Annotated in this window: 57 protein-coding genes and 1 pseudogene (2 of these 58 cut by a window edge); 27 read left to right on the forward strand and 31 right to left on the reverse strand. The window is 54.1% G+C overall.

Features of this window, described 5'->3' with window-relative positions; translation table 11 throughout:
* From ACNAU7_RS05360 to rpmE, 3 genes are all read right to left on the reverse strand, one after another.
* Window positions 1-424, reverse strand: partial view of an ArnT family glycosyltransferase gene (locus tag ACNAU7_RS05360; protein WP_416301293.1) — the 5' portion only. It extends 1253 nt beyond the left edge of the window; only the first 424 of its 1677 coding nucleotides appear in the window; its start codon is at window positions 422-424; the stop codon falls past the left edge of the window.
* Between the two features lie 145 nt (window positions 425-569).
* Complete coding sequence (locus ACNAU7_RS05365; RefSeq protein ID WP_301912567.1) at window positions 570-1199, reverse strand: CadD family cadmium resistance transporter; 630 nt, start codon at window positions 1197-1199, stop codon at window positions 570-572.
* 312 nt (window positions 1200-1511) lie between these two features.
* Entirely contained in the window at window positions 1512-1727 is a 216-nt protein-coding gene (gene rpmE / locus ACNAU7_RS05370; RefSeq protein WP_003713538.1) for a 50S ribosomal protein L31, read from the reverse strand.
* A gap of 135 nt (window positions 1728-1862) precedes the next feature.
* Between rpmE and ACNAU7_RS05375 the strand changes: the two genes are divergently transcribed.
* Window positions 1863-2378, forward strand: coding sequence for an acyltransferase (locus tag ACNAU7_RS05375; protein ID WP_304676495.1), 516 nt, complete (start codon window positions 1863-1865; stop codon window positions 2376-2378).
* 236 nt (window positions 2379-2614) lie between these two features.
* Here the strand turns inward: ACNAU7_RS05375 and ACNAU7_RS05380 are convergent, their stop codons facing one another.
* The 9 genes from ACNAU7_RS05380 to ACNAU7_RS05420 all read right to left on the reverse strand — a co-directional run bounded on the left by ACNAU7_RS05380 (window position 2615) and on the right by ACNAU7_RS05420 (window position 7952).
* Window positions 2615-3103 carry a peroxiredoxin family protein gene (locus ACNAU7_RS05380; protein ID WP_416301297.1) on the reverse strand — a complete coding sequence of 163 codons (489 nt, stop codon included), beginning with the start codon at window positions 3101-3103 and terminating at the stop codon, window positions 2615-2617.
* Window positions 3100-3483, reverse strand: a complete 384-nt coding sequence (locus ACNAU7_RS05385) for an acyl-CoA thioesterase (protein WP_416301299.1) — start codon at window positions 3481-3483, stop codon at window positions 3100-3102. The genes ACNAU7_RS05380 and ACNAU7_RS05385 overlap by 4 nt, the downstream gene beginning before the upstream one ends.
* The gene (locus ACNAU7_RS05390) at window positions 3483-3845 is read right to left on the reverse strand and encodes a hypothetical protein (RefSeq protein WP_002243901.1); all 363 of its coding nucleotides are present in this window, start codon (window positions 3843-3845) and stop codon (window positions 3483-3485) included. The genes ACNAU7_RS05385 and ACNAU7_RS05390 overlap by 1 nt, the downstream gene beginning before the upstream one ends.
* Before the next feature lie 124 nt (window positions 3846-3969).
* On the reverse strand, window positions 3970-4821 hold the full coding sequence (locus ACNAU7_RS05395) for a VacJ family lipoprotein (protein WP_416301301.1): 852 nt from the start codon (window positions 4819-4821) through the stop codon (window positions 3970-3972).
* A complete protein-coding gene (locus tag ACNAU7_RS05400) occupies window positions 4818-5096 on the reverse strand; it encodes an STAS domain-containing protein (RefSeq protein WP_416301303.1) in 279 nt (92 codons plus the stop codon). The genes ACNAU7_RS05395 and ACNAU7_RS05400 overlap by 4 nt, the downstream gene beginning before the upstream one ends.
* A 56-nt stretch (window positions 5097-5152) precedes the next feature.
* Window positions 5153-5743, reverse strand: coding sequence for an MlaC/ttg2D family ABC transporter substrate-binding protein (locus ACNAU7_RS05405; protein WP_416301305.1), 591 nt, complete (start codon window positions 5741-5743; stop codon window positions 5153-5155).
* A 36-nt stretch (window positions 5744-5779) separates the two neighbouring features.
* A complete protein-coding gene (mlaD, locus tag ACNAU7_RS05410; RefSeq protein ID WP_416301307.1) occupies window positions 5780-6277 on the reverse strand; it encodes an outer membrane lipid asymmetry maintenance protein MlaD in 498 nt (165 codons plus the stop codon).
* Between the two features lie 50 nt (window positions 6278-6327).
* Window positions 6328-7104 (reverse strand): lipid asymmetry maintenance ABC transporter permease subunit MlaE, encoded by a 777-nt coding sequence (gene mlaE, locus ACNAU7_RS05415; protein WP_416301309.1) that lies wholly within the window; start codon window positions 7102-7104, stop codon window positions 6328-6330.
* A 47-nt stretch (window positions 7105-7151) separates the two neighbouring features.
* Window positions 7152-7952 (reverse strand): ABC transporter ATP-binding protein, encoded by an 801-nt coding sequence (locus ACNAU7_RS05420; protein WP_118820158.1) that lies wholly within the window; start codon window positions 7950-7952, stop codon window positions 7152-7154.
* 172 nt (window positions 7953-8124) lie between these two features.
* Between ACNAU7_RS05420 and ACNAU7_RS05425 the strand changes: the two genes are divergently transcribed.
* Together ACNAU7_RS05425 and aldA are read left to right on the forward strand one after the other, a co-directional pair.
* Entirely contained in the window at window positions 8125-9042 is a 918-nt protein-coding gene (locus tag ACNAU7_RS05425; protein WP_416301311.1) for a helix-turn-helix transcriptional regulator, read from the forward strand.
* Window positions 9043-9301: 259 nt separating this feature from the next.
* Window positions 9302-10744, forward strand: a complete 1443-nt coding sequence (gene aldA / locus ACNAU7_RS05430) for an aldehyde dehydrogenase (protein WP_002219886.1) — start codon at window positions 9302-9304, stop codon at window positions 10742-10744.
* 81 nt (window positions 10745-10825) lie between these two features.
* On the opposite strand, the gene ppk2 is transcribed toward aldA, so the two are convergent.
* A complete protein-coding gene (gene ppk2, locus ACNAU7_RS05435) occupies window positions 10826-11755 on the reverse strand; it encodes a polyphosphate kinase 2 (RefSeq protein ID WP_416301313.1) in 930 nt (309 codons plus the stop codon).
* A 168-nt stretch (window positions 11756-11923) separates the two neighbouring features.
* Here ppk2 and ACNAU7_RS05440 point away from each other — a divergent pair, with 168 nt between their 5' ends.
* Entirely contained in the window at window positions 11924-13705 is a 1782-nt protein-coding gene (locus ACNAU7_RS05440; protein WP_416301315.1) for a chorismate-binding protein, read from the forward strand.
* Between the two features lie 60 nt (window positions 13706-13765).
* Here ACNAU7_RS05440 and ACNAU7_RS05445 read toward each other — a convergent pair whose 3' ends face one another.
* Window positions 13766-15283, reverse strand: a complete 1518-nt coding sequence (locus ACNAU7_RS05445) for a surface lipoprotein assembly modifier (protein ID WP_118821754.1) — start codon at window positions 15281-15283, stop codon at window positions 13766-13768.
* 257 nt (window positions 15284-15540) lie between these two features.
* On the opposite strand from ACNAU7_RS05445, the gene ACNAU7_RS05450 reads away from it, so the two are divergent.
* From ACNAU7_RS05450 to ACNAU7_RS05460, 3 genes are read left to right on the forward strand one after another with little or no spacing between them, the layout of a single operon-like run.
* The gene (locus tag ACNAU7_RS05450; protein WP_416301318.1) at window positions 15541-16560 is read left to right on the forward strand and encodes a transferrin-binding protein-like solute binding protein; all 1020 of its coding nucleotides are present in this window, start codon (window positions 15541-15543) and stop codon (window positions 16558-16560) included.
* Window positions 16561-16590: 30 nt separating this feature from the next.
* Window positions 16591-19023: a haemoglobin-haptoglobin-utilization protein HupB gene (hupB, locus tag ACNAU7_RS05455; RefSeq protein ID WP_304674663.1), complete on the forward strand. Its 2433-nt coding sequence runs from the start codon at window positions 16591-16593 to the stop codon at window positions 19021-19023.
* A gap of 7 nt (window positions 19024-19030) precedes the next feature.
* Entirely contained in the window at window positions 19031-19186 is a 156-nt protein-coding gene (locus ACNAU7_RS05460) for a hypothetical protein (protein WP_003711021.1), read from the forward strand.
* A 1491-nt stretch (window positions 19187-20677) separates the two neighbouring features.
* Here ACNAU7_RS05460 and mnmE read toward each other — a convergent pair.
* From mnmE to cyaY, 6 genes are all read right to left on the reverse strand, one after another.
* A complete protein-coding gene (gene mnmE / locus ACNAU7_RS05465) occupies window positions 20678-22024 on the reverse strand; it encodes a tRNA uridine-5-carboxymethylaminomethyl(34) synthesis GTPase MnmE (RefSeq protein WP_416301321.1) in 1347 nt (448 codons plus the stop codon).
* Between the two features lie 210 nt (window positions 22025-22234).
* Window positions 22235-24925: a bifunctional [glutamate--ammonia ligase]-adenylyl-L-tyrosine phosphorylase/[glutamate--ammonia-ligase] adenylyltransferase gene (gene glnE / locus ACNAU7_RS05470; RefSeq protein WP_416301323.1), complete on the reverse strand. Its 2691-nt coding sequence runs from the start codon at window positions 24923-24925 to the stop codon at window positions 22235-22237.
* 197 nt (window positions 24926-25122) lie between these two features.
* Window positions 25123-25341, reverse strand: a complete 219-nt coding sequence (locus ACNAU7_RS05475; protein ID WP_416301394.1) for a hypothetical protein — start codon at window positions 25339-25341, stop codon at window positions 25123-25125.
* A 133-nt stretch (window positions 25342-25474) separates the two neighbouring features.
* Entirely contained in the window at window positions 25475-25981 is a 507-nt protein-coding gene (luxS, locus tag ACNAU7_RS05480) for an S-ribosylhomocysteine lyase (RefSeq protein ID WP_314169579.1), read from the reverse strand.
* 21 nt (window positions 25982-26002) lie between these two features.
* On the reverse strand, window positions 26003-26422 hold the full coding sequence (locus ACNAU7_RS05485) for a DUF2251 domain-containing protein (RefSeq protein WP_416301325.1): 420 nt from the start codon (window positions 26420-26422) through the stop codon (window positions 26003-26005).
* A 32-nt stretch (window positions 26423-26454) separates the two neighbouring features.
* Window positions 26455-26778, reverse strand: coding sequence for an iron donor protein CyaY (gene cyaY / locus ACNAU7_RS05490; protein WP_002239194.1), 324 nt, complete (start codon window positions 26776-26778; stop codon window positions 26455-26457).
* Window positions 26779-26848: 70 nt separating this feature from the next.
* Between cyaY and lptM the strand changes: the two genes are divergently transcribed.
* From lptM to ACNAU7_RS05505, 3 genes are all read left to right on the forward strand, one after another.
* Complete coding sequence (lptM, locus tag ACNAU7_RS05495; RefSeq protein ID WP_002225850.1) at window positions 26849-27019, forward strand: LPS translocon maturation chaperone LptM; 171 nt, start codon at window positions 26849-26851, stop codon at window positions 27017-27019.
* Window positions 27020-27029: 10 nt separating this feature from the next.
* Window positions 27030-28250, forward strand: a complete 1221-nt coding sequence (gene lysA, locus ACNAU7_RS05500) for a diaminopimelate decarboxylase (protein ID WP_416301329.1) — start codon at window positions 27030-27032, stop codon at window positions 28248-28250.
* 204 nt (window positions 28251-28454) lie between these two features.
* Window positions 28455-28889: a hypothetical protein gene (locus tag ACNAU7_RS05505; RefSeq protein ID WP_416301331.1), complete on the forward strand. Its 435-nt coding sequence runs from the start codon at window positions 28455-28457 to the stop codon at window positions 28887-28889.
* Window positions 28890-28941: 52 nt separating this feature from the next.
* Here the strand turns inward: ACNAU7_RS05505 and ACNAU7_RS05510 are convergent, their stop codons facing one another.
* The 5 genes and pseudogenes from ACNAU7_RS05510 to ACNAU7_RS05530 form a co-directional block, all read right to left on the reverse strand.
* Entirely contained in the window at window positions 28942-29034 is a 93-nt protein-coding gene (locus tag ACNAU7_RS05510; protein ID WP_304685361.1) for a methionine/alanine import family NSS transporter small subunit, read from the reverse strand.
* Complete coding sequence (locus tag ACNAU7_RS05515) at window positions 29031-30566, reverse strand: sodium-dependent transporter (protein ID WP_416301333.1); 1536 nt, start codon at window positions 30564-30566, stop codon at window positions 29031-29033. Before ACNAU7_RS05515 ends, ACNAU7_RS05510 begins: the two co-directional genes overlap by 4 nt.
* Window positions 30567-31301: 735 nt before the next feature.
* Window positions 31302-32936, reverse strand: a complete 1635-nt coding sequence (gene groL / locus ACNAU7_RS05520; protein ID WP_002245717.1) for a chaperonin GroEL — start codon at window positions 32934-32936, stop codon at window positions 31302-31304.
* Between the two features lie 92 nt (window positions 32937-33028).
* Window positions 33029-33319 carry a co-chaperone GroES gene (locus tag ACNAU7_RS05525; RefSeq protein WP_308075055.1) on the reverse strand — a complete coding sequence of 97 codons (291 nt, stop codon included), beginning with the start codon at window positions 33317-33319 and terminating at the stop codon, window positions 33029-33031.
* A 263-nt stretch (window positions 33320-33582) separates the two neighbouring features.
* Window positions 33583-33645: pseudogene (locus tag ACNAU7_RS05530) on the reverse strand (transposase); the annotation flags it as partial.
* An 82-nt stretch (window positions 33646-33727) separates the two neighbouring features.
* On the opposite strand from ACNAU7_RS05530, the gene ACNAU7_RS05535 reads away from it, so the two are divergent.
* The 6 genes from ACNAU7_RS05535 to ACNAU7_RS05560 all read left to right on the forward strand — a co-directional run bounded on the left by ACNAU7_RS05535 (window position 33728) and on the right by ACNAU7_RS05560 (window position 38302).
* On the forward strand, window positions 33728-34693 hold the full coding sequence (locus ACNAU7_RS05535; RefSeq protein ID WP_416301336.1) for a siderophore ABC transporter substrate-binding protein: 966 nt from the start codon (window positions 33728-33730) through the stop codon (window positions 34691-34693).
* A 17-nt stretch (window positions 34694-34710) separates the two neighbouring features.
* Entirely contained in the window at window positions 34711-34860 is a 150-nt protein-coding gene (locus tag ACNAU7_RS05540; RefSeq protein WP_162818930.1) for a hypothetical protein, read from the forward strand.
* Entirely contained in the window at window positions 34857-35825 is a 969-nt protein-coding gene (locus ACNAU7_RS05545; protein WP_416301339.1) for an ABC transporter permease, read from the forward strand. The genes ACNAU7_RS05540 and ACNAU7_RS05545 overlap by 4 nt, the downstream gene beginning before the upstream one ends.
* The gene (locus ACNAU7_RS05550; protein WP_416301341.1) at window positions 35815-36789 is read left to right on the forward strand and encodes an iron chelate uptake ABC transporter family permease subunit; all 975 of its coding nucleotides are present in this window, start codon (window positions 35815-35817) and stop codon (window positions 36787-36789) included. Before ACNAU7_RS05545 ends, ACNAU7_RS05550 begins: the two co-directional genes overlap by 11 nt.
* A gap of 44 nt (window positions 36790-36833) precedes the next feature.
* On the forward strand, window positions 36834-37460 hold the full coding sequence (locus ACNAU7_RS05555) for an FmdE family protein (protein ID WP_416301343.1): 627 nt from the start codon (window positions 36834-36836) through the stop codon (window positions 37458-37460).
* Window positions 37461-37543: 83 nt separating this feature from the next.
* The gene (locus ACNAU7_RS05560) at window positions 37544-38302 is read left to right on the forward strand and encodes an ABC transporter ATP-binding protein (protein WP_416301345.1); all 759 of its coding nucleotides are present in this window, start codon (window positions 37544-37546) and stop codon (window positions 38300-38302) included.
* Window positions 38303-38331: 29 nt separating this feature from the next.
* Here ACNAU7_RS05560 and ACNAU7_RS05565 read toward each other — a convergent pair whose 3' ends face one another.
* The 3 genes from ACNAU7_RS05565 to ACNAU7_RS05575 form a co-directional block, all read right to left on the reverse strand.
* Window positions 38332-38805 (reverse strand): DUF2004 domain-containing protein, encoded by a 474-nt coding sequence (locus ACNAU7_RS05565; protein WP_416301347.1) that lies wholly within the window; start codon window positions 38803-38805, stop codon window positions 38332-38334.
* Between the two features lie 94 nt (window positions 38806-38899).
* Window positions 38900-39238 (reverse strand): P-II family nitrogen regulator, encoded by a 339-nt coding sequence (locus tag ACNAU7_RS05570; RefSeq protein ID WP_025456947.1) that lies wholly within the window; start codon window positions 39236-39238, stop codon window positions 38900-38902.
* Between the two features lie 123 nt (window positions 39239-39361).
* Window positions 39362-39685, reverse strand: a complete 324-nt coding sequence (locus ACNAU7_RS05575; protein WP_304670501.1) for a hypothetical protein — start codon at window positions 39683-39685, stop codon at window positions 39362-39364.
* Between the two features lie 223 nt (window positions 39686-39908).
* Here ACNAU7_RS05575 and purL point away from each other — a divergent pair, with 223 nt between their 5' ends.
* Window positions 39909-43889, forward strand: a complete 3981-nt coding sequence (purL, locus tag ACNAU7_RS05580; RefSeq protein WP_416301350.1) for a phosphoribosylformylglycinamidine synthase — start codon at window positions 39909-39911, stop codon at window positions 43887-43889.
* Between the two features lie 71 nt (window positions 43890-43960).
* Here purL and ACNAU7_RS05585 read toward each other — a convergent pair whose 3' ends face one another.
* Both ACNAU7_RS05585 and ACNAU7_RS05590 read right to left on the reverse strand, forming a co-directional pair.
* A complete protein-coding gene (locus tag ACNAU7_RS05585) occupies window positions 43961-45172 on the reverse strand; it encodes an NADH:flavin oxidoreductase/NADH oxidase family protein (protein ID WP_416301352.1) in 1212 nt (403 codons plus the stop codon).
* Window positions 45173-45245: 73 nt separating this feature from the next.
* On the reverse strand, window positions 45246-45557 hold the full coding sequence (locus ACNAU7_RS05590) for an ArsR/SmtB family transcription factor (protein WP_003754648.1): 312 nt from the start codon (window positions 45555-45557) through the stop codon (window positions 45246-45248).
* Window positions 45558-45788: 231 nt separating this feature from the next.
* On the opposite strand from ACNAU7_RS05590, the gene gloB reads away from it, so the two are divergent.
* Together gloB and mgtE are read left to right on the forward strand one after the other, a co-directional pair.
* Complete coding sequence (gene gloB / locus ACNAU7_RS05595; RefSeq protein WP_416301354.1) at window positions 45789-46541, forward strand: hydroxyacylglutathione hydrolase; 753 nt, start codon at window positions 45789-45791, stop codon at window positions 46539-46541.
* A gap of 233 nt (window positions 46542-46774) precedes the next feature.
* Window positions 46775-48229 carry a magnesium transporter gene (gene mgtE / locus ACNAU7_RS05600; RefSeq protein ID WP_416301356.1) on the forward strand — a complete coding sequence of 485 codons (1455 nt, stop codon included), beginning with the start codon at window positions 46775-46777 and terminating at the stop codon, window positions 48227-48229.
* A gap of 89 nt (window positions 48230-48318) precedes the next feature.
* Here mgtE and hslO read toward each other — a convergent pair whose 3' ends face one another.
* Window positions 48319-49227 (reverse strand): Hsp33 family molecular chaperone HslO, encoded by a 909-nt coding sequence (gene hslO, locus ACNAU7_RS05605; protein WP_416301358.1) that lies wholly within the window; start codon window positions 49225-49227, stop codon window positions 48319-48321.
* Between the two features lie 244 nt (window positions 49228-49471).
* Between hslO and ACNAU7_RS05610 the strand changes: the two genes are divergently transcribed.
* The 8 genes from ACNAU7_RS05610 to ACNAU7_RS05645 form a co-directional block, all read left to right on the forward strand.
* Entirely contained in the window at window positions 49472-50053 is a 582-nt protein-coding gene (locus ACNAU7_RS05610; protein WP_107863656.1) for a C40 family peptidase, read from the forward strand.
* An 18-nt stretch (window positions 50054-50071) separates the two neighbouring features.
* Window positions 50072-50290 (forward strand): hypothetical protein, encoded by a 219-nt coding sequence (locus ACNAU7_RS05615; protein ID WP_301668466.1) that lies wholly within the window; start codon window positions 50072-50074, stop codon window positions 50288-50290.
* 144 nt (window positions 50291-50434) lie between these two features.
* Window positions 50435-50779, forward strand: coding sequence for a CidA/LrgA family protein (locus ACNAU7_RS05620; protein WP_304672289.1), 345 nt, complete (start codon window positions 50435-50437; stop codon window positions 50777-50779).
* Window positions 50779-51471, forward strand: coding sequence for an LrgB family protein (locus ACNAU7_RS05625; RefSeq protein ID WP_416301362.1), 693 nt, complete (start codon window positions 50779-50781; stop codon window positions 51469-51471). The genes ACNAU7_RS05620 and ACNAU7_RS05625 overlap by 1 nt, the downstream gene beginning before the upstream one ends.
* A gap of 66 nt (window positions 51472-51537) precedes the next feature.
* Window positions 51538-52758, forward strand: a complete 1221-nt coding sequence (gene argJ, locus ACNAU7_RS05630; protein ID WP_416301364.1) for a bifunctional glutamate N-acetyltransferase/amino-acid acetyltransferase ArgJ — start codon at window positions 51538-51540, stop codon at window positions 52756-52758.
* Between the two features lie 71 nt (window positions 52759-52829).
* Complete coding sequence (locus ACNAU7_RS05635) at window positions 52830-54239, forward strand: chloride channel protein (RefSeq protein WP_416301366.1); 1410 nt, start codon at window positions 52830-52832, stop codon at window positions 54237-54239.
* Window positions 54240-54428: 189 nt separating this feature from the next.
* Window positions 54429-55823 (forward strand): ATP-dependent RNA helicase HrpA, encoded by a 1395-nt coding sequence (gene hrpA / locus ACNAU7_RS05640; protein ID WP_416301396.1) that lies wholly within the window; start codon window positions 54429-54431, stop codon window positions 55821-55823.
* Window positions 55824-55902: 79 nt separating this feature from the next.
* Window positions 55903-56212, forward strand: partial view of a restriction endonuclease gene (locus ACNAU7_RS05645; protein WP_308185894.1) — the 5' portion only. Its footprint extends 488 nt past the window's final position; the window shows 310 of its 798 coding nt (coding positions 1-310); its start codon is at window positions 55903-55905; the stop codon falls past the right edge of the window.

The following is a 56212-nucleotide window of genomic DNA, read 5'->3' on the forward strand; positions in this document are numbered from 1 at the left end:
GAATCAGCCCGATACAGCCGATGAGAATCAGGACGACGCTGCGCCCGTGGTGTCTGCCCAAAAAGTTGAAACCGGCAAAGCCGCAGGAAGTCAGTCCGATAACGGCAAAAAATACGCCTGCAAAGCGTGCGGCATCATACGGGTCGGCAGCCCACGGCGACAGCAAATGTTTGAACGCGGCAGCAACCCAAAGATACACGGGCGGTATGCCGAAATCGGCATGCCCGAACAGATGGGCAACCAAAGGAACACGTCTGTCTGCCAGTGCTTCGACGGCAGTATAAACGGCAGGTTCGGCAGGATTCCATAAATCATGTGAAAATACACCCGGCCACAACCAGGCAAACGCCATCAGCATCAGCAGCCACGGTTTTTCGTGGGTTTTGGCGGGCGGGCGGGTATCGGGCGGGGTATAGGTCAACATAAGCGTAAGAAGAAATGGATGGATTGCCAAGTGTAGCAAATATTCGCACAAAGGTCGTGCAGAGACTGCTTCAGACGGCATCAGACACAAAAAGACCGGCAACAAAAAAGACTGCACATGGCAGTCTTTGCAGATACTATCTTTTTCATAATATTTTTTCCTGGCCCAACACAGTCCATAGCATATCAAAACTGTTGTTTTCAATCAGGATATATATCCCCAATCCTAAATAAACAACAGCAACAAACCATCTGCTATATTTTTCCAAAGTTTCTCCAACAGAAGGGACTTGTGCTAATTTTTGGGCAGAAAAAACCAAGAGATAAATCATGACTAGAAAGGTAAGTAAAGCCACTATCAAATTCGCTAAATTTAAGGTAGTAAAATATGGGACAAAGACACCAATATTGTCAGCACCACAACTTGCAAAAGTAATCATAGCGACTAGAAAAATCAGGTTTTTATTATCTTTGCGCAAACCCTCTTTAGCAATAGCCTCTCCATCAGAATCTCCTAAAAGCAAAACTTTGATGCCTAGGAAAATTGGAATAAAGCCGAGCAAACCTAAAATCTCTTTACTAGGAATATAATCTAAGACAAATGCAAAAAGCAAACTTAGCAATATCAGACTAACAGAGCCTAGAAATTGTCCTAAATAGATGTTAATGATGTCTTTTCTGCTTTTTCTTTTGGCAAAAAATAACATTAGGATAATAAGTAAGTCTACGGCTGTCCCAGAATACAGGATTATTGAAGTAACAACATTTTGAATCATAAAACATCTCATTCAAATATATTTTTGAATGTATTCAAACATTAAACTTTGTAGATGTCAACTTCAACCCCGTCAAAATATAGTGGATTAACAAAAACCAGTACGGCGTTGCCTCGCCTTCGCTCAAAGAGAACGATTCTTTAGGGTGCTGAAGCACCAAGTGAATCGGTTCCGTACTATCTGTACTGTCTGCGGCTTCGTCGCCTTGTCCTGATTTTTGTTAATCCACTATAGATAAGAAGTCAGTGTGCCAAATATTAAAAAGCCCTGCCATCGAAATGATGGTAGGGCTTAATTCTTGCAAAGCGGCAATCAGCGTTTGAACAGGTTGCCGAATTTGTTGTTAAATTTGTCCACGCGGCCGGTGGTATCGACGATTTTTTGGGTGCCGGTATAGAACGGGTGGCACAGGGAGCAAACCTCGATATTGAAGTTTTCTTTTTCCATCGCGGATTTGGTTACGAATTTGTTGCCGCAGGAGCAGGTAACGTTGACTTCGTGGTAGTTCGGGTGAATACCTTGTTTCATTTGATTTCCTTTCAAAAAAGCGGGCATAGGGGATGTACCTATGCTACAGACAAGTCCGACATTCTCTCTATTTTCTGTTGTTACGTCAAGAGTATATTCGATAAAATGCAAAAAGATTACTCTGAAGGAGGTTTTATGAGGGTGAAGTTTTTTTCCCTGCTGCTGCGCTTCGCCGGTTCCCTATTGCCGCCGTCTCATATGCGCGGTATCGGCATCATCGGCAAAAGCGTACGCGTATTTCTGGCACGGCGGGTTTCTCCGCATATCGGACGCGGGGTCAATATCGAACGCGGTGCCTATGTGTTCCCGGATACGGTTTTGGGCGATGGTTCCGGTATCGGGGTAAACTGTGAAATCTGCCGTGGTTTGACAATCGGCAGGAATGTGATGATGGGGCCGGAATGTCTGTTTTATTCAAATAACCACAAGTTTGACCGTTCAAAAAAACGCTTTGAGGGCTATACGGAAATCCGTCCGATTTCGCTGGAAGACGATGTTTGGCTGGGCAGGAGAGTTATTGTGATGGCGGGCGTAACCGTCGGACGCGGTTCGGTCGTGGGCGCAGGCGCGGTGGTTACAAAAGACATTCCGCCCTACTCTTTGGCGGCAGGCAATCCGGCAGTGGTGAAAAAGAATCTGCTGGATGATTAAATGCCGTCTGAACGTGTCAAGGCGGATAATCTATAGTGGATTAACAAAAATCAGGACAAGGCGACGAAGCCGCAGACAGTACAAATAGTACGGAACCGATTCACTTGGTGCTTCAGCACCTTAGAGAATCGTTCTCTTTGAGCTAAGGCGAGACAACGCCGTACTGGTTTTTGTTAATCCACTATAAAAAAACAGGAACATCGTTCCTGCTTTTTTTTGCGCTTCAGACGGCATCGCTATTGTGCTAGCGCGGTATCGATTTCTTGGTAGAGTTTGCCGAAATCGGGTTCGCCGACGTAGGTTTTGAGGATTTCGCCTTTTTTGCCGATAAGGACGGAAGTTGGATAAACCTGTGTGCCGAACGCCTGTCCGACGGCTTTATCCGCATCATACATGACGGTAAACGGCAAACCGTAGTCTTTGACATATTGGCGGACGCTTTCTATCGGATCGATGGGCTGGGCAACGGCAAGGACTTGGAAATTTTTGTTTTTATAGTCATTTGCTGTTTTAATCACTTTGGGCATTTCGCTCACACAACCGGGACAGGAGGGAAACCAAAAATTAATCAGGGTTACCTTACCCTGCAGGTCGGTATGGGAAACGGTTTTGCCGTTCATATCGGGCAGCGAAAATGAGGGAGCGGTTTTGCTGTCGGGAATCAGAACGGCGGCAATAAGGATGCCGACCAATACGACGGCGGCGGCAGTGAGTATTTTTTTCATTCGGACAAGTCTTCCAATGCGTGTGCGAGTGTAACGGGGAGGCTGACGGTACGCTGTGTTTTTGCGCTGACCGGCATCAGGGTGATATCGGCTTCTGCGGCGGTTTTGCCGTTTGGCAGTGTAATCGTCTGGGTCAGCACAATGCGGCGCGTGCCGGGGGTTTTCAGACGGCATGAAAACTGCAATACGTCGCCTTCGACGGCGGGGCGGCTGTATCGGATGTCGATGCGGGCGACAATCAGTATGAGGCCTGCCAACTCGTGCAGCAGTCCGCGTTCTTCAAAAAACGCCCAGCGCGCTTCTTCGAAAAATTCGAGGTAGCGCGCATTGTTGACATGGCCGTAGCCGTCGAGATGGTAGTTGCGGACGGTCAGCTTCATCAGTTCAGGTTGATGGGTTGGAAGGCTTCGCGGGCAAGCGGTTCGTGTTCGAGGTCGGTGATGACGGTAGAAAGCTGGATGTCGAACCATTCGTTGAAAATGTCGGCATCGAGCGCAGGCCACTCGCGTTCGTCTTCGCACCAGTCGGCAAGTTCGGCGGCGAAAATGTCTTCAAAACGGGTTTCGATTTCGTCCCATACTTCGTCGGCGGTTTCACACGGGCGGACAAGGTAGGAATTGGCATCGGCTTGGATGTCTTCGAGGGTCAGTCCGTCGAGGTGGTTGCCCGGCAGGGTTTGCAGCCAGTTCCAGAAGGGTTCAAGCGGAATGAGGACGAATACGCTGCGGTTGACTTCGTACATGGTTTTTCCTTTGCTGTCGCGCGGTATGCGCAAAAAAGGGATTATAGCCCAATCTGTAGTGTCGGACTGTCCGTTCCGACAGAAGGGAATGCCGTCCGAACACGGATTTTCAGACGGCATGGCTTTAGGGTTGTGTTCCGGGTTGTGTTCCGGGTTGTGTTCCGGGTTGCGTTTCGGCTTCCCCTGCTGCTTCTGCCTGTGTTTCGGATACGGAATCTTCTTGAACGGCGGGTTTTGCCGCCCCGGTTTCGGCACTTTCGACCAATTCGTCGATGTCGATGTTATCTTCCGTACCTTCGGCAGGTGTCGCACCGGTCTGCCGCGCACGAACCTTCATATAAAAATCGCGCATATAACTGTATTTGTCGATGGCGGCATCATCAAGGCTGTCGGTCAAATCGAGCAGGCCTTCGCGGGTGCTGACGGCGGAGGCGGCAGCCGTACCCCAGCGTCCGGCGGGGGTGCGGAAGACAATATTCTTGGGCGGGTAAACGGATGTGATGCCCGTGCCGAGCGCGTCGCGGACGGTGGACGGCCCTAAGACGGGCAGCACGAAATAATTGCTGTTTTTCCAGCCCCACGAGGCGAACGTGTCGCCCAAAGTGTTTTTATTGTCGGGAACGCCGCCCGCGCCGGCGATGTCGATAAGTCCGCCCAAACCGAAAGTGGTGTTGATGCCGACTCGGACAAGGTCTTCGCTTGCGCGTTTGATGTCCAAGCGCAAGATATTGCTGCCGAAGCTGACCACATCGCGCAGATTATTGAAAAAGTTGGAAATACCTGTACGGACGGGTTTCGGCGTAACTTTGCGGTAGCCGCGCGCGGCAGGGGCGAAAATGTAGCGGTCGGCTTGGTCGTTGAATTTGGAAACGGCGCGGTTGTAGCCTTCATAAGGGTCGGCAGGGCGGGTTTCTGCAAATGCAGGGACGGAAGCGAACCCGATCAGCAGGAGGACGGCGTAGGCGGTTTTTTTCATGATTTCAACCAGTCTTTGATTTCGTACAGTTCGGACAGCGCGCGCACGGATTCGGGAATGCCGGTCAGACCGATGCTGTCTTTGCGTCGGCGCAATATTTCGAGCAGCAGCGACACGCAGGCGGAATCGGCACGCTTTACACCGCCGAAATCGACGGCAATGGTCTCTTTCAGACGGCATTGCTGCCGGAAACGCTCAAAAGCCTCCCCGGTCAGGGTTTTGACGGTGATGTCGCCGCCGATGTGCAGTGTTCCGTTGTTGAGTTCTGTATGCATAGTGTTCGGTAGGAAAAAATCCATGCCGCCTTCAGTCTGGCGGCATGGCTTATGGATTACTTGCTGCCGTTTTTAGCCTTCAACTCGGCAATCAGTCCGTCCACGCCTTTCGCTTTGATGATTTCACCGAATTGGTTGCGGTACACGGTAACCAGGCTCGCGCCTTCGATGGCGACGTTGTAGGCACGGTATTTGCCGCCGCTTTGGTAGGTGGTGAAGTCCATATTGACGGGCTTCTGACCGGGGATGCCGACTTCGGCGCGGACGACGATTTCCTTGCCGCCTTTATTGACGATGGGATTGTCTTTGACGTTGACGGTCGCGTTTTTGAATTTCAGCATCGTGCCGGAATAAGTGCGGATCAGCAGGGTTTGAAATTCTTTGGCCAACTCTTGTTTTTGCGCGTCGGACGCGGTGCGCCAAGGGTTGCCGACCGCCAGTGCGGTCATGCGTTGGAAATCGAAATAAGGGGCGGCGTATGCTTCGGCTTTTTGGCGGGCGGTAACGGCATCGCTGCTTTTTAAGATACTCAATACTTGAGTGGCGTTTTGACGGATTTGGCTTACCGCGTCGGCAGGTGCGGCAACCGCCATGCTGATGCTCAAGATGCCGATGCTCAGTGCGCTGATGAAAGAGGTTTTTTTCATGATTAAGTGTCCTAGTTTGAATATGATGGTGTACGTTTATTCAGTGGCTTTTGCCGCATCGTCGCCGCCCGCCGCGTTTTTCTCGGCAAAACTCGTCATGAATTTGCCGATCAGGTTTTCCAGAACCATTGCAGAACTGGTTACGGAGATGGTGTCGCCGGCAGCAAGGTTTTCCGTGTCGCCGCCCTGCTGCAGCCCGATGTACTGCTCGCCCAAAAGTCCCGAAGTCAGGATTTGCGCGGAAACGTCGCTACTAAACTGATATTTGCTGTCCAAATCGAGACGGACTTTCGCCTGATAGGATTTCGGGTCAAGCTCGATGGAGCCGACGCGCCCGACCAATACGCCTGCGGATTTGACGGGGGCATTGACCTTCAAACCGCCGATGTCGCCGAAATCGGCATAAACGGCGTAAGTTTTGTCCGAACCGCCGAACGCCGCGCCGCCCGCCACGCGGAAAGCGAGAAAGGCAACCGCCGCCACGCCGAGCAGGACAAATAGTCCGACCCAAAATTCCAATACATTCTTTTTCATTAAAGTTCCTTGAATATCCAATGTTCTTTGTTTCGTTTTCAGACGGCCTGTCAATCTGTAAACATCCACGCGGTCAACACAAAGTCGATCGCCAAAATCGTCAGGGCGGACGAAACCACCGTACGCGTGCTGGCGCGCAAAATGCCTTCCGAAGTCGGTACGCAGTGGAAGCCCTGATGCACGGCAATCAGCGTTACCGCCATGCCGAACGCGGCGGATTTAATCAGACCGTTGATTACATCGTAATGTATCGTGATATTGTTCTGCATTTGCGACCAGAAAATGCCGCTGTCCAAGCCCAGCCAGGTTACACCGACCAAATACGCACCGAAAATGCCCGCCACATTGAAAATCGAAGCCAAAAGCGGCATGGAAAACACGCCCGCCCAAAAGCGCGGCGCAACCACGCGGGCGACAGGGTTTACCGCCATCACGTTCATCGCTTCGAGCTGTTCGGTCGTTTTCATCAAACCGATTTCGCTGGTCATCGCACCGCCCGCGCTGCTGGCAAACAGAATCGCCGCCAACACTGGACCCAGTTCGCGCAACAGCGAAGCCGCAACCATATAGCCCAAAATATCGGCGGATTTGAATTTCGACAACTGCGTATAGCCCTGCAAACCCAAGACCATGCCGACAAACAGCCCCGAAACGGCAACAATCAGCACCGACAGCACGCCGGCGAAATACACTTGGCGCACGCTCAGGCGCGGACGGACAAAAGCCGTACCTGACTTCGCCAGAATGTTCAGCAGAAACAGCGTGATACTGCCGAGGGATTGAATAAGGCCGAGGGTTTTCTCCCCGACGGAACGGATAAAGTTCATAAATTTCTATATGTAAGGTTCAACGGTTTCAGACGGCATCAACTCATTTATCCCAACAGATCCTGCTGCAACGACGTTTGCGCCGGATAGCGGTATGCTACGGGGCCGTCTGCCAGCCCGCCGACAAACTGGCGCACCCAAGGCGAATCCAGTTCGCGCATTTCCTGCGGCGAGCCGGAGAACATAATTTCGCCGTGCGCCAAGAAAATCACCTGATCGACGATTTCCAAAGATTTTTCAATGTCGTGCGTTACCATAATACTGGTCGAACGCAAAGCCTTGTTGACGCGGCTGATCAAGTGGGCAATCACGCCCAAGGAAATCGGATCGAGACCGGTAAACGGCTCGTCGTACAACATAATTTCGGGATCGAGCGCGATTGTGCGGGCAAGCGCGACGCGGCGCGACATCCCGCCGGACAACTCGGACGGCATCAGGTTTTCCACGCCGCGCAGCCCGACCGCGTTCAGTTTCAACAAAACCAAATCCCGAATCACCGCTTCCGGCAGTTGCGTCAGTTCGCGCATCGGAAAAGCGATATTGTCGAATACCGACAAATCGGTAAACAGCGCGCCGTGTTGGAACAACACGCCCATACGGCGGCGGTGTTCGTACAGTTCGTCAGCCGAAAAGCCCGCCAAATCGCGCCCTTCTATCAGAACTTTGCCCGACTGCGGACGGATCTGACCCGTAATCAGCCGCATCAGCGTGGTTTTGCCGCTGCCCGAACCGCCCATTACGGCGGCAAAATTGCCTTGCGGAATGCTGAAATTGATGTCGTTCAGAATCGGGCGGTCGCCATACGCGAAGGCGACGTCTTTCATTTCGATAAAGGGGGATGGGCTCATGTATGGGCGGACGGTAGGTTTGACGGCGTGCATTTTAAGGCTTATCGGGAAGATGGGCAATTTTCAGACGGCATACGGGCGGCAGGTGTTGTGAAAATGCCGTTGTCGGCGGCGGATTGTTTGCTGTGGCGAAAAATGTTATCTTTCAAATGATAACCTTTATCAGAAAACTATGGAAAAAGCAGAACATTTGAACAGCAGCCGGTTCATCAGCCTGGCGAACGACGGGGGCGGAGATTATGTGGAAGGCGGCTACCGTTTCGATACTTTGTCCAACGGCATTTCCATCCACGGCGGCACGGTAACGGCACGGTGTGATTTTTGCAGCAGCCGCCTCGCCGAACCTTATGTGTCGTTCGTGCTCTTGCTGGAAGGCTCTTTGAACTTCGGCATCAACCGGAGCCGGTTCCAAATCGATGCCGGCGGCGGCAAGGTCATCCTGATTTCGGTCGGGAAAGAAGCCCTGTTCAGCCGCTATCTTTATCGAGGTGCAAAAACGGTCAAAATTACAATTAAAGGTATGGAACAATGGCTGCTGCGGCCGGAGTATGCGTGTTTTACACCGATACTTTACCGCGAACCGGTCAGAATATGGGATTTGTCCCCAAACCTGCGCGGCTTGGCGGCATCTTGCCTGCAAGCTGCCCCAAGGGGGCATTTGGGCGAAACATTGCGCCGTGAGGCAGACGTTTTGCGGCTGCTGTCGGATTTGTGGGACACGGTGTCGGACAGCATCGGACCGGCGGCAGGAGAAACGGCGGAAGCAAACACCATGCCATCTGAAAACTTCAGCCGCATCCTGAACGAGGCATTTGCCAACGGCGCACACCATGTCAACCGGCTGACAGACGCGCTGAACATCAGCGAAAGGACGCTGCAACGCCGTATGCGCGACCATTTCGGCATTACCGCAAGCGAGTGGCTGCACCACAAACAAATGCAGCACGCGCTCTATCTGTTGCAAAACGGGGAGAAAAGCATAGGCGAAACCGCATATTTATGCGGCTACCGCCACGTTTCCAGCTTTACTCAGGCATTCAGGCAATATTTCGGCAGCACGCCTGCGGAAACCAAAAAAGAAAACCGGTAAGCCGCATTTGATTTCAAACCCGAAATCCGCGTGTATAGTGGATTAACAAAAACCAGTACGGCGTTGCCTCGCCTTAGCTCAAAGAGAACGATTCTCTAAGGTGCTCAAGCACCAAGTGAATCGGTTCCGTACTATTTGTACTGTCTGCGGCTTCGTCGCCTTGTCCTGATTTTTGTTAATCCACTATAAAAAACTTGTACGGTAATTTATTTGGGAATAAACTAAAACTACATCTGACTACAAAACTGGAGAACCCGAAATGAAACAATTGGCCATGTACATCAACGGACGCTTTGAAAACGATTTCAACGGCGAATGGCGCGACGTATTGAACCCTTCTACCGAAGAAACCATCGCCCGCGAACCCAAAGGCGGCAAAGCTGACGTTGACCGCGCCGTAGCGGCGGCGCGTGCGGCGCAACCGGCATGGGAGCGGCTGCCTGCGGTCGAACGCGGCGCGTATTTGCGCAAAATCGCCCAAGGCATACGCGAACGCGCCGACGAGCTGACCGACACCATCGTTGCCGAAGGTGGCAAAACCAAAGACTTGGCGCGCGTGGAAGTCATGTTTACCGCCGACTATCTCGATTACCAAGCCGAATGGGCGCGCCGTTATGAAGGCGAAATCATCCAAAGCGACCGCCCGCGTGAAAATATTTTATTGTTCAAACGTCCGCTGGGCGTAATCGCCGGCATTTTGCCGTGGAACTTCCCCTTCTTCCTGATTGCCCGCAAAATGGGTCCCGCTTTGGTAACGGGCAACACCATCGTCGTCAAACCCAGCAGCGTTACCCCGATCAACTGCCACATCTTCGCCGAAATCGTCGATGCGGTCGGACTGCCCGCAGGCGTATTCAACGTCGTTAACGGTCCCGGCGCGGAAATCGGCAATGCCTTGTCCGCCCATCCGCAAGTCGATATGGTCAGCCTGACCGGCTCCGTCGAAGCAGGCCGCCAAGTGATGGAAGCCGCTTCCGCCAACATCACCAAAGTTTCACTGGAACTCGGCGGCAAAGCCCCTGCCATCGTTTTGAAAGACGCGGATTTGGATTTGGCGGTGAAATCCATCTTGGCTTCGCGCGTCGGCAACACCGGTCAAATCTGCAACTGCGCCGAGCGCGTTTATGTCCACAGCAGCCTGAAAGACGCGTTCATTGAAAAAATGACCGCCGCCATGAAAGGCGTGCGCTACGGCAACCCTGCCGAAGCCGAAGCCGGCGCGCTGGAAATGGGCCCGCTGATTGAAGAACGCGCCGTCAAAGCCGTTGCCGAAAAAGTGGAACGGGCAGTCAAACAAGGCGCGAAACTGGTTTGCGGCGGCAAACGCGCCGAAGGACGCGGCTATTTCTTCGAGCCGACCCTGCTGACCGACACCGACAACAGTATGGACATTATGAAAGAAGAAACCTTCGGCCCCGTTCTGCCCGTTTCCGCTTTCGACACGCTCGACCAAGTCATCGCACTGGCTAACGATTGCGAGTTTGGTCTGACCAGTTCTGTTTATACGACTAATTTAAACGAAGCCTTCTACGTTACCCGCCGCCTGCAATTCGGCGAAACCTACATCAACCGCGAAAACTTTGAAGCGATGCAGGGTTTCCACGCCGGTTGGAAAAAATCCGGTATCGGCGGCGCGGACGGCAAACACGGTTTGGAAGAATATCTGCAAACCCAAGTCGTTTATCTGGAAACCGACATTTAATACCGCTTTGAAACCCCGATAGAAAATGCCGTCTGAACCCGATTTCAAGTTCAGACGGCATTTTTACAGTTTCACCGGTAATCAGTCATGACCGATATCGATGGTTTTCTCTTTGTAACGCGTATCGGGAACAAGAACGATTTTTTCATCCACTTTGCCGATGGCTTTCACGTCTTTACCCGGATAGTCAAGCTGATGCAGGAAGTAGCGGATACAGTTCAAACGGGCGCGTTTTTTGTCGTCGGAACGGATGATGACCCAAGGCGCGTCGCCGGTGTGGGTATGGAAGAACATGGCGTTTTTAGCTTCAGTGTAGTCGTCCCAACGGTCAAGCGACTGGATGTCCACGGGGGAGAGTTTCCAGTGTTTCAGGGGGTCGTCGCGGCGGGAGATGAAGCGGCGCAGTTGTTCTTCACGGGATACGGAGAACCAGAATTTAAACAGATGGATGCCGCTGGCAACGAGCATACGCTCCAATTCGGGGGTTTGGCGCATAAAGAGCATATATTCGTTAGGTTCGCAGAAGCCCATCACGCGTTCTACGCCGGCGCGGTTGTACCATGAGCGGTCGAAGAAGACCATTTCGCCTGCAGTCGGCAGATTTTGAACATAGCGTTGGAAATACCATTGTCCGCGTTCGGTAGTGGTTGGTTTCTCCAAAGCAACCACGCGCGCGCCGCGCGGATTTAAATGTTCCATAAAGCGTTTGATAGTACCACCCTTACCTGCCGCATCCCGGCCTTCAAACAGGCTGACGATGCGCTGACCGGAGTCTTTAACCCAGCTTTGCACTTTCAGCAATTCGATTTGCAGTTTGGCTTTTTCGGCTTCGTATACGGCACGGCGCATACGTTTGCGGTAGGGGTAGTTTTCGGGCAGCGGGGCAGTGCCGGAATCTTCGGCAGAACCTTTGCCTTCGTGTTCCAAAACAGCTTTTTCAAATACTTGGAGCTGGTCTTGCTTTTCGCCCAATTCTACGTTTTCAAACGGTTGCAGCTGGTGGTCTGCCATAAAGGCCTCCTTGGTTGTGTTCAGGTTGGAAAACAAAATCTGTTTTCACAATTTTACACCTTCGCCCCCACTTTCTCTACATAAAATTACATTTTGCCGATATTTGCCGAATCGTCTGAAAATATGTGTAAAAAGAGCGTATAATCAAAACATTTGCCCCGGATTGCTATGTCCTATTTCGCCCTGTTTGACGATGCCGTAAGCGGCCGCGCAAAACTCTGTCAAAATCATGTGGAAAGCCGTTTTTTCCATTATAAGGAACTGGATTTGCTGGACGATGCGCTGCACAAGGGCTGGCAAAAAGGGCTGTATGCCGTGTTGTTTGCAGACTACGGATTCGGTTTGCCGCTGATGGGAATGGAGTCCGAACGCGGCGGCAATCTTGCCCTGCACTGGTTTACCGACTGCGCCGACACCGATGCCGCAAGCTGGCTTGCCCGACATTCAGACGGCATCCCCGCCGGCATTTCCACACCGAAATCCTCCGTATCCGAAGCCGATTACCTCAACCACATCCGCCAAATCCACGAAGCCATCCGGCGCGGCGACACCTATCAAATCAACTACACCACCCGCCTGCACCTGCAAGCCTACGGCAATCCCGTCAGCCTCTACCGCCGCCTGCGCCAGCCCGTCCCCTATGCCGTCTTGTCCCACCTGCCCGATGCGGAGGGGCAATCCGCGTGGACGCTGTGTTTCTCGCCCGAACTCTTCCTCAAAATCGGTTCAGACGGCACCATCAGCACCGAACCGATGAAAGGCACCGCGCCGATTTTGGGCGACGGACAAGACGAACGCCGCGCCGCCGAGTTGCAAACCGACCCGAAAAACCGCGCCGAAAACGTGATGATTGTCGATTTGCTGCGCAACGACCTCGGCAAAATCGCCCAAACCGGCAAAGTATGCGTACCCGAACCGTTTAAAGTATCGCGTTTCGGCAGCGTTTGGCAGATGACCAGCACCATCCGGGCGCAAGCCCTGCCGAACACCTCGTTCGCCGACATCCTCCGCGCCGCCTTCCCCTGCGGCAGCATCACCGGCGCGCCCAAAAAAATGAGTATGCAGATTATCGAATCGCTCGAAACCGAAGCGCGCGGACTTTATACGGGCAGCATCGGCTATTTGAACCCGTGTTCCGGCGGCTTGGGGTTTGAAGGCACGTTCAACGTCGTCATCCGCACCCTGTCGCTCACACCGCTTTCAGACGGCATCTATCAAGGCATATACGGCGTGGGTTCCGGCATCGTCATCGACAGTGACCCCGCCGCCGAATATCGCGAATGCGGCTGGAAAGCGCGTTTTCTCAACGAACTGCGCCCCGATTTCGGCATTTTTGAAACCCTGCGCGTGGAAAACAGACGCTGCGCCCTACTCGACCGCCACCTATGCCGTCTGAAAGCCGCCGCCCAAGCCCTCAACCTGCCCCTGCCCGACGGTTGCGAAAATCAAATCCAACAATACATCGCCCACTTGCCCGACGGCTCGTTCCGCGTCAAAGCCCTGCTCGCTTCAGACGGCATCAGCCTGTCCCGCGCCGTTTTAAACCATTTGGCTGACAAACAGCGCGTCATCATTTCGCCCACCGTCCTGTCCGCACAAAACTACCTGCGCCGCTTCAAAACCACCTACCGCGCCCTCTTCGACCAGGCGTGGCAAACCGCCGAAACACAAGGCGCGTTCGACAGCCTGTTTTTCAATTCGGACGGCATCCTGCTCGAAGGCGGCAGAAGCAACGTGTTCGTCAAATACCAAGGACAATGGCTCACGCCCTCCTTAGATTTGGACATTTTAAACGGCGTGATGCGCCAAGCCGTGTTGGACGAATCGCAAAAATATTTGCACACAAATCAAGTAATCGAAACACACATCACACAAAAAACACTGCAAGAAGCCGAAGAAATCCGCCTCTCCAACGCCCTGCGCGGCGTATTTGCCGCCGCCCTTGCCTGAACGCGCAAAAATGCCGTCCGAACCTGTTTCCACAAGGTTCAGACGGCATTATCCCACCATTCAAAACCGCCAATCCGCCGACACAAACACCTCGCTGTTGCGGCGTTTCGCATACGGCACATTACTTTCCGTCCTGCCGAAACGATAATTCAACGCCGGCACGATACCTTTGTACGACAACTTGTCGTGGCTCAAAGCCAGCGAGACATTCCATTCGCGGTTGCGTTGCGCCTCTGTCGAGAAAGCCGCAACGCCCTTATAGTTGCGGCGGGCATAAGACGCGGAAACCCGACTGTTCAAACCGCCCAACTGCCGCCACTCCTGCGCCCAACCGGCATAAACACCGTTGCGCCGGTAGGCGGCATTATTAACCGCGCCGCCCACCGTTTCGCGTTTCGGCACAAACCGCACAAACTGCCAGCCGCCGAACACAGTTGCCGATTCGCCCAAACGTTTTGCCGACGAAACATAAAACCCGTCCTGCCGACCGTTATTGTATTCCGCCCTATCCTGTTCACGGTAGCGTTGGCGGTAATGTTCCAGCGCGACCGAAAATTGCCATCCCGGGTTTGGGCGGTAAGTATGGGACAGCTGCACGCCGACTCCGTGCGCCAGCATATACGGCGGCAAGCGGCGGTTGTTTACCCGTTTTGTTTTCGCATCAAAGCCGTCGCTGCCCGACAACTGCACCTGATAAAACGGCAAAATCCCCGCCGTCTGCCGCGCATTTTTATACTGCCAACCCAAATACGCCCTGCCGAACCCGTCATCATAAGCTGATTTTTTACTGAAATAATAGCTCGTGCCGCCGATATTGGAACGGAACAACAAATAATGATTATCCGCCAACGCCGTCAGTTTTTCCGCCTCGATTTCATAATTCAACCCTGCCGCCCGCTCCGCCCGGCTGACACTGCATATCTGCCGGCCTCCGTTTTGCTGGCAATACTGCGGCGCGGCATTATTGGCATTTCTATTGACCGCCGGGCTGATGCCGCCCGAAAAACGCCAGCCCGTCAGCCCCTCCGTTTTTTTCCGAAAACGCCCCACATTTTCCAAAACCGGTGCCGGCAAATCCAATTTTGCCGCCTCCGCAAAATGCCTTTCTGCCGACTTCAGCCGGAAATCGTCAAACTCCGCCGCCGCCAAATCCAGCAAAATCCGCTCGTCTGCCGCATTTTCCCCGTGCAGTTCCCGATACCGCGCCACCGCCTCCGCCGGCCTTCCCGCCAATTTCGCCAGCAAAGCCCGCGCCCTGCCGTACAAAACCGCGTCATAATCCGGCAGCTTGGCATACAAATCCGCCAACGAAGCGATTAAATCCGCCTGATTGCCGTTGAGCGCGTCGCGCAAACTATGTTCCAACATTTTCGGATGCGCCAACAAAAAATCCCCGTCAACCACACGCGGGGCATCATTTTTAACTTTCCAATCCGATTCCGCCCACTTATCCGACACCGACCGCTGCACCTGCAACAATGCCTTGTCATCCAAAATCGCGGGCGCATCCGCCCCATAGGCGGCAGAAACACCTGCCGCACACCAAACAACCAAAAAGCCGTATCTGAAATACAACATACCCTGTCATTTACCTTTCCGGCAAACACGCCGCCGAAGCACGTCAAACCATCCGAAAAACAGGCAGAAACCCGTGAAAACCGGCTTTGCCGTCTGAAAGCGGGCAGGCAAAAAACCGCCGCCCGATTTTCAAAGGGCGGATTTCACATTTACTAGCTTTTGCATCGCCTCACAAAACAGTTGACATCATATAACATTTAAACTGATAATCAAAACTATTATTAAATTATTAACACATCATCAAGATTGAGTATGCGATGAAATACAAAGCCCTGTCCTTACTGCCGCTTGCCGCCGCCCTTGCCGCCTGTGCCGGGGGGGGGGTAGCCGAACCGCACGTCCCCTTCTCCATTCCCACCGCCACGCCGCTGCCCGCCGGCGAGGTAACGTTATCAAGCGATAGCAACAATATCGAAAACATCAACACCGCCGACACCGGAAGCACATCCGGCATTTCCATTCAAGAGCGGGCGGTTACAAAAAACTATTTCGGTGTTGAATCACAAGAAAAATCATTCATCTTCAAAACACCCGGCGGCGCGCAATACGCCCTTTCATCCTACGCCGACCCCATAACTCCCAGCTACTCCTCCCCCGATTTCAAAATTCCCGACCGCCACGCCGGGCAGCGGCTTGCCGACGGCAGCCGCATCTTTATCTGTTGCAGCGACTCCGGGGCTACCGACCAAGCGGAAATCACCAAGCAGGATTATATGAAATTCGGGGCGTGGATAGGCCCCAACGGCGAAATCGACCTCTTCGCCGGCGGCTTCCCCGTCGGCAAAACGCCGCCGCCTGCATGGGGCACCTACACACCCGAAACCCAAGGCAAGGGCAAAATCACTTATCAGGTTTGGGGCATCCGCGTCAAAAACGGGCAATTTGTTACTTCCTCTTATACGCCGCCGAAAAACAGTGGTTATACGTTCAGTCCTACCAACACCCCCATCCTTTCCTTTATCACCGCCAATTTCAACAGCAACAAACTGGCAGGCGAAATCATCGGCAACAACGATTACGGGCCGAATGTGAAAATTGAAAACGCAACAATCAGCGGTCTGACCTTTTCCGGCACTGCCGCCTCCGACGGCAAAACCGGCAACTTGGAAGGCAAGTTTTTTGGCAAATTCGACGGCGGCTGGGGCAACACAGAAACCAGCATAGGCGGCAAAATCACCTTTGACGGCGACCGCTCCCTCGATACCGTATTCGGCGGCGTGAGTTATGAAAAAAAACTTGATGACACCACTCAAGATACCAACCATCTCAAAAAATAATAATCCATCCGCTTTTAAAAAGGTTTTCTTATGCACATCCCCTTCAAGCCCGTATTGGCTGCCGCCGCCATCGCCCAAGCGTTTCCCGCCTTTGCGGCAGACCCCGCGCCGCAGTCCGCCCGAACGCTGAACGAAATCACCGTTACCGGCACGCACAAAACCCAAAAACTCGGCGAAGAAAAAATCCGCCGCAAAACCTTAGACAAGCTCTTGGTCAACGACGAACACGACCTGGTGCGCTACGACCCCGGCATTTCCGTCGTCGAAGGCGGCAGGGCGGGCTCCAACGGCTTTACCATACGCGGTGTCGATAAAGACCGCGTCGCCATCAATGTGGACGGACTGGCACAAGCAGAAAGCAGGTCGTCTGAAGCCTTCCAAGAATTGTTCGGCGCATACGGCAACTTCAATGCCAACCGCAATACTTCCGAACCCGAAAACTTCTCGGAAGTTACCATCACCAAAGGCGCGGACTCGCTCAAATCCGGCAGCGGCGCATTGGGCGGCGCAGTCAATTATCAGACCAAATCCGCAAGCGACTATGTTTCCGAAGACAAGCCCTACCATTTGGGGATAAAGGGCGGCAGCGTCGGCAAAAACAGCCAAAAGTTCAGCAGCATCACCGCCGCCGGCCGGCTCTTTGGTTTGGATGCCTTATTGGTTTATACCCGCCGCTTCGGCAAAGAAACCAAAAACCGCTCGACCGAGGGCGATGTCAAAATTGAAAACAAGGGGTATGTTTTCAGCCCAACCCAACCATTCAGCAAGTACCAGACCTATGTTGCCACAGGGGTTGCGCGCTCCCGACCCGACCCGCAAGAATGGGTAAACAAAAGCACCCTGTTCAAGCTGGGCTACAATTTCAACGACCGCAACCGCATCGGCTGGATTTTTGAAGACTCGCGCACCGACCGTTTTACCAACGAGCTGTCTAATTTGTGGGTGGGTACAATTTACTCTCCCGCGACGGGCGACTACCGCCACCGCCAAGACGTGAGCTACCGCCGCCGCACCGGCGTCGAATACAAAAACGAATTGGAACACGGCCCGTGGGACAGCCTCAAGCTGCGTTACGACAAACAACGCATCGATATGAACACTTGGACTTGGGACGTCCCGAAAAATTACGATACAAACGGCATCAACGGCGAGGTTTACCATTCGTTCCGGCACATCCGCCAAAACACCGCGCAATGGACTGCCGATTTTGAAAAACAACTCGACTTTTCCAAAGCTGTTTGGGCGGCGCAATACGGCTTGGGCGGCGGCAGGGGGGACAATGCCAACTCGGATTACAGCTATTTCGCAAAACTGTACGACCCCAAAATCCTCACGTCCAACGATGCCAAAATCACGATGCTGATCGAAAACCGGTCGAAATATAAATTTGCCTATTGGAACAATGCGTTTCACTTGGGCGGCAACGACCGCTTCCGCCTGAATGCGGGCATACGCTACGACAAAAACAGCAGCAGCGCGAAAGACAATCCGAAATACACCACCGCCATCCGAGGGCAGATTCCCCATTTGGGTTCGGAACGCGCGCACGCCGGCTTCAGCTACGGCACGGGGTTCGACTGGCGGTTTACCAAGCATCTGCACTTGTTGGCAAAATACAGCACCGGCTTCCGCGCGCCGACTTCGGACGAAACCTGGCTCTTATTCCCGCACCCCGATTTCTACCTGAAAGCCAATCCCAACCTTAAAGCCGAAAAAGCCAAAAACTGGGAATTGGGTCTGGCGGGCAGCGGCAAGGCGGGCAACTTCAAGCTCTCGGGCTTCAAAACCAAATACCGCGACTTTATCGAATTGACGTATATGGGCGTTTCGTCAGATGATCCGAACAAACCCACCTACGCCCCGCTTTCAGACGGCACGGGCACGGCATTGGTCAGCTCGCCCGTCTGGCAAAACCAAAACCGCACCGCCGCCTGGGTGAAAGGCATAGAGTTTAACGGCACTTGGAACCTCGACAGCATCGGGCTGCCCAAAGGTTTGCACACCGGCCTCAACGTCAGCTACATCAAAGGCAAGGCAACGCAAAACAACGGCAAAGAAACGCCCATCAACGCGCTTTCGCCGTGGACGGCAATTTACAGCTTGGGCTATGACGCGCCTTCCAAACGCTGGGGCATCAACGCCTACGCCACGCGCACCGCCGCCAAAAAGCCGTCCGACACCGTGCACAGCAACGACGACTTGAACAACCCCTGGCCTTATGCCAAACACAGCAAAGCCTATACGCTGTTCGACCTTGCCGCCTACCTCAATATCGGCAAACAGGTAACGCTCCGCGCCGCCGCGTACAACATTACCAACAAGCAGTACTACACTTGGGAATCTTTACGCAGCATCCGCGAGTTCGGCACGGTCAACCGCGTTGACAACAAAACCCACGCCGGCATCCAACGCTTTACCTCGCCGGGCAGGAGCTACAACTTCACCATCGAAGCGAAGTTCTAAGCTCCTGATGTGCCAATGCCGTCTGAAACCCGATGATTTGGGTTTCAGACGGCATTTTTTACAGTCGCACCGCCGCCCCCTTTCAGGCTTGTACCAAGCCCAATCCCGCAACTCTCCGTCATTCCCGCAACTCTCCGTCATTCCCACTGAAGTGGGAATCTAGAAACGCAAAGCTGCAAGAATTTATCGGAAATGACTGAAACTCAACGAACCTGGATTCCCGCCTGCGCGGGAATGACGAAGCTATCCGCACGGAAACCTGCACCACGTCATTCCTACGAACCTACATCCCGTCATTCCCACGAAAGTGGGAATCTAGTTCGTTAAGTTCCAGTTATTTAAAACTTTAATCCCGTCATTCTCGCGAAAGTGGGAATCTAGGACGTAAAATCTAAAGAAACCGTTTTCCCGATAAGTTTCCGTGCCGACGAGGCTGGATTCCCGCCTGCGCGGGAATGACGGTTTAGGTATTCACATAAGGCAGATGTATAGAGCAGGCTGTAGGGTGGGCTTCAGCCCACCAACCCAACCATTCCACCAATCTTACCTGTGCCGTTACGCGCCGACTTGTGCCGACAAACCAATGCCGTCTGAAAACGGCGGAAATGATGGGATTGGCGGATTGGTTCAGTTGGGTTGGGTTGGTGGGCTGAAGCCCACCCTACATCCTGCCCTACAGCCCGCCATTCCCGCCCCACAGCCCACTTTTACGCCGTCATTCCCGCACCATCCCCACCGGTTCAAACCGGCACGGAAACTTTCCCACCGTCATTCCCGCAAAAGCGGGAATCTAGTTCGTTGAGTTTCAGTTATTTAGAATAAATTTTGAAACCAAAATCCCGTCATTCCTGCGCAGGCGGGAATCCGGAAACCCAAAACCGCAGTAACTTATCCGAAATAACAGCAACCTCCGCCGTCATTCCCACGAAAGTGGGAATCTAGGACATAAAATCTAAAGAAACCGTTTTCCCGATAAGTTTCCGTGCCGATGGGGCTGGATTCCCGCCTGCGCGGGAATGACGGCGGAGCGGTTTCTGTTTTTTCCGATAAATTCCTAAAACTCAAAATTTCATCATTCCCACAAGGACAGAAAACCAAAAACAGCAACCTAAAATTCGTCATTCCCACGAAAGTGGGAATCTAGTTCGCTGAGTTTCAGTTATTTAGAATAAATTTTGAAACTTTAATCCTGTCATTCTAGCGCAAGCGGGAATCTAGGACGTAACATCTAAAGAAACCGTTTTCCCGATAAGTTTCCATGCCGACGGGGCTGGATTCCCGCCTGCGCGGGAATGACGAAGCTATCCGCACGGAAACCTGCACCACGTCATTCCCGCGAAAGCGGGAATCTAGGACGTAACATCTAAAGAAACCGTTTTCCCGATAAGTTACCGTGCCGACGGGGCTGGATTCCCGTCTGCGCGGGAATGACGATATTTCAATTTTCTGTTTTTGATTTTTTTGTTTTTACAGGAATAACGGTCTTTTCATATTGAAAAAAGTTGCCGTACCGCGCCGATAATTTCCGCCTGCGCGGAATGAAGATTCAAGCGTTGCCCGAAATTCAAAAAACTAAAACCGAACGGATCGGATTACCGTTTTTATGGGATAACGGAATGTTCAGCCGGACACTGCCCCGGTGCTTTCGATCCGTTTATTTTCCGATACAAAACCTCGAAAAAATCACGCCGAGCAGGTCGTCCGCCGTAAACTCGCCCGTGATTTCGCCGCACGCGACCTGCGCCAGCCGCAAGTGTTCGGCAAACAGCTCGATTTGATGGTTGCCGCACAATGCCGCCAGCGACAATTCTTCCTGCGCCGCTTTGAGTGCGTTGACGTGCCGCGTCCGCGCCAAAAACAGCCCTTCGCTTTCGCCCTGCCAACCAGCCTCGCGCAACAGCGTCCGTTTCAGCGCGTCCAAGCCGTCGCCGGTTTTCGCCGACAGCGCGATGACGGTTTCCGCACCCGTACCGAACCCGCCTGCCGCGTGTGCGTGCAAATCGGATTTGCTGTGGATTTCGATGCGTTTCAACTCCGGCGGCAACGCGTCCAAAATCGCCCGTGTCTTTTCATTCAAACCCTCGCGCGGATCGACCAACACCAGCGCGACATCGGCTTCGGATACGGCTTTGCGGCTGCGTTCGATGCCGATACGCTCGACCACGTCGTCCGTCTCGCGCAAACCTGCCGTATCGACAATATGCACCGGAACGCCGTCAATCAGGATACGTTCCCTGACCGCGTCGCGCGTCGTTCCGGCAATATCGGTAACAATCGCCACTTCGTCGCCCGCCAACGCGTTCAGCAGGCTGGACTTGCCCACATTCGGCGCGCCGACCAATACGACATTCAGACCTTCGCGCAAAATCGCGCCCTGCTGCGCGTTGGCAAGCACATCATCCACGGCGCGGCGCAAGCCGTCCAGTTTGCCGCGCACATCCGCCGCTTCGAGAAAATCGATGTCTTCCTCGGGAAAATCCAGCGTCGCTTCGACCAGCATCCGCAAGGTAATCAAATCTTCGACCAGACCGTGTATCCGCCGCGAAAAATCGCCCTTGAGCGAGCGCAACGCCAGACGCGCCGCCGAACGGCTGGATGCGTCAATCAAATCCGCCACGCCTTCCGCCTGTGCCAAGTCCAGTTTGTCGTTTAAAAACGCACGCTTCGTAAACTCGCCCGGCTCGGCAAGGCGCGCGCCCAGTTCCAAACAGCGGTTCAGCAGCATATCCATCACCACCGGCCCGCCGTGTCCCTGAAGCTCGATGACATCTTCGCCCGTAAAACTTGCCGGTGCGGCAAAAAACAGTAGCAGCCCGCTGTCGATTGCCTGTCCGTCCGCGTCCGTAAAATCAGCATAGGTTGCGGTACGCGGTTTGGGCGTTTTTCCGCACAAAGCCTCTGCCATCGGCAACAGGTTTTTCCCCGATATGCGTATCACGCCCACGCCGCCGCGCCCTGGTGCGGTAGCGACTGCCGCAATCGTTGGAACGTTATCCGACATAAAACCCCCGAAAATTCAAAACAGCCGCGATTATAGCAAATGCCGTCTGAAGTCCGACGGTTTGGCTTTCAGACGGCATTTTTTACGGTCGCTTGGAAGATGTCGGAACGGACGTAGTTTGGGCAGGTGTGAAACCCGCCGCTACAGTGCGTTTCTGTCGTATCGAATGCCCTCGCGGCATGGGCGTTCTTATCTGAACTTGCTTTAAGCTCAAAGCGTTTTGGCTTCTTCGCCGAACACTTCCCGCCACAATTTCCTGACATTGCCGTAATGGGACAGCAATTCGTCGCTTACTTCGGTTTTTTCTGCGTCGCGCAGTTTGGTGTTGTGCTGTTGCCGGCGGTAGAAGCGGTAGGCGGTGCGGCTTTGTTCAGCGAGGGTTTTGTCGATGAGGCCGCAGTCGGCGGCGATGTTCAAGAGGGCGATGTTGCCGTAGTTGTCGAGAAGTTGCGGATATTTTCGGGCATGGGCAAGGATGAGGTATTGGACGATAAATTCGACATCGACCACGCCGCCGCGCGCGTATTTGACGTTGCTGTCGGCAGGCGGATGGGTGGGGAACATTTTTTCGCGCATTTCGATGATTTCGCCTGCCAAGGCGGTTTGGTCGCGTTCGGCGGTAAGGATTTCGGTGCGGATGTGGTCGAAGACCGTCTGAATTTCGGGTGTGCCGCAGATGAAGCGGGCGCGGGTAAGGGATTGGTGTTCCCACGTCCATGCGTTTTCGCGCTGGTATTTTTCAAAGGCGGCGATGCTGTGCGCAAGGAAACCAGCGTCGCCGTTGGGGCGCAGGCGCAGGTCAGTTTCGTAGAGGCTGCCTGCGCCGGTGGCGGCGGAAAGCCAGTTGGTCAGGCGGCGGGCAAGGCGGCTGTACACGTCGCCTGCTTCGGGATGGGGGTCGTCGTAAAGATAGACTAAGTCGAGGTCGGAGGCGTAGCCGAGTTCTTTGCCGCCGAGTTTGCCGTAGCCGATGACGGCAAATTGCGGGGTGTCGCGGTGTTTTTTGGGCATGTCCGCCCACGCGCACGGCAGGGCGGCGGCGAGTATGGTGTCGGCGAGGGCGGAGAGTTGGTCGGAGAGGGATTCTATCGTCCACAGTCCTGCGAGGTCTTGGACGGCGAGGCGGAAGACTTGGGCGTGCTGGAAGCGGCGCAGGGTGTCCATTTGCGCTTCGGTGTCGCCGCCGCAGGCTTTGAGGTCGTCTGAAAGGGCGGCGGCGAGGGCTTGCCAGTCGAACGCGGTATCCAAAAGCTGCGCGCTGATGAGTTCGTCCAGCAAAATCGGATATTTGCTCAGATACGCCGCCACCCATGAGCTTTGGCTCATAATCTGCGCCAGTTGCGCCAGGGTTTGCGGATGTTCGTTGAGGAAAGCGAGATAGGCGGAGCGGCGGCTGATGTTTTCGAGGAAGTCAAACAGCCGCATCAGCGTATCGGTCGGGTTGTTCTGCTCGGCCGCCGCCTGTACGAACAACGGCACAATGGCGTCGAAACGCGGCTGGGCGTGTGCGGAAAGGTGGCGGTATTTATGGCCGTTGCGGATTTGGTCGAGCCGCGTGGCGATGGTTTCGGTATCAAACCCATATTCTTTCAGACGGCCTAGCCGTTCTTCTTCATCAGGCTTGTCCTGCCATGCCCATTGCCATTCGCTGTTGTCTTGCGTTTGTTCTTCGGGTTCGCTCAAGATTTCATTGAACAACTGATTGACTTTGTTCCGATGCACATTGAGGCCGTCTGAAAAAGCAGCATAGCTGTCGAAACCCATGCTTTCGGCGAGCAGTTGTTGTTGTTCGGGCGAGGCGGGCAGGGTTTGGGTTTGCTGGTCGTCCCAGTATTGCAGGCGGTGTTCGACGTCGCGCAGGAAGCGGTAGGCGGCGAGCAGGGTTTCGACGTTTTCAGACGGCATGATGCCCAGCTCGGCAAGTTTTTTCAGCGTTTCCTGCGTACCTTTCAATTGCAGCGCGCGCATTTGCCCGCCGCGTATCATCTGGAAAATCTGGGCAATAAATTCGACTTCGCGGATGCCGCCCGCGCCGAGTTTGATGTTGTCCGCCATGCCTTTTTTGCTGACTTCGCTGCGGATTTGGCGGTGCAGGTTCCGCATCGCCTCATACGCGCTGTAATCCAGATATTTGCGGAACACGAAAGGGCGCACCAGCGATTTGATGTCGTTCGGATACGGCGTAACTACGCGGCCTTTGCACCACGCATAGCGTTCCCATTCGCGCCCCTGCGTAATCAGGTATTGCTCCAGCGCGGTTTCGCTCAACACCAGCGCGCCGGAATCGCCGTCCGGCCGCAGCCGCATATCGACGCGGAACACCTGCCCGTCGGCGGTGATGTCGTTCAGCAGCGCAATCAGTTTCTGCCCGACTTTGGTGAAAAACTCCTGATTGCCCCGTTCGCGCCTGCCGTCGGTGTCGCCCGATTCGGGATAGACAAAAATCAAATCGATGTCGGAAGACACGTTCAACTCATAGCCGCCCGCCTTGCCCATCGCCACCACGCTCAAATGCTGCGGCGATTTGGTATAACGCCCGATCGGCGTGCCGTACATGTCCCGATAATAGGCGTAGGCGAAATCCAGCGCAGTATTGACGGCAAAATCGGCAAACAGCGTAATCGTGCGGGTTACTTCGTTCAAATCACTGATGCGGTTTATATCGCGTACGATAATCTGCGACACCACATAACGGCGCAACTCGCGCAACTGCCGCGCCAATTCTTCCTCATTTTCTTCCGCGCGGATTTTGTCCCAATCGGCAAAAGCTTGAAAATCAGCTTCGGTCAACGCCTTGTCCAGCATGGGCAGGAAAATTTCGGGCTTGAGTTTGCCGTTGTCGAGCTGTCGGGCGAGGAAGAGGGAATGGCGGCGGGCGGTATCGAGGCGGTTGTCGGACATTTCGGATTCCGTTTGGAAGGATGACGGGAATGAGATAGTGGATTAACTTTAAATCAGGACAAGGCGAGGGGATGCCGTACCGGTTTAAAGTCAAGCCACTATATCATAGCAACCTTCGATGCCGTCTGAAACCTTGCCCCGATATTCAGACGGACTCCTACCGATAAAAAACAGCGGCAAATGCCGCCGTTTCCTGCTCAAACCTCACCACGCTCTTTTAAAACAGCATAAGCCGCACCTTTCTCCCGTGTGGATTTTTTAAAAAAACCATCACTCTTTACGATTTCATGCAGCTCCTCGCTTGATTTCTCCGCATATTCCATTTTCAATGCCTTATGCTCATTGCCGGCTTCAATCAATCCCTCGCCTACTGCTTTTGCTGCTTTTGCCGCGCTATCCCAAAAGCCCATAATCATGTTCTCCAATCGTTTCAAATAAATAAGGTCGTTGTTTCTGTCAAGAAACAACGACAGTTTATAAACTGTCGGAAAACAAAATGCCGTCTGAAGACAGATTCTGACTTTCAGACGGCATTTCAAAACAGATAGATTAAGCGTTCAGCAGGCTTTCATCCAAAGCCAAATCGTCGTTTCGGTTAACCGCCACTTTGCGCGCCAACACGTTTTGCGCGATTTGTTGCGCTTCGGAGAGCGAGTGCATCAGATAAGTGCCGCATTGGTATTCGTTCAACTCGGGGATTTTGCTTTGGTCTTTGACATTCAAAACATCCTGCATCGAGGCGAGCCATGCGTCGGCGACCTGCTGCTCGGAAGGCGTACCGATAAGGCTCATGTAGAAACCGGTGCGGCAGCCCATCGGGGAAATGTCGATGATTTCCACGCCGTTGCCGTTTAAGTGGTCGCGCATAAAGCCTGCAAACAAATGCTCCAGCGTGTGTATGCCTTTTTCGGGCAGGATTTCTTTGTTGGGAACGCAAAAGCGCAAGTCGAATACAGTAATGGTGTCGCCTTTGGGCGTGGTCATGGTTTTCGCCACACGCACGGCAGGGGCGTGCATACGGGTGTGGTCGACTTTGAAACTGTCTAGTAGGGGCATTGGGTTATCCTTTTGTGCGGGTTATGTAGGTTTCCGGGATAGGATTTTGTCCAGCAATTCATCGTCCAAGACGCGGTCTGTGACTTTCAGCCATTCTCCGTGTGCCTCAGGGAAGCCGTTGCGGCAATATCCTGCCTGCGCGACAAAATCATAGACGGCATGGATGTAGCCGTTGATGCACAATGCGGCTATGGTGCAGGCATCATCCCATAAGATCAAGACATGATTGGGGATATGTTTGTCGGATACATCCTCGACATTATAGATATGCAAGGCATCCAAAATCCCATCTTGCGAAGCGGCATAGAAGTAGCCCGTGTCGCCGTCGTCTTCAAAGACGACACCATAAGGGACATGTTCGAAAAATGATTCTAAAACTTCGGGCGTGCCGACAGTAAAATTTTCGATTTCGGCAGTCCGATACAGGGGTAATTGTGCCATTGGGTAACGCTCTCTTTGTGGGAATACTCAAATTACAATTCGGCAATTTCCACCGCTTCGCCCGAAGCCGCGCTCAGGGCTTCGTTTAAAACGTCATAAAAATCGCGTCCGTCTCGCGTTGCCAGCCATTTGCCGTTTTGCTCGGCGAAATGGTAGCCGCCGCTTTTGGCGGCAATCCACAATTCCTGATTGGGCGTGTGGCGGTTGACGATGATTTGCGTGCCGTCTCCGGCTTCGATAGTCAGGACGTTTCCGGCAAACCGGCAGTCGAAATCCCAGCCGTTTTCGTCGATTTGGTCTTCGATATGTTCAAATAATGCTTCGCTCGCGCGGATAAACTCGCTTTCGGTCATCATAGCTTTTTGCGTGTTTTTTGTTTAAGATGCCGAATCTTGCCACATTCGCGCTTATGAAGGAAGTTTACCGATGAAATACGGCGTATTTTTTGCGGCGGCAACCGCCCTCCTGCTCTCGGCCTGCGGTTACAAAGGCGACCTCTACCTGCCCAAAGAAGGCGACAAGGCGCGCTTCGGCGTAATCCAAACCGGTTTGCAGCTTCAAAGCAAACCGCAATCCGCTCCACAAACCCAAAAATGAAAACGAAAACATGACCCTATTTTGCGAACAAGTCCCCTACCCCCGCCTTGCCGAAGCATTCGGCACGCCGCTTTATGTGTACAGCCAATCCGCGCTGACCGAAGCATTTGAACACTATCAAACCGCCTTTGCCGCTTTGAACCCGCTCGTCTGTTACGCCGTCAAGGCAAACGGCAATCTGAGCATCATCAAACACTTCGCCTCGCTGGGCAGCGGTTTTGACATTGTTTCCGGCGGCGAATTGGCACGCGTTTTGGCGGCAGGCGGCGATGCGGCAAAAACCATATTTTCAGGCGTGGGCAAAAGCGAGGCAGAAATCGAGTTCGCCCTGAATGCCGGCGTGAAATGCTTCAATATGGAAAGCATCCCCGAAATCGACCGCATTCAAAAAGTTGCCGCGCGTTTGGGCAAAACCGCGTCCGTCTCCCTGCGCGTCAATCCCGATGTCGATGCGAAAACCCATCCTTACATCTCCACAGGTCTGAAAGCCAACAAATTCGGCATCGCCTACGCCGACGCGCTCGAAGCCTACCGCCATGCCGCACAACAGCCCAATTTGAAAATCGTCGGCATCGACTGCCACATCGGTTCGCAACTGACCGACTTAAGCCCGCTGGTCGAAGCCTGCGAACGCATTTTGATTTTAGTTGACGCTCTTGCCGCCGAAGGCATTGTTTTGGAACATTTAGACTTAGGCGGCGGCGTCGGCATTGTTTACCAAGACGAAAGCGTCCCCGATTTGGGCGCGTATGCCCAAGCGGTTCAAAAACTGATCGGCACACGCCGTCTGAAACTCATCCTCGAACCCGGCCGCAGCTTGGTCGGCAACGCAGGTTCGCTGCTGACACGCGTTGAGTTTGTCAAACACGGTGAAGAGAAAAACTTTGTGATGGTCGATGCGGCGATGAACGATTTGATGCGCCCCGCCCTATATGATGCCTACCACCACATCGAAGCGGTTGAAACCAAAAACATCTCGCCGCTGACCGCCAACATCGTCGGCCCGATTTGTGAAACCGGCGACTTCCTCGGCAAAGACCGCACCATCGCCTGCGAAGAAGGCGATTTGCTGCTTATCCGCAGCGCGGGCGCATACGGGGCCAGCATGGCGAGCAATTACAACGCGCGCAACCGTGCGGCGGAGGTATTGGTTGACGGCGGCGGATACCGACTCATCCGCCGGCGCGAAACCTTGGAACAGCAAATGGCAAACGAACTCGCCTGCCTGTAAGCCGACCATCAAAATGCCGTCTGAAGCGGTTCAGACGGCATTATCCGTTTAAAGTGACATCTTAGGGCCGCATCGGCGGAATATTCAAACACAGCCTGTTTTCAAATGACGACGCAACAAATCCCCGTCTCGCCCAGCTGACGAAGGGAATGGTTGAAAAAATTACGCGCCCCTTTTATGGGGTGCAATATCTAAGGAATTGAAATGAAGCACGCCCCGATTATCCTCCTGCTTGCCGGTTTGTCCGCCACCCTCCTTTCGGCGGGCTGTTCTGGTCTGCCCGCCGCACAAACCCCGCTTTACAAACTGCCGCCCGCCGCGCCTATCCAACCCGCCAACCCATACAGCCGGCCGCCTTCAGGCACGTCGGACGGCGCGTACAGCACCCGCGCCTCAAACGGGCGCGTCTTGAAAAGCATCGTCAAAAACGGCGTGTTCGACCGCTTTGTCGATATTTACCACCCAAACGGCAAACTGCATTCGCACACGCCGGTTGAAAACGGCGTGGCGCAAGGTTGGTCGCAAGGCTATACCGAACAGGGCATATTGCGGACGCGCATCCTGTACCGGGACGGGCATATCGTCCGAGCGCAAACTTTGGATGCGTCGGGCAAGGTGGAACGCGAATGGCAGCCGTAAAGGCAAATGCCGTCTGAAGCGGTTCAGACGGCATTTTTAACGCTCTAAAGGCTTACTCTTCCGGCAGCCTTAACAGGGAAAGCAGCAGACCTCCCCAGATTATCACGATTGAGACAATCATCATCACAATGGCGGAAGTACTCATTTTTCTTCTCCCTGTTCATGTTCGTGTTCGTCTTTGACATTAAAATCCTGACCGTGTTTCCAAGGCAGCAGCGACAGCAGCAGCCCGAACACGATTAACGCCGCCGACATCCCCCAACCGAAAATATTGAGGAAACCATCCGGATAATCGCCGTAGTTTTTCTCCAACAATCCGGCGGTGTCCTGATACAGCATATAGCCGAGCATCACGACAGTAAACACGACGCAGGCCGTCCACAAGCCACCGACGCGGATGGAGGACAAGGCGTTCAGGTGCCTGCGTAATTCCGGCAGCCTGCGAAATACGATAATCGCCAAAACATACAAGAAACCGGATGCCACAATGCCGTAGGTGTTGACGAATTTGTCCATCACGTCCAAAACCGGCAGCCCCGTCGCCGTACCGAACAGCAGCGTGGAAACAATGCCCATCGGAATGCAGACCAGCAGCGTGGCGTTGACGCGCCCGATGTTCAGCTTGTCCTGAATCGCCGCCACAATCACTTCAAGGATGGAAATCATCGACGTAACGCCAGCGAACACCAGCGAACCGAAAAACAATATGCCGATCAGCCAGCCCATCGGCGCCTGGTTGATAATGGTCGGAAAGGCGATAAACGCCAAACCGATGCCGCCGGAGGCAACCTCGTTGACCGCCTTACCGCCCGCCTGCGCCATAAAGCCCAATGCGGCAAACACGCCGATGCCAGCGAGCAGTTCAAAGCTGCTGTTGGCAAAACCGACCACCAGCCCCGTTCCGCCCAAGTCTGTTTTTTTCTTCAAGTAAGAAGAATAGGTAACCATAATGCCGAAGCAGATGGAAAGAGAGAAGAAAATCTGCCCGTATGCCGCCACCCAGACCTTGGAATCGGCGAGTTTCGACCAGTCGGGCGTAAATAATGCGTCCAAGCCCTTTGCCGCGCCCGGCAGCGTCAGCGAAATGCCGACCATAATCAAAAACATCACCAAAAGCAGCGGCATAAAGAACGACGAGGCGCGCGCCACGCCCTTTTGCACGCCCAAGGCCATAATGGCGGCGGTAAAAACCCACACGCCCGCCAAAGGGCCGGCGACTTTGCCGACAAAATCCAAACCCAAGGCTTCCGGACCCGCCATTTGCAGGAAGTCCTTAAAGAAAAAACCCTGCGGATCCGCACCCCAGGCAGCGTTGACCGAATAATAGGTATAGCTTGCCGCCCAACCGATAATTACCGCGTAATAGATGCAGATGACGATATTGGTCATCACGTTCCACCAGCCGACCGGCTCAAACCATCGTCCGAGGCGGCGGAAAGCCAAGGGCGCAGAACCACGGTAACGGTGTCCGATGGCATAATCGAGCAGCAGCAGCGGGATGCCCGCCGTCAGAAGTGCGACCAGATAGGGCAGGATGAACGCGCCGCCGCCGTTTTCAAAAGCAATATAGGGGAAACGCCAAATATTGCCCAAGCCGACGGCGGACCCGATGGCGGCAATCATAAACGCGCGGCGCGTGCCGAATGTGGCACGTTCTTTCGTTTTGGAATCAGACACGTTGATACCTCTTGAATTATTTATTAAAAACAAGCCGTTATAGGCAAACATATATAGAAACAGCGTCTGACAGGGATAATGTCTTCTGAAAAAACAAACCGGCTTGTGGCCGATTGTTTACAATCTATGTGCTTATCGTAAAAAAATTTAACGCCGATGGCAAGCGATGAAGGCTTGAAAACGAAAAATTTTTTATCCAAATACAAAAACCACTCCATAAGAAACAACCGCCAACTTCCCCGTCATTCCCGCAAAAACAAAAACCTAAAGTCCCGTCATTCCCGCGAAAGCGGGAATCCGGTCCGTTCGTTTTCGGTTATTCCCGATAAATTACCGCCGTTTCTCGTCATTTCTTTAACCCTTCGTCATTCCCGCGCAGGCGGGAGTCCAGTCTGTTCGGTTTCGGTTTTTTCCGATAGATTCCTGCCGCGTTAGGGAATCTAGGTTCGTTCGGTTTCAGTCATTTCCGATAAATTCCTGTTGCTTTTCATTTCTAGATTCCCGCTTTCGCGGGAATGACAGCGGAAAGGTTGCTGTTTTTCCGATAAATTCCTGCCGCTCTTCGTTTTTGGGATGGCGGGAAATAAAACAAAAGCGCGCGTATCAAAAAACAAAAATGCAAAGAACGGCGTTGGCAATTTTAAGGTTTGCGCCTTAGCTGCACTTATTCGCAAAAAAAAAACCGCACGGCGTTGACCGTGCGGCTTGTTGTCTGAAAGCTTCAGACGGCATTTCTTACATCATGCCGCCCATACCACCCATGCCGCCCATATCAGGCATAGCCGGTTTTTCTTCAGGGATTTCGGCAATCATGCAATCAGTGGTCAACATCAGACCGGCGATAGACGCGGCGTGTTGCAGCGCGGAACGGGTTACTTTGGCAGGGTCAAGTACGCCCATTTCGATCATGTCGCCGTATTCGCCGGAACCTGCGTTGTAACCGTAGTTGCCTTTGCCTTCCAACACTTTGTTCACCACTACGCTAGGTTCGCCGCCTGCGTTGGCAACGATTTGGCGCAGCGGAGACTCAACGGCACGCAATACGATTTGTACACCTGCGTCTTGGTCGGCATTGCCGGTGTGCAGGTTTTCCAGAGCGGCACGGGCACGCAACAAGGCTACGCCGCCGCCGGCAACCACGCCTTCTTCAACGGCTGCGCGGGTAGCGTGCAGCGCGTCTTCCACGCGGTCTTTTTTCTCTTTCATTTCAACTTCGGTCGCCGCGCCGACTTTGATGACTGCTACGCCGCCTGCCAGTTTGGCGACGCGCTCTTGCAGTTTTTCTTTGTCGTAATCGCTGGTTGCGGTTTCGATTTGTTGGCGGATTTCGGCAACACGCGCTTCGATTTGGGCTGCGTCGCCGAAGCCGTCGATGATGGTGGTGTTTTCTTTACCGATTTCGATGCGTTTGGCTTGACCCAAGTCGTCCAAAGTCGCTTTTTCCAGAGACAGGCCGACTTCTTCGGCAATCACGGTGCCGCCGGTCAGGATAGCGATGTCTTGCAACATGGCTTTGCGGCGGTCGCCGAAGCCAGGTGCTTTCACGGCAACGGTTTTCAGAATGCCGCGAATGTTGTTCACCACCAAAGTCGCCAAGGCTTCGCCTTCTACGTCTTCAGCGATAATCAACAGCGGACGGCTGGCTTTCGCCACTTGTTCCAAAACAGGCAGCAGGTCGCGGATGTTGCTGATTTTTTTGTCGAACAACAATACAAACGGATTGTCCAAAGCAGCGATTTGTTTTTCCGCGTCGTTGATGAAGTAAGGGGACAGGTAGCCTCGGTCGAACTGCATACCTTCAACCACGTCCAGCTCGTTTTCCAAAGATTTGCCGTCTTCAACGGTAATCACGCCTTCTTTGCCGACTTTTTCCATCGCTTCGGCAATAATCGCGCCGACTTGTTCGTCGGAGTTGGCGGAAATCGAGCCGACTTGGGCGATTTCTTTAGAAGTGTCGCAAGGTTTGGCGATATTTTTCAGCTCTTCAACCAAAGCGGCAACGGCTTTGTCGATACCGCGTTTCAGGTCGGTCGGGTTCATACCGGCGGTAACGTATTTCATACCTTCGGCAACGATGGATTGCGCCAATACGGTGGCGGTAGTCGTACCGTCGCCCGCCACGTCGTTGGTTTTGGACGCGACTTCTTTCACCATTTGCGCGCCCATATTTTCAAACTTGTCTTTCAGTTCGATTTCTTTGGCGACGGTTACGCCGTCTTTGGTAATGTGCGGGCCGCCGAAAGCGCGGTCAACCACCACGTTGCGGCCTTTAGGACCCAAAGTTACGCGCACGGCGTTTGCCAAAATGTTCACGCCGTTTACCATTTTTTGGCGGACTTCATTGCCGAATTGTACGTCTTTTGCTGCCATTTCAATTCTCCAAAAATCATTAAAACTGTCTGATAAAACCGTTTATGCCATCTGAAGGCGGTTTGCCGTTTCAGACGGCATCGTGTCCGTATTTATTTTTCAACGATGCCGAAAATATCTTCTTCGCGCATTACCAACAGCTCTTCGCCGTCGGCTTTGACGGTTTGACCGCTGTATTTGCCGAAGATGATTTTGTCGCCGACTTTGACATCCAGCGGACGGCGCGCGCCGTCTTTACCGATTTTGCCCGCACCCACGGCGATGATTTCGCCCATATCGGGTTTTTCGGCAGCCGCACCCGGCAAAACGATGCCCGATGCGGTTTTTTCTTCAGCTTCCAAGCGTTTGACGACAACGCGGTCGTGTAAAGGACGGATGGTCATATTTATGCTCCGATAAAATGGTTTGAAAACAATCATCTGCCCGAACGGTTCGGACAGATTGAAGTGGAAACCGGGCTGCCGTCAGGCGGCTGCCCGTATAAGTCGGCAAAATTAGGGTGTGTGCGGGCAAATTCAAGTGAGGCGGAAAAAAATTTATTTCCGCCGTTTTTTATAGTGGACTAACAAAAACCAGTACAGCATTGCCTCGCCTTAGCTCAAAGAGAACGATTCTCTAAGGTGCTCAAGCACCAAGTGAATCGGTTCCGTACTATTTGTACTGTCTGCGGCTTCGTCGCCTTGTCCTGATTTAAATTTAATCCACTATAGATTATCATTTATCCTTTCTAAAGCCGTTCCGGTTTGTCCGACCGACGGCTTTGCCCCAATATCCCCATTTTGGAGACACCTATGTTGCGTTTGACCGCATTGACCCTCTGCACCGTCCTCGCCTTGGGCGCGTGTTCGCCGCAAAATTCCGACTCTGCCCCACAAGCCAAAGAACAGGCGGTTTCCGCCGCACAAACCGAAAGCGCGTCCGTTACCGTCAAAACCGCGCGCGGCGATGTTCAAATACCGCAAAACCCCGAACGTATCGCCGTTTACGATTTGGGTATGCTCGACACCTTGAGCAAACTGGGCGTGAAAACCGGTTTGTCCGTCGATAAAAACCGCCTGCCGTATTTAGAGGAATATTTCAAAACGACAAAACCTGCCGGAACTTTGTTTGAGCCGGATTACGAAACGCTCAACGCTTACAAACCGCAGCTCATCATCATCGGCAGCCGCGCAGCCAAAGCGTTTGACAAATTAAACGAAATCGCGCCGACCATCGAAATGACCGCCGATACCGCCAATCTGAAAGAAAGTGCCAAAGAACGTATCGACGCGCTGGCGCAAATCTTCGGCAAACAGGCGGAAGCCGACAAGCTGAAAGCGGAAATCGATGCTTCATTTGAAGCCGCGAAAACTGCCGCACAAGGCAAAGGCAAAGGTTTGGTGGTTTTGGTCAACGGCGGCAAGATGTCCGCCTTCGGCCCGTCTTCACGCTTGGGCGGCTGGCTGCACAAAGACATCGGTTTGCCCGCTGTCGATGAATCAATTAAAGAAGGCAGCCACGGTCAGCCTATCAGCTTTGAATACCTGAAAGAGAAAAATCCCGACTGGCTGTTTGTCCTCGACCGCAGCGCGGCCATCGGCGAAGAGGGTCAGGCGGCGAAAGACGTGTTGAATAATCCGCTGGTTGCCGAAACAACCGCCTGGAAAAAAGGACAGGTCGTGTACCTCGTTCCTGAAACTTATTTGGCAGCCGGCGGCGCGCAAGAGCTGCTGAATGCAAGCAAACAGGTTGCGGATGCTTTTAACGCCGCGAAATAATGAAACGGCGGCATTCGATGCCGTCTGAAACACGGATGCAAACCGCCTCCTGTGTTTCAGACGGCATTGCCCGATACGGAGGCTTCAAACAAGGCTTTCCGCTCCGACAGTTCGGACTGCCTTGTTTGAATCTTCTACGCCTTAACGCTTTTCCCTTCTGTTTATGACTGCCAAACCTTTTTCCCTCAACCTGACCAACCTCCTGCTGCTGGCGGTGTTGTTTGCCGTCAGCCTGTCGGTCGGTGTTGCCGATTTCCGCTGGTCTGATGTGTTTTCGCTGTCGGACAGCCAGCAGGTTATGTTCATCAGCCGCCTGCCGCGCACGTTTGCGATTGTGCTGACGGGCGCGTCGATGGCGGTGGCGGGGATGATTATGCAGATTCTGATGCGTAACCGTTTTGTCGAACCTTCTATGGCGGGCGCGGGTCAAAGCGCGGCTTTGGGTTTGCTTCTGATGTCCCTGCTGCTGCCTGCCGCGCCTCTGCCGGTCAAAATGTCGGTTGCCGCCGTTGCCGCGCTAATCGGAATGCTGGTGTTTATGCTGCTGATCCGCCGCCTGCCGCCGACGGCGCAACTGATGGTGCCGCTGGTGGGGATTATTTTTGGCGGCGTGGTTGAGGCGGTGGCGACGTTTGTCGCGTATGAGTTTGAGATGCTGCAAATGTTGGGCGTATGGCAGCAGGGCGATTTTTCGAGCGTGCTGCTGGGGCGGTACGAGCTGCTTTGGATTACGGGCGGTTTGGCGGTGTTTGCCTATCTGATTGCCGACCGGCTGACGATTTTGGGGCTGGGCGAGACGGTCAGCGTGAATTTGGGTTTGAACCGGACGGCGGTGTTGTGGTCGGGTTTGATTATTGTGGCTTTGATTACGTCGCTGGTCATTGTAACGGTCGGCAATATTCCGTTTGTCGGGCTGGTCGTGCCGAACATCATCAGCCGGCTGATAGGAGACAGGCTGCGCCAAAGCCTGCCTGCGGTGGCTTTGCTGGGCGCGTCTTTGGTTTTATTGTGCGACATTATCGGACGCGTGATTGTGTTTCCGTTTGAAATTCCGGTATCGACCGTCTTCGGCGTATTGGGTACGGCGTTGTTTTTATGGCTTTTGTTAAGGAAACCCGCCTATGCCGTCTGAAAACAAAATTGAATTTATGCAGGGTTCGCCACGCCCGTTATGGGCAGCATTCGCACTTTTACTGATCTGCTGCGGACTGTTTTTAACGCTCAACGTCAAAGGCGATTGGGACTTTGTACTGCACCTGCGTCTGACCAAACTTGCCGCGCTGCTGATGGTCGCCTATGCGGTCGGCGTTTCCACCCAGCTTTTCCAAACGCTGACCAATAATCCGATTCTCACACCCTCAATTTTAGGTTTTGATTCACTGTATGTGTTTTTGCAGACCTTGCTGGTGTTTACGTTCGGCGGCGTGGGCTATGCTTCCCTGCCGTTGACGGGCAAATTCGGCTTTGAACTGGTCGTTATGATGGGCGGCTCGCTGCTGCTGTTCTACACGCTCATCCGTCAGGGCGGACGCGATTTGCCGCGCATGATTTTAATCGGCGTGATTTTTGGGATTTTGTTCCGCAGCCTGTCGTCGCTGCTTTCGCGCATGATAGACCCCGAAGAATTTACCGCCGCGCAGGCGAATATGTTTGCCGGATTCAATACCGTCCACAGCGAGCTTTTGGGCATAGGCGCGCTGATCCTGCTCGTCAGCGCGGCGGTCGTTTGGCGCGAACGCTACCGCTTGGACGTACACCTTTTGGGGCGCGACCAAGCCGTCAATTTGGGCATCAGCTACACGCGCAACACCTTATGGATACTGCTTTGGATTGCCGCGCTGGTGGCGACGGCGACCGCCGTGGTCGGTCCGGTAAGCTTTTTCGGGCTTCTCGCCGCCTCGCTTGCCAACCACTTTTCCCCGTCCGTGCGCCATTCCGTCCGCCTGCCGATGACGGTTTGTGTCGGCGGCATCCTCTTGGTCGGCGGACAGACCGTATTCGAACACTTCTTGGGCATGAAGGCGGTATTAAGCGTGGTGGTCGAATTTGCGGGCGGACTCGTTTTCCTCTATCTCGTTTTAAGACACAAAAAATGACGGATGCCGTCTGAACGGCAGCCCGACTCGAAAGGACAAACCATATGACGCAAGAACGTTTCCCATCATTCTTCAACCAAGCCCCGACCATCACCGTCAGAGACCCGCTTGCCGCATTCCTCGGCGCGGCCGAAAACGGCATCCTCACTTACCGCTACGCCGATGCCGTGCGCCTGTGCGGACATTCCTGCCCGACCGTCGCGGGCGCGTACCTGATGGTTATCAAAGGTCTGAAAGCCCTTTACGGCGAAGAGCTGCCCGAACGCGGCGGCATCGAAGCCGCCATGCAGGGAACGCGCGACGAAGGCACGGTCGGCGTTACCTCGTCCGTCGTCCAACTCCTCACCGGCGCAGCCCCCGAAACCGGCTTCGGAGGCATCGGAATGCAGGGACGCTTCGCCCGCCGCAACCTCTTATCCTTTGGTGCGGGCGAAATCAACGGCACACTGACCCTGCGCCGCAAAGACAACGGCAAAACCGTCGCCGTCAGCCTCAACGCCGCCCTGCAACCCTTCGCACCCGAAATGCGCGAACTTATGCCCAAAACCGTCGGCGGCAGCGCAAGCGCAGAAGAACTCGAACGCTTCGGACAACTCTGGCAGGCGCGCGTTAAAGCATTTTTGACCGAATCGGCGGACGACCCGCAGTTCGTCATCGTCCGCGAAGTGTGAGCGTTCAGACGGCATTTTGAATTTCAAATGCCGTCTGAACCCCCGCCAAACAACAACAAACCTACGCCCGACAAGCATCCGCCATGATTACCATCCGCAACGTCAGCTACCGCATCGGCACACGCCCCATCCTCGACAACGTCAGCCTCGACATCCCCGAAGGCGGCATTACCGCCCTCGTCGGCCCCAACGGCGCAGGCAAGTCCACCCTCCTCTCCTTTATGGCGCGGCTTCAGCCTCTGGTACACGGCAACATCAGCTACGCAGGCAAAGACATCAAAACCACCCCCACCGCCGAACTCGCCCGCACGCTCTCCATCCTCACCCAAGAAAACAGCATCATGAGCCGCATTACCGTGCGCGACCTGCTGATGTTCGGCCGCTATCCCTACCACCAAGGCAGGCCGTCTGAAAACGACAAAACCATCGTCGAAGAAGCACTCGCCGAGTTCCACCTGCAAGACTTCGCCGACCGCTACCTGACCGAACTTTCCGGCGGCCAACGCCAACGCGCCATGATTGCCATGGTATTCTGCCAGCGCACCGACTACGTTTTGCTGGACGAACCGCTGAACAACCTCGACATGTATCATGCCCGCTGCCTCATGCAAATCCTGCGCCGGCTGACCGATGAACACAAACGCACTACCGTCGTCGTATTGCACGACATCAACCAGGCCGCCGCCTACGCCGACCACGTCATCGCCATGAAAAACGGCAAAGTCGCCCTGACCGGCACGCCCGAAGAAGTGTTCACCGTACACAACATCAAAGAACTGTTCGACATGGATGTGGACGTACTCGACTACGAAGGCAAAAAACTCATCGTCCACCATATCTGAACCCGAAAAAAATGCCGTCTGAAAAGGGGCTAACTTTCCCAGTCGATGCCGCATATGCCGCCGTCGGCGAACAGTTTGACGGCCAGTATTTCGTCGCTTTTTTCTCGGTCTATCATGTAGTCCATCACAATCGGGTCGCAGTTTGGCAGCTCCACCGTCCATAAAGAGATGCTCTCCAAACGCATGGCGTGGGCAAATTCTTCGGGGTTGTCGGGGTAGTCCGCATCTTCTATTTCGGTGATGTGGAAATTCAAATATTCGCCGTCTTCGGTTAAATATTCGGCAATGGCAGCGCGGGCCATTTTGTCCGCTTCTTCCAAACGCGCTAAAAACGCGGCGAATGCGTCTAATTTTTCAGCAGTCAGTTCATCGTCGCCGCCAGTCCATAAACAAACTTCGACGGTATCGCCGTTGACAGGCAGCTCGCGTTCCCAGCAAACGTCCGGTCCGTTTTCCGGGCTTCCTGCCGATAAGGTTTCAAAATAAGGATGTGAAACAGGCATAATTGGTTTTCCTTGAATTATTGGCAGGGTGGTGTTTTCCTGCCGTCTGAAAAGGGGTATTCCGCGTTTCAGACGGCATTTCCATTCCAAACGCTCAAACCGCCGCGTCCGAACGTTCGCCCGTGCGGATACGGATTGCCTCCTCGACCGGCAACACAAAAATCTTGCCGTCGCCGATTTTGCCCGAACGCGCCACCTCGACAATCACGTCAATCGCGCGTTCCACAGCGTCATCCGCCAACACCAGCTCGATTTTGACCTTGGGCAGGAAATCGACGGCGTATTCCGCGCCCCGGTAAATCTCCGTATGCCCCTTCTGCCTGCCGAACCCTTTGACCTCGCTGACGGTCATGCCCGTAATGCCGATTTCCGTCAACGCCTCGCGCACGTCGTCGAGTTTGAACGGTTTGATGATGGCTTCGATTTTTTTCATAATTGTTCCTTTAGGATTCCATATTTGCATCTACGGAAATTCTTGAGTCGACATCCTGCGGGGATTACTGTCCGATAAAACAATGTGTTTGACATGCAAAACATACATATCAATGCCTCGTTGCTAAAATTGTTCGATTATGAACATTACAAAAAAAACAGCAGCCAAAAAGACGAAAATCCATGTCCAATACCGGTTGCGCAGAAAAAACAGGCTTGAGTTGTCTCTCACGCCGATTATTTCTCCTGTTTCATTGTCAGTATAGGTTTTTACTTTATCGGAAATAAACCACTTACTAAAGAAGTAGTTGCAAAGTGCAGCAATACAAAGGCTTAACATAAAAACGAAATTTGAGGAAATTGCATCTTTCAACCAATCTCCCAAGGCAAAACCGATAATCAGAGACAAAACAACCAAAAGCCCCTTCCCACTCCAAACAATAAACATTGCATAACTCCTTCTTAGCTTGTCCAAACAATTTCAAAAGCGGACGTGATTTTACTATATTTCAGAATATAAATTACATTTCTCAGAACGCGACTGACATGACAAAGGTTTTTACATTGATTGTATTTGTAAAATTGTAAACATTTTTTCGCTTACACGCGCTAACGAAACCGTCCTTTTCGCGTATAATGACATTTTCCCAACCGCATTTGAGAGCCGAATTATGTCTGTTGTGTTGCCCTTGCGCGGCGTTACCGCCCTTTCCGATTTCCGTGTTGAAAAACTCTTGCAAAAAGCCGCCGCACTCGGTCTGCCCGAAGTCAAATTAAGCAGCGAATTTTGGTATTTCGTCGGCAGCGAGAAAGCATTGGATGCCGCGACTGTCGAAAAACTGCAAGCCTTGTTGGCGGCGCAAAGCGTTGAACAAACGCCAAAAGCGCGCGAGGGCTTGCATTTATTTTTGGTAACGCCCCGTTTGGGTACGATTTCGCCGTGGGCTTCCAAGGCGACCAATATCGCGGAAAACTGCGGTTTGGCAGGCATCGAACGCATCGAGCGCGGTATGGCGGTGTGGCTGGAAGGTACGCTTACCGATGAACAGCAACAGCAATGGGCGGCGTTGCTGCACGACCGCATGACGGAATCTGTGCTGCCCGATTTTCAGACGGCCGCCAAATTATTCCACCATCTCGAATCCGAAACCTTCTCCACCGTCGATGTTTTGGGCGGCGGTAAAGAGGCTTTGGTCAAAGCCAATACCGAAATGGGTTTGGCACTCTCCGCCGACGAAATCGATTATCTGGTTGAAAATTATCAGGCTTTGCAGCGCAATCCGTCCGATGTCGAGCTGATGATGTTCGCGCAGGCAAACAGCGAACACTGCCGCCACAAAATCTTCAACGCCGACTTCATCCTCAACGGCGAAAAACAACCGAAATCCCTTTTCGGCATGATACGCGATACGCACAACGCGCATCCCGAAGGCACGGTCGTCGCTTATAAAGACAATTCGTCCGTAATCGAAGGCGCAAAAATCGAGCGTTTCTATCCGGATGCGGCGGAAAACCAAGGCTACCGTTTCCACGAAGAAGACACGCATATCATCATGAAAGTGGAAACGCACAACCATCCGACCGCCATCGCGCCGTTTGCGGGCGCGGCGACGGGCGCGGGCGGCGAAATCCGCGACGAAGGCGCAACGGGCAAAGGTTCGCGCCCGAAAGCAGGCCTGACCGGCTTTACCGTGTCCAACCTCAACATCCCCGGCCTCAAACAGCCGTGGGAACAAGATTACGGCAAGCCGGAACATATTTCCTCGCCGCTGGACATTATGATTGAAGGCCCCATCGGCGGCGCGGCGTTCAACAACGAATTCGGCCGCCCCAACCTCTTGGGCTACTTCCGCACTTTTGAAGAGAAGTTTGACGGTCAGGTTCGCGGCTACCACAAACCGATTATGATTGCCGGCGGCCTGGGCAGCATTCAGGCACAACAAACATATAAAGACGAAATCCCCGAAGGCGCGTTGCTGATCCAACTGGGCGGCCCGGGTATGCTTATCGGCTTGGGCGGCGGCGCGGCTTCTTCGATGGATACCGGCACGAACGATGCTTCTTTAGACTTCAACTCCGTACAACGCGGCAACCCCGAAATCGAACGCCGCGCGCAGGAAGTCATCGACCGCTGCTGGCAACTCGGCGACCAAAACCCGATTATCTCCATCCACGACGTGGGCGCGGGCGGCCTGTCCAACGCCTTCCCCGAACTCGTCAACGATGCCGGACGCGGCGCGGTATTCGAGCTGCGCGAAGTGCCGCTGGAAGAACACGGTTTAACGCCTTTGCAAATTTGGTGCAACGAATCGCAAGAGCGTTATGTGTTGTCGATTTTGGAAAAAGATTTGGATGCCTTCCGCGCCATCTGCGAACGCGAACGCTGCCCGTTTGCCGTAGTCGGCACGGCGACCGGCGACGGCCATTTGAAAGTGCGCGACGATTTGTTCTCCAACAATCCCGTCGATTTGCCGCTGAACGTCTTGCTCGGCAAACCGCCCAAAACCACGCGCACCGACAAAACGGTTACGCCGTATGCGACCGAAGGGAATCCCTTTGGGAAAAAACCATTTAATGCGGGCAATATCGACATCACCAAAGCCGCCTACCGCGTTCTGCGCCTGCCTACCGTAGCCGCCAAAAACTTCCTGATTACCATCGGCGACCGCAGTGTCGGCGGCATGACCCACCGCGACCAAATGGTCGGAAAATACCAAACCCCCGTAGCCGATTGCGCCGTGACCATGATGGGCTTCAACACCTATCGCGGCGAAGCGATGTCTATGGGCGAAAAACCGACCGCCGCCCTGTTTGACGCGCCTGCCTCGGGCAGAATGTGCGTCGGCGAAGCCATCACCAACATCGCGGCAGTCAACATCGGCGACATCGGCAACATCAAACTTTCTGCCAACTGGATGGCGGCGTGCGGCAACGAGGGCGAAGACGAAAAACTCTACCGCACCGTCGAAGCGGTTTCCAAAGCCTGTCAGGCATTGGACTTGAGCATCCCCGTAGGCAAAGACAGCCTGTCGATGAAAACCGTTTGGCAGGACGGCGAAGAGAAAAAATCCGTCGTCTCGCCATTGAGCCTGATTATCTCCGCGTTCGCGCCGGTTCAAGACGTGCGCAAAACCGTTACGCCCGAATTGAAAAACGTCGAAGACAGCGTATTGCTGTTTGTCGATTTGGGCTTCGGCAAAGCGCGTATGGGCGGCTCCGCGTTCGGTCAGGTGTACAACAATATGAGCGGCGACGCGCCCGATTTGGACGATACAGGCCGTCTGAAAGCCTTTTACGGCGTGATTCAGCAGCTTGTCGCCGAAGACAAACTTTTGGCATACCACGACCGCAGCGATGGCGGCTTGTTTGCGACGCTGGCGGAAATGGCGTTTGCGGGGCGGTGCGGTATCAGTGCCGATATAGATTGCCTGATGGATAAATTCCTGCCGATTCATCACCCGGATTTCCAAGGTGATCCAGCCGAAGGCTTATCTGACGAACTTTATAATCATGCCGCCATTAAAATCTTATTCAATGAAGAATTAGGTGCGGTTATTCAAATCCGCCAACAAGATAGGGATTATGTTGATGCGGCATTTAAAGCAGCTAACTTAATCGATGCAGTAAGCTGGATTGGCTCTCCTGATTTTGACAATGAATTTATTTCTTTCTTTGGTTACGGCTATTTCTTGGAACAAAACCGCGCCGACCTGCAACGCGCATGGCAGGAAACTTCTCACGCCATTCAAAAACTGCGCGACAATCCTGCCTGCGCCGACAGCGAGTTTGCCCTGATTGGCGACAACGAACGCAGCGCATTGTTTGCCGACGTGAAATTTGACGTGAATGAAGACATCGCCGCGCCGTTTATCAACAGTGGCGCGAAACCCAAAATCGCCATCCTGCGCGAACAGGGCGTGAACGGACAAATCGAAATGGCCGCCGCCTTCACCCGCGCCGGATTCGATGCCTACGACGTGCATATGTCCGACCTGATGGCAGGCCGCTTCCGCCTTGCCGACTTCAAAATGCTGGCGGCGTGCGGCGGCTTCAGCTACGGCGACGTACTCGGCGCAGGCGAAGGCTGGGCGAAATCGATTCTGTTCCACCCTGCTCTACGAGACCAATTTGCCGCCTTCTTCTCCGACCCGAACACGCTGACATTGGGCGTGTGCAACGGCTGCCAAATGGTCAGCAACCTTGCCGAGATTATCCCAGGCGCAGAAACATGGCCTAAATTCAAACGCAACCTGAGCGAACAGTTTGAAGCGCGCCTGAGCATGGTTAATGTTCCGAAATCCGCGTCGCTGATTCTGAACGAAATGCAAGGCTCCAGCCTGCCTGTCGTCGTCAGCCACGGCGAAGGCCGCGCCGACTTCGCGCTTCACGGCGGCAACATTTCTGCCGATTTGGGCATTGCGCTGCAATATGTGGACGGTCAAAACCAAGTTACTCAAACCTACCCGCTCAACCCCAACGGTTCGCCGCGAGGCATCGCCGGCGTTACCAACGCCGACGGCCGCGTTACCATTATGATGCCCCACCCCGAACGCGTGTACCGTGCCGCGCAAATGAGCTGGAAACCGGAAGGCTGGACGGAACTGTCCGGCTGGTACCGCCTCTTCGCCGGCGCACGTAAAGCCTTGGGCTAAACTGTCTGCCCAAACAAATGCCGTCTGAAAAAAGGTTTTGAAACCCGTTTCAGACGGCATTTTGACCATTCTCAAGCCCTGCCGGTACTCAATCCCGCTTTACCGTTCTCCCACAAAGTTTTCAGCAATACTTTCCACGCCGACAATTTAGAATCAGGCTGTTTGCCTTGTCCGATTAAGTCCATTTGCGTCATATACCAGTTCATTTCCAGCATCGCGCCCGCTTTTTTATCAACCAACGCCACGCCCGTTTTGATGCGGTCGGTTTGCACGGTTTGGTAGATGCCGTTTTGCATTTGGTTTGCCAAATCAGGGACTAAGGCAAACGGACGGGCGACGCCGACCAAATCCAAATGGCCGCTGGCGAGTGCATCTTCCATTGCACTTTGCGAACGGAAGCCGCCAGTGATAATCAACGGAGCTTGGCTGACTGCACGGGCTTTTTCGGCATAATCGATGAAGAAGGCTTCACGTTTGCGGGTGCTGTCTTTGGCGGCGAGCATTTGCGGGCTTTCGTAGTTGCCGCCGGAAACTTCAATAAAATCAATGCCCATTTCCGACAGTTTTTGTACCACCCGCACCGATTCGCTTTCGTCAAAACCGCCTTTTTGGAAGTCCGCCGAATTGAGTTTTACGCCTACCAAGAAATCTTTGCCCACAGCGGCGCGGATGGCGGTATAGGTTTCCAAAAGGAAGCGCAGACGGTTTTCCAAACTGCCGCCCCATTGGTCTTGACGGCGGTTGTGGTGCGGCGAGAGGAATTGACTGATGAGATAGCCGTGCGCGGCGTGAATTTGTACGCCTGAAAAGCCTGCCTGTTCGGCAATTTCCGCGGTTTGCACAAATTGCTGAATTAGCCCGTTGATTTCATCGGTACTCAATTCACGCGGCGGATTGATAAAGCCGTCCATGCCCACCAACGGCACGGCGCTCGGCGCAAGCGGCGTTTTATTGACCACCGTAGGCGACTGTTTGCCCGCATGGTTGATTTGCATGATGAGCAGCGTGTCGTTTTGCGTACCGGCTTTCGCCCATTTTTTCAGCATCTCAAGGCTGCGGCCGTCTGAAATCACCACATCATTTATCGAACCTTTGCCGCTTTCGGCGACCATCACATTGCCCGTAACCAACATACCTGCACCGCCTTTTGCCCAAGTGTCGTACAGGCGAACAAGTTTTTCAGACGGCTGGTCGTTTTGGGCAAGTTGCTCTTCCATGGCGGATTTGAAGATACGGTTTTTGGCGGTTTTGCCGTTTGGAAAAGTGAATGGCGTGAATAACATAATCGTTCCTTTAAGTTGATAAGTTTAAAAATGTAAACGTATTTGGGTAAAAATAAAGGGTTAACAGATAACCCTATTTTGAAAGCGGGCAATTTTGAGCCATCAAATCGGCAAGCTGTTTCAATCTCGCCACCGCATCCGCCATGGCAATACTGTAAAACCGCTCTTTACCGATCTGCTCTACCGCCACCGCACCAGCTTGCAGCATGATTTTCAAATGGTGCGACACCGCAGGGCGCGACAGATGCAGATGCTCGGTCAGTTCATTCACATTCATCTTGCCATGTTCCCACAGCACGCGCAGGATTTGATGGCGGTTTTCATCGCTCAACACGGTAAAGATGGGAATGCACTCGCGCATTAAATTCATGGTTTGTTGCGGCATATTCAGCTTCTTTTGTTTATATGTTTAAAAACTTGAACACATTTTAGCGGGAAGGTCGGTAGTTGTCAAAGGCAGTTTGGTTTGCAGTTTGGCAATATATTGTTGCTGAAAGGTTTTTATAAGACAAAATGCCGTCTGAAACAGCATGATGGCGTTTGCTAGGGTTCCGCTGTATATTAACGCCTTTCGGATGCACCTTTCAGACGGCATCCGAACCATCAAGGAACACTCATGAAAATCACCCCCGTCAAAGCCCTGACCGACAACTACATCTGGATGATACAGCACGGCAACCACGCCGTCTGCGTCGATCCTTCCGACCCCTCGCCCGTCTTGGAATTCCTCGTCCGCAACCGCCTCATGCTCGCCCAAACCTGGGTAACGCACCCCCATCCCGACCACGAGGGCGGTGCTGCCGCACTGTGGCGCGGCTACATGGAATCGCCCGTTTACGGTGAAACCGACATCGAAGCCGCCACCCACACCGTAACCGCAGGCACCCAATTTACCTTCGGCGAAGGGTTAATCACCGTTTGGGCAACCCCGGGCCATACCGACCGCCACATCAGCTACCTCATGGAAACTTCAGACGGCATACACGTCTTTTGCGGCGACACCCTTTTTTCCGCAGGCTGCGGACGCGTGTTCACCGGTACGGTCGAACAACTTTACGACAGCTTCCAACGGTTCAACCAATTACCCAAAGGCACCCTGTTCTACCCGGCACACGAATACACCGCCGCTAACCTGCGTTTCGCCGCCCATATCGAGCCGGACAACGCCGACATTCAGACGGCATTGAAGGCGGCAGAACACACGCCTACCCTGCCCGTTACCCTCGCGCACGAACGCCGCGTCAACCCGTTCTTACGGACAGAAATCCCCACCGTCCGCCAACGTGCCGAAGCCCTGGTCGGCAAAACGCTGAACAGCGGTTTGGAAGTATTCGCCGCCCTGCGCGAACTGAAAAACACCTACCGCTGACCTGCCCTCCGAAAAATGCCGTCTGAAACCCACGTTTCAGACGGCATTTGCGTTAAAAATAGTAAACCGTTCCAAAAGAGAGTAGAATAGTGCCGTTTCCAACCCTGCGCCTGTACCGTCAGGCTTTTATTATGGACCTTCCCAGTTCGTTTTTACTGAACGCCCCTTCCGATTCCAAACGACAATAACCATCCCGCCGAAATGCCTCCCCGCACACGGCGGGCGGAGCATTTATGAGCATCGAACAAACCCCTCCGAACCTTGAAAACGACGGTATCGAAAACGATGTAGAACGCGTTTCCGCCGATTTCGACCGTGTCCACGCACTGTGCGAAATCCTCGAACCTGCTTTTGAACAAATCGAAAACGGTACACCGCTCGAAGACGCGCCGCTGAGCGACAAGCTGACCGAGCTGACCGTCCTCTTGAGCGAGCTGCACCCTGCCGACGTGGCGGCGGTATTGGAATCGCTGCCGCCGCGCGAACGCAATATCGTCTGGATTCTGGTCAAACCGGAAGACGACGGCGAAGTGCTGCTGGAAGTGTCCGATGCAGTCCGCGAAACGCTGATCGAGTCGATGGACAAAGACGAATTGTTGGCGGCAGTTGACGATTTGGACGCGGACGAATTGGCGGAACTGGCAGACGATTTGCCGCACCAAGTGGTTTATGAAGCCTTGCAGACGCGCGACGAGGAAGAGCGCGCGCAAGTCAAAGCGGCAATGTCCTACGAAGACAACCAAGTCGGCGCAATTATGGACTTCGAATTGGTCAGCATCCGCGCCGATGTCGCCTGTGAAGTGGTGCTGCGCTATCTGCGCCGCTTCGACAGCCTGCCCGACCATACCGACAAGATTTTTGTGGTCGATGAAAACGACGTACTGCAAGGCGTGCTGCCCATCCGCAAACTTTTGGTTGCCGACCCCGAAGACTTGGTGGAAAACGTGATGGCGAAAGATGTCGTGCGTTTCCGCGCCGAAGACGACGTGGAAGAAGCGGCGCAGGCGTTTGAACGCTACGACTTGGTTACCGCGCCCGTGGTCGATGAAAACAAAAAGCTCATCGGTAGGATTACCGTTGACGAGATGGTGGACGTGATCCGCGAAGAATCCGAAGCGGATATGTTGAATATGGCAGGTTTGCAGGAAGAGGAAGACCTGTTCGCCCCCGTCTTGGATTCCGTCAAAAACCGCTGGATGTGGCTCGCCGTCAACCTCTGCACCGCCTTCCTCGCCAGCCGCGTCATCGGCGCGTTTGAAGGCAGCATCGAAAAAATCGTCGCACTCGCCGCACTGATGCCCATCGTTGCCGGCATAGGCGGCAACTCCGGCAACCAAACCATCACCATGATTGTCCGCGCGATGGCGATGGGGCAACTGACAGGCATGCAGGCAGGCAGGCTGTTGAAAAAAGAAGTCGGCGTCGCCTTGGTCAACGGCATTATCTGGGGAACCGTCATGGGCGCGGTTTCATGGCTGCTCTACGGCAGCCTCGGCATCGGTTTGGTCATGGTTGCCGCGATGACGCTCAACCTGCTGCTGGCGGCAACCGTCGGCGTATTGATTCCCGTGGTAATGGAAAAGTTCGGACGCGACCCCGCGTTGGGCAGCTCGGTGCTGATTACGGCGGTAACGGATTCCGGCGGCTTCCTGATTTTCTTGGGTCTCGCCACCCTGTTTCTGCTTTAAATGCCGTCTGAAACACATGAAAATGCCGTCTGAAACACCCTGTGGGGATTTTCAGACGGCATTTCACTATTTATCTTTGTTACACAAGATTATTGGACGGTATGTCGGGACTGCTCTCGGGCAACGCCGACCACATCCGCACCAAACAGCGCATTGACATCGGTTTCGTCAAACACGTATTTACTGTGGCAGAAGTCGCAATCGACTTCGATGCTGCCCTGTTCCGCCACCACGCCGCCAACTTCTTCCCCGCCCAGCATCAGCAGCATATCGCTGACCTTGCCCCGAGAACAGGTACATGAAAATTCAAACGTTTCCGGCTCGAACACGCGCGGCGGCGTTTCGTGGAACAGGCGGTATAAAACGTGTTGCGCATCCAATTCTGCCAGCTCCTCCGCCGTCAGCGTGCGCGCCAGCGTACTGACGTGTTCCCATGCCTCTTCATCCAACACCTCTTCAGGCAGACGCTGCACCAGCAGACCGCCCGCCGCTTCATCGCTTGCAGACAGGACGATGTGCGTATCAAGCTGTTCGGAACGTTTCATATAGTTCATCAACATTTGCGCGATACCGTCGCCTTCCAAAGGCACTACGCCCTGCCAGGGTTCGCCGTCTTTGGGCTGCAGCGTCAGCACGAATACGCCGCCCTCGCCCAAAAGATCGACCAAACTTTCATCTTCACCGATTTCTGCCGCCTCGTCCCACCGCGCGGTTGCACGGACGGTACGGTCGGAAGTCGCCTCGGCAACCAGCATTTTCAGCCGCCCCTGCCCCTGAACCTGCACAATCAGCGTGCCTTCGTTTTTGAGGTTGCCCGACAGCAGAACGCCGGCAGCCAACAGCTCGCCCAAGGCGCGGCGGATGGCGGCGGGATAGTTTTTCTGTTTTACAATGTGCTGCCACACGTTTTCCAGACGGACGTGCAGCCCACGCACGGGCATATCGTCGAAGATAAAGCGGGTACGCACATCGGCGCGGTTGATGACGGTTTGATTCATTATTCTCTCTGATTGATTGTTCGGATGGCGGATATATGGTTGCGGTCGGCGCGAAAACAAGGCGGACGGCGGATGCGTTTCCCAAGTTCTCAATAAATTATATAAAAATCAATACATTAACTCAATATAACAAGCCGTTTTTTGCCAAACAGCCGTTTTTTTATATACAATCAACAAGATATTTTCGACTGATACAGCATAACATCGCACGGCGGCACGATGCCTCCTGCGCGGAAACACCGATATGGATTCTTTTTTCAAACCGGCAGTTTGGGCGGTTTTGTGGCTGATGTTTGCCGTCCGCCCCGCCCTTGCCGACGAGTTGACCAACCTGCTCAGCAGCCGCGAGCAGATTCTCAGACAGTTTGCCGAAAACGGGCAATACACCCAAACCGCCCGCACTAATAATGACCGTACTTCAGGTTCCGCCGACGAACTGATCGGCAATGCGATGGGGCTTTTGGGTGTTGCCTACCGCTACGGCGGCACATCGGTTTCTACCGGTTTTGATTGCAGCGGCTTCATGCAGCACATCTTCAAACGCGCCATGGGCATCAACCTGCCGCGCACGTCGGCAGAACAGGCGCAGATGGGTACGCCGGTTGCCCGAAGCGAATTGCAGCCCGGGGATATGGTGTTTTTCCGCACGCTGGGCGGCAGCCGCATTTCCCATGTCGGGCTTTATATCGGCAACGACCGCTTCATCCACGCGCCGCGCACAGGGAAAAATATCGAAATCACCAGCCTGAGCCACAAATATTGGAGCGGCAAATATGCGTTCGCCCGCCGGGTCAAGAAAAACGACCCGTCCCGCTTTCTGAACTGATTTCCCAAGGAATACGCAATGAGTATGCCCGAAATGCCCAAATGGTACGACGATGACGGACAGATCGTGTCCTGTACCGAAAAGGTCAAAGTGATGTCCGAAAACATGACCGAGCTGTACCAAACGGCGCAAGATGCGTTTGAAGACGCGCTGCTGATGGGTTGCGGCGAACGTCAGTTGCGCGATTACCTGCTCGCGCTGATTGAAGGTTTGGAAAATCCCTACCGCAAAGTCTGAACAAGGCACACGTCATGCGGCACGGTTTATCCGTGCCGTTTTTGCGTTTGTGCGCGGCTTCGGCTTTTCAGACGGCATATTTGACGTTATGATTAAACAGTTAACAAAATTTATCACAACGCCGTCAAAAGACAGACACACAACATGAACATCATCCGCGCGCTCCTCATCATCCTCGGCTGCCTCGCCGCCGGCGAAACCGCCGTTTTCCTAGCAGGCATCAAGCTGCCCGGCAGCATCGTCGGCATGGGCGTGCTGTTTGCGCTTTTGCAGGCGGGTTGGGTCAAAACGTCTTGGCTGCAACAGCTTACCGACGCGCTGATGGCAAACCTGATGCTGTTCCTCGTTCCGCCCTGCGTTGCCGTCATCAGCTATTTGGATTTGATTGCCGACGATTGGTTTTCGATACTGGTTTCCGCTTCCGCCAGCACTTTGTGCGTACTGCTGGTTACAGGCAAGGTTCACCGCTGGATACGGAGCATTATCTGATGAACGAAATCCTCAGGCAGCCCAGCATCCTGCTTTTCCTCACGCTTGCCGTGTACGCGCTTGCGATTATTGTGCGCACGCGCACGGGCAATATCTTCTGTAACCCCGTACTCGTCAGCACTATCGTGCTGATTGCCTACCTGAAAATCCTCAACATTGATTACGCGGTGTACCACAACGCCGCGCAGTTTATCGATTTCTGGCTCAAGCCCGCCGTCGTCGTACTTGCCGTCCCGCTCTACCAAAACCGCCGTAAAATCTTCAACCAGTGGCTGCCCGTTATCGTTTCGCAGCTTGCGGGCAGCATTACGGGCATTGTTACGGGGATGTATTTTGCCAAATGGCTGGGCGCGGAACGCGAAGTCGTCCTCTCGCTCGCGTCCAAATCTGTTACCAACCCCATCGCCATCGAAATCACCCGCTCCATCGGCGGCATTCCCGCCATTACCGCCGCCACCGTCATCATTGCCGGTCTGGTCGGACAGATTGCCGGTTACAAAATGTTGAAGAACACAGTCGTTATGCCCTCGTCTGTCGGAATGTCGCTCGGCACGGCTTCGCACGCGATGGGTATTGCCGCCTCGCTCGAACGCAGCCGGCGTATGGCGGCATACGCTGGACTGGGGCTGACGCTCAACGGCGTACTGACCGCACTCATCGCCCCGTTAATCATACCCGTTTTAGAATTTTGAACCCGTTTCAGACGGCATTTCAACCCATGCCGTCTGAACGCCGACACACTCGCAAGGAGAACCGTTATGGCTGTCAACCTGACCGAAAAAACCGCCGAACAACTGCCCGACATCGACGGCATTGCCCTCTACACCGCCCAAGCAGGCGTGAAGAAGCCCGACCATACCGACCTGACACTGATTGCCGCAGCCGCCGGCAGCACCGTCGGTGCAGTCTTCACGACCAACCGTTTCTGTGCCGCGCCCGTCCACATCGCCAAATCGCACCTTTTCGACGAAGACGGCGTGCGCGCCCTCATCATCAACACGGGCAACGCCAACGCGGGTACGGGCGCACAGGGCAGAATCGATGCTTTGGCAGTGTGTGCCGCCGCCGCCCGGCAAATCGGCTGCAAACCGAACCAGGTGCTGCCCTTCTCCACCGGCGTGATTCTCGAGCCTCTGCCCGCAGACAAAATCATCGCCGCCCTGCCCAAAATGCAGCCTGCCTTCTGGAACGAAGCGGCACGCGCCATCATGACCACCGACACCGTTCCCAAAGCCGCCTCGCGCGAAGGCAAGGTCGGCGGCAAACACACCGTCCGCGCCACCGGCATCGCCAAAGGCTCGGGCATGATTCATCCCAATATGGCGACCATGCTCGGTTTCATCGCCACCGATGCCAAAGTTTCCCAACCCGTCCTCCAACTGATGACGCAGGAAATCGCCGACGAAACCTTCAACACCATCACCGTTGACGGCGACACCAGCACCAACGACAGCTTCGTCATCATCGCTACCGGCAAAAACAGCCAAAGCGAAATCGACAACATCGCCGACCCGCGTTACGCCCAACTCAAAGAATTGTTGTGCAGCCTCGCGCTCGAACTCGCCCAAGCCATCGTCCGCGACGGCGAAGGTGCGACCAAGTTCATCACCGTCCGCGTCGAAAACGCCAAAACCCGCGACGAAGCCCGCCAAGCCGCCTACGCCGTGGCACGTTCGCCGCTGGTCAAAACCGCCTTTTTCGCCTCCGACCCCAACCTCGGCAGACTGCTCGCCGCCATCGGTTATGCCGGCGTTGCCGACCTCGATACCGACCTCGTGGAAATGTATCTCGACGATATTTTGGTTGCCGAACACGGCGGACGCGCCGCAAGCTACACCGAAGCACAAGGGCAGGCGGTGATGTCGAAGGACGAAATCACCGTCCGCATCAAGCTGCATCGCGGACAAAGTGCCGCCACTGTCTATACCTGCGACCTGTCGCACGGATACGTTTCCATCAACGCCGACTACCGTTCCTGACCCGACACGGCTTCAGACGGCATCGCCGGCAGGCCGGGCCGTCTGAAAGCCGCTTTTCCCGACACCGCCTTATGTTCCGCACACTTATCCGCAAGCTCCGCCACAAAATCCGCCAAACCCGCCGCATTTCGCACAAAAGCATCGCCTTTGTGTTCCTTCTGGCAGGCTCCGCGCTCGTCGCCCTGACCGCGCTGTTTTTTGCCCATCTTGCCGACTACGCCCTCGAACTGAATGCCGCGTGGGTGCAAAAATACCCGTGGTTCGCGTGGGTAGCGCTTCCTTTGGGTTTGCCGCTTATTGCGTGGTTCACGCGCAAATACGCGCCCTATACCTCGGGCAGCGGCATCCCGCAGGTCATCGCCTCGCTGTCGCTGCCCTACGGCGCACAAAAAACGCGGCTGATCCGCCTCGGACAGACGCTGCTGAAAATCCCACTGACCTTTTTGGGTATGCTGTTCGGCGCGTCCATCGGACGCGAAGGCCCGTCCGTGCAGGTCGGCGCGGCAGTGATGGGAGCGTGGGGAGCGTGGTGCAAAAAACACGGTTTGGCGTTTAAGGGTATGCAGGAAAACGATTTGATGGCGGCGGGCGCGGCGGGCGGACTGGCAGCCGCATTCAACGCGCCTTTGGCAGGCGTGATTTTCGCCATTGAGGAACTCGGGCGCGGCATTATGCTGCGCTGGGAGCGGCAGATTCTGCTCGGCGTACTCGCCGCCGGCTTCATACAGGTCGCCATTCAGGGCAACAACCCGTATTTTTCGGGTTTCAACGGCGGCGTTTTGGAAAATATTTTGATGTGGGTCGTGGCGGCGGGGCTGGTTTGCGGCGCGGCTGGCGGCATATTTGCCCGTATGCTCTATCTGGGCGCGGCGGCAGTTTTCCCGCGCAAAATCCAAGGCTTCGTCCGCAACCGCCCGCTCCTGCTCGCGGCACTGATAGGGCTGCTGCTCGCCCTGCTCGGCACGTTCTACCAAGGCAAAACCTACGGCACCGGCTACCACGAAGCCGCCCAAGCCCTGCACGGCATCTATGAAGCCCCCGTCGGACTCGCCGCCGCCAAATGGCTCGCCACCGTATTCAGCTATTGGGCAGGCATTCCGGGCGGCATTTTCACTCCCTCGCTGACCATAGGTGCGGCTTTGGGCGAGCATATCGCCGCCATCGCCGACATATCGCAGGGTGCAAACATCATCGTCCTCATCTGCATGGCGGCATTTTTGGCGGGCGCGACACAATCCCCGATAACTTCCGCCGTCATCGTTATGGAAATGACCGGCGGGCAAAGCCTGCTGTTTTGGATGCTGATTGCCTGCATTTTCGCCTCGCAGGTTTCGCGCCAGTTTTCGCCGCGTCCGTTCTACCACGCATCGGGAATGCGCTTCCGCCAGCGCGTGCTTCAGGAAACCGCCGCCCAAACCGGCAATGCGCCCGCAAGACCGCAAACCGCAAACAGCAAAACAGGAATGCCGTCTGAAAATTAAAACGCCCCCAATCAAATGACGGCAGCCGCCTTGATTTGAATACCGTTCCGCCGCTGCTTGAAACTTCAACAACAATGCCGTCTGAACGACAGAATGCGGTTTTCAGACGGCATTTCCCCATCCCGATATTGCCCGAACCCAACCAAAGCGTTTGCTATAATTCTATTTTTTACCGCACACGCACCAATCATGTTTCCCGATTTCTCCCAAACCCTCTCCAAAGACCGCCACTTCCTGCAATCCGCCTTCAAAAATCCCAACAAATACGGCGGCTTGTCCAAAGTCGAAGAAAAATACCGAAAATCGCACGAAATCTTTTTGAAACGTTTGGCCGCCTTGCCCAAACCCGAATTCGACAACACCCTGCCCGTTCACGAGAAGCTCGACGAAATCAAAAAAGCCATTGCCGAACATCAGGTAACGATTATTTGCGGCGAAACCGGTTCGGGCAAAACCACGCAGCTGCCCAAGATTTGTTTGGAACTCGGGCGTGGGGCGGCAGGATTGATCGGGCATACCCAGCCGCGCCGTTTGGCAGCACGTTCCGTAGCAGAGCGGATTGCCGAAGAACTGAAATCGGAAATCGGCAGCGCGGTCGGTTATAAAGTGCGCTTTACCGACCATACCTCGCGCGATGCCTGCGTCAAGCTGATGACCGACGGCATCCTGCTGGCGGAAACCCAGACCGACCGTTATCTCGCCGCCTACGACACGATTATCATCGATGAAGCACACGAACGCAGCCTGAACATCGACTTCCTCTTGGGCTATTTGAAACAGCTGCTGCCGCGCCGCCCCGATTTGAAAGTCATCATCACCTCGGCAACGATAGACGCAGAACGCTTCTCCCGACACTTCAACGGCGCGCCCGTGCTGGAAGTGAGCGGGCGCACCTATCCTGTTGAAATCCTCTACCGACCGCTGACCGGCAAAGACGAAGACGACGCAGAAGTCGAGTTGACCGACGCGATTGTCGATGCAGCCGACGAATTGGCGTGCTACGGCGAAGGCGATATTTTGGTGTTCCTGCCGGGCGAACGCGAAATCCGCGAAGCCACCGAAGCCCTGCGCAAATCCACGCTGCGCCGCAACGACGAAATCCTGCCCCTGTTCGCACGCCTGTCGCACGCCGAACAGCACAAAATCTTCCACCCCTCAGGCTCGAAACGCCGCATCGTACTGGCAACCAACGTCGCCGAAACCTCGCTCACCGTGTCGGGCATCAAATACGTCATCGACACCGGCCTCGCGCGCGTCAAACGCTATTCCGCACGGGCAAAAGTGGAGCAGCTTCATATCGAAAAAATCTCCCAAGCCGCCGCCCGCCAACGCTCCGGCCGCTGCGGCCGCGTCTCCGCAGGCGTGTGTATCCGACTGTTTTCAGAAGAAGATTTTAACAGCCGCCCCGAATTTACCGACCCCGAAATCGTCCGCAGCAACCTCGCCGCCGTCATCCTGCGCATGGCAGCATTGAAACTCGGCGATGTGGCGGCATTCCCGTTTTTAGAAATGCCCGATTCACGGTATATCAATGACGGTTTTCAGGTGTTGTTGGAGTTGGGGGCGGTGGAGGAGATGATTTAAAGACGTAAAATAAATAGCAGATTAAATTACTAAACCAGATAAAATACATCACTGAAGCCATTAAACAAGGAACAAAGAAATGAATTTATGGACACAAAAAAGCATCGATTTAGCAGGGCAAAGTAATTATTTAGATCAACTGTATCGTGTTTATCCTATGTCGGTTAATGTGCGCCGAGAGTTATCCGAATCCACGCAAAATGAAATTCGTACATACCTCAATAATCAAAACGGTAAAAATCTACTTAATGTTTTATTAGAACAAGAGATTTTCCCTATTAAAGACAGTTATGTCGCTTATTTGAAACGCGATAAAACGGCAATAAACCGCAATCCTGCTACTGTAAGCCGCTTGGCTGGTATGCTGATTGAAATGGGATTTGATGAAA

Origin of the sequence: Neisseria sp. LACPHL-SPEC-2024-00856 (genome assembly GCF_047915665.1) — a bacterium.
Lineage (GTDB): Bacteria > Pseudomonadota > Gammaproteobacteria > Burkholderiales > Neisseriaceae > Neisseria > Neisseria polysaccharea.

What these genes read in the sequence shown, in the direction of transcription:
- ACNAU7_RS05585 (WP_416301352.1), bottom strand. Translation starts at nt 45,172, where the DNA reads ATGTTATTCACGCCATTCACTTTTCCAAACGGCAAAACCGCCAAAAAC.
- ACNAU7_RS05540 (WP_162818930.1), top strand. Translation starts at nt 34,711, where the DNA reads ATGCCGTCTGAAACACGGATGCAAACCGCCTCCTGTGTTTCAGACGGC.
- ACNAU7_RS05615 (WP_301668466.1), top strand. Translation starts at nt 50,072, where the DNA reads ATGAGTATGCCCGAAATGCCCAAATGGTACGACGATGACGGACAGATC.
- mgtE (WP_416301356.1), top strand. Translation starts at nt 46,775, where the DNA reads ATGAGCATCGAACAAACCCCTCCGAACCTTGAAAACGACGGTATCGAA.
- lptM (WP_002225850.1), top strand. Translation starts at nt 26,849, where the DNA reads ATGAAATACGGCGTATTTTTTGCGGCGGCAACCGCCCTCCTGCTCTCG.
- ACNAU7_RS05420 (WP_118820158.1), bottom strand. Translation starts at nt 7,952, where the DNA reads ATGAGCCCATCCCCCTTTATCGAAATGAAAGACGTCGCCTTCGCGTAT.
- gloB (WP_416301354.1), top strand. Translation starts at nt 45,789, where the DNA reads ATGAAAATCACCCCCGTCAAAGCCCTGACCGACAACTACATCTGGATG.
- luxS (WP_314169579.1), bottom strand. Translation starts at nt 25,981, where the DNA reads ATGCCCCTACTAGACAGTTTCAAAGTCGACCACACCCGTATGCACGCC.
- ACNAU7_RS05450 (WP_416301318.1), top strand. Translation starts at nt 15,541, where the DNA reads ATGAAATACAAAGCCCTGTCCTTACTGCCGCTTGCCGCCGCCCTTGCC.
- ACNAU7_RS05380 (WP_416301297.1), bottom strand. Translation starts at nt 3,103, where the DNA reads ATGAAAAAAATACTCACTGCCGCCGCCGTCGTATTGGTCGGCATCCTT.
- ACNAU7_RS05590 (WP_003754648.1), bottom strand. Translation starts at nt 45,557, where the DNA reads ATGCCGCAACAAACCATGAATTTAATGCGCGAGTGCATTCCCATCTTT.
- glnE (WP_416301323.1), bottom strand. Translation starts at nt 24,925, where the DNA reads ATGTCCGACAACCGCCTCGATACCGCCCGCCGCCATTCCCTCTTCCTC.
- aldA (WP_002219886.1), top strand. Translation starts at nt 9,302, where the DNA reads ATGAAACAATTGGCCATGTACATCAACGGACGCTTTGAAAACGATTTC.
- ppk2 (WP_416301313.1), bottom strand. Translation starts at nt 11,755, where the DNA reads ATGGCAGACCACCAGCTGCAACCGTTTGAAAACGTAGAATTGGGCGAA.
- ACNAU7_RS05620 (WP_304672289.1), top strand. Translation starts at nt 50,435, where the DNA reads ATGAACATCATCCGCGCGCTCCTCATCATCCTCGGCTGCCTCGCCGCC.
- ACNAU7_RS05425 (WP_416301311.1), top strand. Translation starts at nt 8,125, where the DNA reads ATGGAAAAAGCAGAACATTTGAACAGCAGCCGGTTCATCAGCCTGGCG.
- hrpA (WP_416301396.1), top strand. Translation starts at nt 54,429, where the DNA reads ATGTTTCCCGATTTCTCCCAAACCCTCTCCAAAGACCGCCACTTCCTG.
- mlaE (WP_416301309.1), bottom strand. Translation starts at nt 7,104, where the DNA reads ATGAACTTTATCCGTTCCGTCGGGGAGAAAACCCTCGGCCTTATTCAA.
- ACNAU7_RS05610 (WP_107863656.1), top strand. Translation starts at nt 49,472, where the DNA reads ATGGATTCTTTTTTCAAACCGGCAGTTTGGGCGGTTTTGTGGCTGATG.
- cyaY (WP_002239194.1), bottom strand. Translation starts at nt 26,778, where the DNA reads ATGATGACCGAAAGCGAGTTTATCCGCGCGAGCGAAGCATTATTTGAA.
- ACNAU7_RS05560 (WP_416301345.1), top strand. Translation starts at nt 37,544, where the DNA reads ATGATTACCATCCGCAACGTCAGCTACCGCATCGGCACACGCCCCATC.
- ACNAU7_RS05525 (WP_308075055.1), bottom strand. Translation starts at nt 33,319, where the DNA reads ATGACCATCCGTCCTTTACACGACCGCGTTGTCGTCAAACGCTTGGAA.
- ACNAU7_RS05510 (WP_304685361.1), bottom strand. Translation starts at nt 29,034, where the DNA reads ATGAGTACTTCCGCCATTGTGATGATGATTGTCTCAATCGTGATAATC.
- ACNAU7_RS05375 (WP_304676495.1), top strand. Translation starts at nt 1,863, where the DNA reads ATGAGGGTGAAGTTTTTTTCCCTGCTGCTGCGCTTCGCCGGTTCCCTA.
- purL (WP_416301350.1), top strand. Translation starts at nt 39,909, where the DNA reads ATGTCTGTTGTGTTGCCCTTGCGCGGCGTTACCGCCCTTTCCGATTTC.
- ACNAU7_RS05555 (WP_416301343.1), top strand. Translation starts at nt 36,834, where the DNA reads ATGACGCAAGAACGTTTCCCATCATTCTTCAACCAAGCCCCGACCATC.
- ACNAU7_RS05575 (WP_304670501.1), bottom strand. Translation starts at nt 39,685, where the DNA reads ATGTTTATTGTTTGGAGTGGGAAGGGGCTTTTGGTTGTTTTGTCTCTG.
- ACNAU7_RS05385 (WP_416301299.1), bottom strand. Translation starts at nt 3,483, where the DNA reads ATGAAGCTGACCGTCCGCAACTACCATCTCGACGGCTACGGCCATGTC.
- ACNAU7_RS05565 (WP_416301347.1), bottom strand. Translation starts at nt 38,805, where the DNA reads ATGCCTGTTTCACATCCTTATTTTGAAACCTTATCGGCAGGAAGCCCG.
- ACNAU7_RS05365 (WP_301912567.1), bottom strand. Translation starts at nt 1,199, where the DNA reads ATGATTCAAAATGTTGTTACTTCAATAATCCTGTATTCTGGGACAGCC.
- ACNAU7_RS05395 (WP_416301301.1), bottom strand. Translation starts at nt 4,821, where the DNA reads ATGAAAAAAACCGCCTACGCCGTCCTCCTGCTGATCGGGTTCGCTTCC.
- ACNAU7_RS05400 (WP_416301303.1), bottom strand. Translation starts at nt 5,096, where the DNA reads ATGCATACAGAACTCAACAACGGAACACTGCACATCGGCGGCGACATC.
- ACNAU7_RS05570 (WP_025456947.1), bottom strand. Translation starts at nt 39,238, where the DNA reads ATGAAAAAAATCGAAGCCATCATCAAACCGTTCAAACTCGACGACGTG.
- ACNAU7_RS05485 (WP_416301325.1), bottom strand. Translation starts at nt 26,422, where the DNA reads ATGGCACAATTACCCCTGTATCGGACTGCCGAAATCGAAAATTTTACT.
- ACNAU7_RS05550 (WP_416301341.1), top strand. Translation starts at nt 35,815, where the DNA reads ATGCCGTCTGAAAACAAAATTGAATTTATGCAGGGTTCGCCACGCCCG.
- ACNAU7_RS05625 (WP_416301362.1), top strand. Translation starts at nt 50,779, where the DNA reads ATGAACGAAATCCTCAGGCAGCCCAGCATCCTGCTTTTCCTCACGCTT.
- groL (WP_002245717.1), bottom strand. Translation starts at nt 32,936, where the DNA reads ATGGCAGCAAAAGACGTACAATTCGGCAATGAAGTCCGCCAAAAAATG.
- ACNAU7_RS05440 (WP_416301315.1), top strand. Translation starts at nt 11,924, where the DNA reads ATGTCCTATTTCGCCCTGTTTGACGATGCCGTAAGCGGCCGCGCAAAA.
- ACNAU7_RS05505 (WP_416301331.1), top strand. Translation starts at nt 28,455, where the DNA reads ATGAAGCACGCCCCGATTATCCTCCTGCTTGCCGGTTTGTCCGCCACC.
- mlaD (WP_416301307.1), bottom strand. Translation starts at nt 6,277, where the DNA reads ATGAAAAAGAATGTATTGGAATTTTGGGTCGGACTATTTGTCCTGCTC.
- ACNAU7_RS05475 (WP_416301394.1), bottom strand. Translation starts at nt 25,341, where the DNA reads ATGATTATGGGCTTTTGGGATAGCGCGGCAAAAGCAGCAAAAGCAGTA.
- ACNAU7_RS05390 (WP_002243901.1), bottom strand. Translation starts at nt 3,845, where the DNA reads ATGTACGAAGTCAACCGCAGCGTATTCGTCCTCATTCCGCTTGAACCC.
- argJ (WP_416301364.1), top strand. Translation starts at nt 51,538, where the DNA reads ATGGCTGTCAACCTGACCGAAAAAACCGCCGAACAACTGCCCGACATC.
- ACNAU7_RS05405 (WP_416301305.1), bottom strand. Translation starts at nt 5,743, where the DNA reads ATGAAAAAAACCTCTTTCATCAGCGCACTGAGCATCGGCATCTTGAGC.
- hslO (WP_416301358.1), bottom strand. Translation starts at nt 49,227, where the DNA reads ATGAATCAAACCGTCATCAACCGCGCCGATGTGCGTACCCGCTTTATC.
- ACNAU7_RS05545 (WP_416301339.1), top strand. Translation starts at nt 34,857, where the DNA reads ATGACTGCCAAACCTTTTTCCCTCAACCTGACCAACCTCCTGCTGCTG.
- ACNAU7_RS05445 (WP_118821754.1), bottom strand. Translation starts at nt 15,283, where the DNA reads ATGTTGTATTTCAGATACGGCTTTTTGGTTGTTTGGTGTGCGGCAGGT.
- rpmE (WP_003713538.1), bottom strand. Translation starts at nt 1,727, where the DNA reads ATGAAACAAGGTATTCACCCGAACTACCACGAAGTCAACGTTACCTGC.
- ACNAU7_RS05635 (WP_416301366.1), top strand. Translation starts at nt 52,830, where the DNA reads ATGTTCCGCACACTTATCCGCAAGCTCCGCCACAAAATCCGCCAAACC.
- ACNAU7_RS05460 (WP_003711021.1), top strand. Translation starts at nt 19,031, where the DNA reads ATGTGCCAATGCCGTCTGAAACCCGATGATTTGGGTTTCAGACGGCAT.
- ACNAU7_RS05535 (WP_416301336.1), top strand. Translation starts at nt 33,728, where the DNA reads ATGTTGCGTTTGACCGCATTGACCCTCTGCACCGTCCTCGCCTTGGGC.
- hupB (WP_304674663.1), top strand. Translation starts at nt 16,591, where the DNA reads ATGCACATCCCCTTCAAGCCCGTATTGGCTGCCGCCGCCATCGCCCAA.
- lysA (WP_416301329.1), top strand. Translation starts at nt 27,030, where the DNA reads ATGACCCTATTTTGCGAACAAGTCCCCTACCCCCGCCTTGCCGAAGCA.
- mnmE (WP_416301321.1), bottom strand. Translation starts at nt 22,024, where the DNA reads ATGTCGGATAACGTTCCAACGATTGCGGCAGTCGCTACCGCACCAGGG.